At 56.3% G+C, this 57,329-nt stretch carries 53 protein-coding genes, 1 other RNA gene and 1 riboswitch; of the genes, 17 read left to right on the top strand and 37 right to left on the bottom strand.

Going from position 1 to position 57,329, the window contains the following annotated elements; genetic code table 11:
* Window positions 1-134 precede the first annotated feature (134 nt).
* From fusA to rpsL, 3 genes are read right to left on the bottom strand one after another with little or no spacing between them, the layout of a single operon-like run.
* Window positions 135-2,252 carry an elongation factor G gene (gene fusA / locus Q1B21_RS20705; RefSeq protein ID WP_299892779.1) on the bottom strand — a complete coding sequence of 706 codons (2,118 nt, stop codon included), beginning with the start codon at window positions 2,250-2,252 and terminating at the stop codon, window positions 135-137.
* 18 nt (window positions 2,253-2,270) lie between these two features.
* Complete coding sequence (rpsG, locus tag Q1B21_RS20710) at window positions 2,271-2,741, bottom strand: 30S ribosomal protein S7 (RefSeq protein ID WP_113791688.1); 471 nt, start codon at window positions 2,739-2,741, stop codon at window positions 2,271-2,273.
* Window positions 2,742-2,756: 15 nt separating this feature from the next.
* Complete coding sequence (rpsL, locus tag Q1B21_RS20715) at window positions 2,757-3,128, bottom strand: 30S ribosomal protein S12 (protein WP_005621086.1); 372 nt, start codon at window positions 3,126-3,128, stop codon at window positions 2,757-2,759.
* A gap of 383 nt (window positions 3,129-3,511) precedes the next feature.
* Between rpsL and Q1B21_RS20720 the strand changes: the two genes are divergently transcribed.
* The gene (locus tag Q1B21_RS20720) at window positions 3,512-4,318 is read left to right on the top strand and encodes a putative rhamnosyl transferase (RefSeq protein WP_299892781.1); all 807 of its coding nucleotides are present in this window, start codon (window positions 3,512-3,514) and stop codon (window positions 4,316-4,318) included.
* Here Q1B21_RS20720 and Q1B21_RS20725 read toward each other — a convergent pair.
* The 7 genes from Q1B21_RS20725 to rplJ form a co-directional block, all read right to left on the bottom strand.
* Complete coding sequence (locus Q1B21_RS20725; protein WP_299892783.1) at window positions 4,303-5,172, bottom strand: DMT family transporter; 870 nt, start codon at window positions 5,170-5,172, stop codon at window positions 4,303-4,305. The genes Q1B21_RS20720 and Q1B21_RS20725 overlap by 16 nt on opposite strands.
* Window positions 5,173-5,437: 265 nt before the next feature.
* A complete protein-coding gene (locus Q1B21_RS20730) occupies window positions 5,438-6,001 on the bottom strand; it encodes a T6SS immunity protein Tdi1 domain-containing protein (protein WP_299892784.1) in 564 nt (187 codons plus the stop codon).
* Between the two features lie 147 nt (window positions 6,002-6,148).
* Window positions 6,149-10,390 carry a DNA-directed RNA polymerase subunit beta' gene (gene rpoC / locus Q1B21_RS20735; RefSeq protein WP_299084692.1) on the bottom strand — a complete coding sequence of 1,414 codons (4,242 nt, stop codon included), beginning with the start codon at window positions 10,388-10,390 and terminating at the stop codon, window positions 6,149-6,151.
* On the bottom strand, window positions 10,387-10,764 hold the full coding sequence (locus Q1B21_RS20740; protein WP_298937814.1) for a hypothetical protein: 378 nt from the start codon (window positions 10,762-10,764) through the stop codon (window positions 10,387-10,389). Before Q1B21_RS20740 ends, rpoC begins: the two co-directional genes overlap by 4 nt.
* A 16-nt stretch (window positions 10,765-10,780) precedes the next feature.
* Window positions 10,781-14,917, bottom strand: a complete 4,137-nt coding sequence (gene rpoB / locus Q1B21_RS20745; protein ID WP_299892786.1) for a DNA-directed RNA polymerase subunit beta — start codon at window positions 14,915-14,917, stop codon at window positions 10,781-10,783.
* Window positions 14,918-15,168: 251 nt separating this feature from the next.
* Window positions 15,169-15,543, bottom strand: a complete 375-nt coding sequence (gene rplL, locus Q1B21_RS20750) for a 50S ribosomal protein L7/L12 (protein WP_170350962.1) — start codon at window positions 15,541-15,543, stop codon at window positions 15,169-15,171.
* Between the two features lie 79 nt (window positions 15,544-15,622).
* The gene (rplJ, locus tag Q1B21_RS20755) at window positions 15,623-16,141 is read right to left on the bottom strand and encodes a 50S ribosomal protein L10 (RefSeq protein ID WP_298937812.1); all 519 of its coding nucleotides are present in this window, start codon (window positions 16,139-16,141) and stop codon (window positions 15,623-15,625) included.
* A gap of 563 nt (window positions 16,142-16,704) precedes the next feature.
* Here rplJ and Q1B21_RS20760 point away from each other — a divergent pair.
* Entirely contained in the window at window positions 16,705-17,532 is an 828-nt protein-coding gene (locus Q1B21_RS20760; protein ID WP_299892789.1) for an aminoglycoside phosphotransferase family protein, read from the top strand.
* A gap of 72 nt (window positions 17,533-17,604) precedes the next feature.
* Here the strand turns inward: Q1B21_RS20760 and rplA are convergent, their stop codons facing one another.
* Together rplA and rplK are read right to left on the bottom strand one after the other, a co-directional pair.
* The gene (gene rplA, locus Q1B21_RS20765; protein ID WP_299084699.1) at window positions 17,605-18,303 is read right to left on the bottom strand and encodes a 50S ribosomal protein L1; all 699 of its coding nucleotides are present in this window, start codon (window positions 18,301-18,303) and stop codon (window positions 17,605-17,607) included.
* Between the two features lies 1 nt (window position 18,304).
* The gene (gene rplK, locus Q1B21_RS20770; RefSeq protein WP_085823307.1) at window positions 18,305-18,754 is read right to left on the bottom strand and encodes a 50S ribosomal protein L11; all 450 of its coding nucleotides are present in this window, start codon (window positions 18,752-18,754) and stop codon (window positions 18,305-18,307) included.
* A gap of 383 nt (window positions 18,755-19,137) precedes the next feature.
* Here rplK and Q1B21_RS20775 point away from each other — a divergent pair, with 383 nt between their 5' ends.
* The gene (locus tag Q1B21_RS20775) at window positions 19,138-20,361 is read left to right on the top strand and encodes a peptidoglycan-binding domain-containing protein (protein WP_299084702.1); all 1,224 of its coding nucleotides are present in this window, start codon (window positions 19,138-19,140) and stop codon (window positions 20,359-20,361) included.
* A 98-nt stretch (window positions 20,362-20,459) separates the two neighbouring features.
* On the opposite strand, the gene nusG is transcribed toward Q1B21_RS20775, so the two are convergent.
* The 7 genes from nusG to Q1B21_RS20810 all read right to left on the bottom strand — a co-directional run bounded on the left by nusG (window position 20,460) and on the right by Q1B21_RS20810 (window position 26,737).
* Complete coding sequence (gene nusG / locus Q1B21_RS20780; protein WP_298937808.1) at window positions 20,460-20,993, bottom strand: transcription termination/antitermination protein NusG; 534 nt, start codon at window positions 20,991-20,993, stop codon at window positions 20,460-20,462.
* Window positions 20,994-21,228: 235 nt separating this feature from the next.
* Window positions 21,229-21,426 carry a preprotein translocase subunit SecE gene (secE, locus tag Q1B21_RS20785; RefSeq protein ID WP_120633940.1) on the bottom strand — a complete coding sequence of 66 codons (198 nt, stop codon included), beginning with the start codon at window positions 21,424-21,426 and terminating at the stop codon, window positions 21,229-21,231.
* Window positions 21,427-21,525: 99 nt separating this feature from the next.
* Entirely contained in the window at window positions 21,526-21,684 is a 159-nt protein-coding gene (ccoS, locus tag Q1B21_RS20790) for a cbb3-type cytochrome oxidase assembly protein CcoS (RefSeq protein ID WP_120633941.1), read from the bottom strand.
* Window positions 21,685-21,689: 5 nt separating this feature from the next.
* Window positions 21,690-23,867 (bottom strand): heavy metal translocating P-type ATPase, encoded by a 2,178-nt coding sequence (locus Q1B21_RS20795; RefSeq protein ID WP_299892793.1) that lies wholly within the window; start codon window positions 23,865-23,867, stop codon window positions 21,690-21,692.
* 4 nt (window positions 23,868-23,871) lie between these two features.
* Window positions 23,872-24,330, bottom strand: coding sequence for a FixH family protein (locus Q1B21_RS20800; protein ID WP_298937805.1), 459 nt, complete (start codon window positions 24,328-24,330; stop codon window positions 23,872-23,874).
* 2 nt (window positions 24,331-24,332) lie between these two features.
* Window positions 24,333-25,760 carry a cytochrome c oxidase accessory protein CcoG gene (gene ccoG / locus Q1B21_RS20805; RefSeq protein ID WP_299892795.1) on the bottom strand — a complete coding sequence of 476 codons (1,428 nt, stop codon included), beginning with the start codon at window positions 25,758-25,760 and terminating at the stop codon, window positions 24,333-24,335.
* Window positions 25,761-25,858: 98 nt separating this feature from the next.
* Window positions 25,859-26,737 (bottom strand): LysR family transcriptional regulator, encoded by an 879-nt coding sequence (locus tag Q1B21_RS20810; protein WP_299892797.1) that lies wholly within the window; start codon window positions 26,735-26,737, stop codon window positions 25,859-25,861.
* A gap of 100 nt (window positions 26,738-26,837) precedes the next feature.
* Between Q1B21_RS20810 and Q1B21_RS20815 the strand changes: the two genes are divergently transcribed.
* Window positions 26,838-26,996 (top strand): hypothetical protein, encoded by a 159-nt coding sequence (locus tag Q1B21_RS20815; protein WP_299892799.1) that lies wholly within the window; start codon window positions 26,838-26,840, stop codon window positions 26,994-26,996.
* Between the two features lie 148 nt (window positions 26,997-27,144).
* On the opposite strand, the gene ccoP is transcribed toward Q1B21_RS20815, so the two are convergent.
* Genes ccoP through ccoN form a run of 4 tightly spaced genes read right to left on the bottom strand, consistent with a single transcriptional unit; the run spans window position 27,145 to window position 30,603 of the window.
* Window positions 27,145-28,008 (bottom strand): cytochrome-c oxidase, cbb3-type subunit III, encoded by an 864-nt coding sequence (ccoP, locus tag Q1B21_RS20820; RefSeq protein ID WP_299084716.1) that lies wholly within the window; start codon window positions 28,006-28,008, stop codon window positions 27,145-27,147.
* Complete coding sequence (locus Q1B21_RS20825; RefSeq protein WP_299892801.1) at window positions 28,005-28,241, bottom strand: cbb3-type cytochrome c oxidase subunit 3; 237 nt, start codon at window positions 28,239-28,241, stop codon at window positions 28,005-28,007. The genes ccoP and Q1B21_RS20825 overlap by 4 nt, the downstream gene beginning before the upstream one ends.
* Window positions 28,242-28,252: 11 nt before the next feature.
* A complete protein-coding gene (gene ccoO / locus Q1B21_RS20830) occupies window positions 28,253-28,981 on the bottom strand; it encodes a cytochrome-c oxidase, cbb3-type subunit II (protein ID WP_299892803.1) in 729 nt (242 codons plus the stop codon).
* Between the two features lie 14 nt (window positions 28,982-28,995).
* The gene (ccoN, locus tag Q1B21_RS20835) at window positions 28,996-30,603 is read right to left on the bottom strand and encodes a cytochrome-c oxidase, cbb3-type subunit I (protein ID WP_299892805.1); all 1,608 of its coding nucleotides are present in this window, start codon (window positions 30,601-30,603) and stop codon (window positions 28,996-28,998) included.
* 201 nt (window positions 30,604-30,804) lie between these two features.
* On the opposite strand from ccoN, the gene Q1B21_RS20840 reads away from it, so the two are divergent.
* Complete coding sequence (locus tag Q1B21_RS20840) at window positions 30,805-31,644, top strand: universal stress protein (protein ID WP_299892807.1); 840 nt, start codon at window positions 30,805-30,807, stop codon at window positions 31,642-31,644.
* A gap of 42 nt (window positions 31,645-31,686) precedes the next feature.
* On the opposite strand, the gene Q1B21_RS20845 is transcribed toward Q1B21_RS20840, so the two are convergent.
* Window positions 31,687-31,938 (bottom strand): GlsB/YeaQ/YmgE family stress response membrane protein, encoded by a 252-nt coding sequence (locus Q1B21_RS20845; protein WP_298937796.1) that lies wholly within the window; start codon window positions 31,936-31,938, stop codon window positions 31,687-31,689.
* Between the two features lie 73 nt (window positions 31,939-32,011).
* A complete protein-coding gene (gene fnrL, locus Q1B21_RS20850) occupies window positions 32,012-32,755 on the bottom strand; it encodes a transcriptional regulator FnrL (RefSeq protein ID WP_298937795.1) in 744 nt (247 codons plus the stop codon).
* Window positions 32,756-32,816: 61 nt separating this feature from the next.
* On the opposite strand from fnrL, the gene hemN reads away from it, so the two are divergent.
* Window positions 32,817-34,172 (top strand): oxygen-independent coproporphyrinogen III oxidase, encoded by a 1,356-nt coding sequence (gene hemN / locus Q1B21_RS20855; protein WP_299892809.1) that lies wholly within the window; start codon window positions 32,817-32,819, stop codon window positions 34,170-34,172.
* A 213-nt stretch (window positions 34,173-34,385) separates the two neighbouring features.
* On the top strand, window positions 34,386-36,314 hold the full coding sequence (locus Q1B21_RS20860) for an elongation factor G (protein ID WP_299892811.1): 1,929 nt from the start codon (window positions 34,386-34,388) through the stop codon (window positions 36,312-36,314).
* 256 nt (window positions 36,315-36,570) lie between these two features.
* Here the strand turns inward: Q1B21_RS20860 and Q1B21_RS20865 are convergent, their stop codons facing one another.
* From Q1B21_RS20865 to Q1B21_RS20885, 5 genes are all read right to left on the bottom strand, one after another.
* The gene (locus tag Q1B21_RS20865; RefSeq protein WP_299892813.1) at window positions 36,571-38,148 is read right to left on the bottom strand and encodes an ABC transporter ATP-binding protein; all 1,578 of its coding nucleotides are present in this window, start codon (window positions 38,146-38,148) and stop codon (window positions 36,571-36,573) included.
* On the bottom strand, window positions 38,145-39,251 hold the full coding sequence (locus tag Q1B21_RS20870; protein ID WP_299892815.1) for an ABC transporter permease: 1,107 nt from the start codon (window positions 39,249-39,251) through the stop codon (window positions 38,145-38,147). The genes Q1B21_RS20865 and Q1B21_RS20870 overlap by 4 nt, the downstream gene beginning before the upstream one ends.
* Window positions 39,252-40,346, bottom strand: a complete 1,095-nt coding sequence (locus tag Q1B21_RS20875; protein WP_299892816.1) for a microcin C ABC transporter permease YejB — start codon at window positions 40,344-40,346, stop codon at window positions 39,252-39,254.
* Window position 40,347: 1 nt separating this feature from the next.
* A complete protein-coding gene (locus tag Q1B21_RS20880) occupies window positions 40,348-42,258 on the bottom strand; it encodes an extracellular solute-binding protein (protein WP_299892817.1) in 1,911 nt (636 codons plus the stop codon).
* 172 nt (window positions 42,259-42,430) lie between these two features.
* On the bottom strand, window positions 42,431-42,946 hold the full coding sequence (locus tag Q1B21_RS20885) for a cytochrome c family protein (protein WP_299892852.1): 516 nt from the start codon (window positions 42,944-42,946) through the stop codon (window positions 42,431-42,433).
* Window positions 42,947-43,066: 120 nt separating this feature from the next.
* On the opposite strand from Q1B21_RS20885, the gene Q1B21_RS20890 reads away from it, so the two are divergent.
* Window positions 43,067-43,900 (top strand): prephenate dehydratase, encoded by an 834-nt coding sequence (locus Q1B21_RS20890; RefSeq protein WP_299084738.1) that lies wholly within the window; start codon window positions 43,067-43,069, stop codon window positions 43,898-43,900.
* Window positions 43,901-43,913: 13 nt separating this feature from the next.
* Here the strand turns inward: Q1B21_RS20890 and Q1B21_RS20895 are convergent, their stop codons facing one another.
* Genes Q1B21_RS20895 through nudC form a run of 4 tightly spaced genes read right to left on the bottom strand, consistent with a single transcriptional unit; the run spans window position 43,914 to window position 46,501 of the window.
* Window positions 43,914-44,450 carry a chloramphenicol phosphotransferase CPT family protein gene (locus Q1B21_RS20895; protein WP_299892820.1) on the bottom strand — a complete coding sequence of 179 codons (537 nt, stop codon included), beginning with the start codon at window positions 44,448-44,450 and terminating at the stop codon, window positions 43,914-43,916.
* 44 nt (window positions 44,451-44,494) lie between these two features.
* Complete coding sequence (locus tag Q1B21_RS20900) at window positions 44,495-44,959, bottom strand: GNAT family N-acetyltransferase (protein ID WP_299892854.1); 465 nt, start codon at window positions 44,957-44,959, stop codon at window positions 44,495-44,497.
* Between the two features lie 50 nt (window positions 44,960-45,009).
* Complete coding sequence (locus Q1B21_RS20905; protein ID WP_299892822.1) at window positions 45,010-45,477, bottom strand: SRPBCC family protein; 468 nt, start codon at window positions 45,475-45,477, stop codon at window positions 45,010-45,012.
* Between the two features lie 40 nt (window positions 45,478-45,517).
* A complete protein-coding gene (gene nudC, locus Q1B21_RS20910) occupies window positions 45,518-46,501 on the bottom strand; it encodes an NAD(+) diphosphatase (RefSeq protein WP_299892824.1) in 984 nt (327 codons plus the stop codon).
* 176 nt (window positions 46,502-46,677) lie between these two features.
* On the opposite strand from nudC, the gene Q1B21_RS20915 reads away from it, so the two are divergent.
* From Q1B21_RS20915 to rsgA, 3 genes are all read left to right on the top strand, one after another.
* Window positions 46,678-48,561, top strand: coding sequence for a bifunctional 2',3'-cyclic-nucleotide 2'-phosphodiesterase/3'-nucleotidase (locus tag Q1B21_RS20915; RefSeq protein WP_299892826.1), 1,884 nt, complete (start codon window positions 46,678-46,680; stop codon window positions 48,559-48,561).
* A gap of 39 nt (window positions 48,562-48,600) precedes the next feature.
* Window positions 48,601-48,699, top strand: an RNA gene (ffs, locus tag Q1B21_RS20920) — signal recognition particle sRNA small type.
* Between the two features lie 169 nt (window positions 48,700-48,868).
* Window positions 48,869-49,897: a ribosome small subunit-dependent GTPase A gene (rsgA, locus tag Q1B21_RS20925; RefSeq protein ID WP_299892828.1), complete on the top strand. Its 1,029-nt coding sequence runs from the start codon at window positions 48,869-48,871 to the stop codon at window positions 49,895-49,897.
* Window positions 49,898-49,929: 32 nt separating this feature from the next.
* Here the strand turns inward: rsgA and Q1B21_RS20930 are convergent, their stop codons facing one another.
* Complete coding sequence (locus Q1B21_RS20930) at window positions 49,930-50,787, bottom strand: hypothetical protein (RefSeq protein WP_299892830.1); 858 nt, start codon at window positions 50,785-50,787, stop codon at window positions 49,930-49,932.
* Between the two features lie 157 nt (window positions 50,788-50,944).
* Window positions 50,945-51,166, top strand: a riboswitch (cobalamin riboswitch).
* 87 nt (window positions 51,167-51,253) lie between these two features.
* Here Q1B21_RS20930 and Q1B21_RS20935 point away from each other — a divergent pair.
* Window positions 51,254-51,661 (top strand): hypothetical protein, encoded by a 408-nt coding sequence (locus tag Q1B21_RS20935; protein WP_299892832.1) that lies wholly within the window; start codon window positions 51,254-51,256, stop codon window positions 51,659-51,661.
* Here the strand turns inward: Q1B21_RS20935 and Q1B21_RS20940 are convergent.
* Window positions 51,653-52,165 (bottom strand): protein-tyrosine phosphatase family protein, encoded by a 513-nt coding sequence (locus Q1B21_RS20940; protein ID WP_299892834.1) that lies wholly within the window; start codon window positions 52,163-52,165, stop codon window positions 51,653-51,655. The two genes, Q1B21_RS20935 and Q1B21_RS20940, sit on opposite strands and share 9 nt — an antisense overlap.
* 125 nt (window positions 52,166-52,290) lie before the next feature.
* On the opposite strand from Q1B21_RS20940, the gene Q1B21_RS20945 reads away from it, so the two are divergent.
* The 5 genes from Q1B21_RS20945 (at window position 52,291) to Q1B21_RS20965 (ending at window position 56,563) form a co-directional block, all read left to right on the top strand.
* A complete protein-coding gene (locus tag Q1B21_RS20945; RefSeq protein ID WP_299892836.1) occupies window positions 52,291-54,102 on the top strand; it encodes a DNA polymerase III subunit gamma/tau in 1,812 nt (603 codons plus the stop codon).
* Between the two features lie 156 nt (window positions 54,103-54,258).
* Window positions 54,259-54,603, top strand: coding sequence for a YbaB/EbfC family nucleoid-associated protein (locus tag Q1B21_RS20950; protein WP_299892838.1), 345 nt, complete (start codon window positions 54,259-54,261; stop codon window positions 54,601-54,603).
* Between the two features lie 62 nt (window positions 54,604-54,665).
* Window positions 54,666-55,259, top strand: a complete 594-nt coding sequence (gene recR / locus Q1B21_RS20955) for a recombination mediator RecR (protein WP_299892840.1) — start codon at window positions 54,666-54,668, stop codon at window positions 55,257-55,259.
* 115 nt (window positions 55,260-55,374) lie between these two features.
* Window positions 55,375-55,944, top strand: a complete 570-nt coding sequence (locus Q1B21_RS20960) for a hypothetical protein (RefSeq protein ID WP_299892842.1) — start codon at window positions 55,375-55,377, stop codon at window positions 55,942-55,944.
* Window positions 55,945-56,074: 130 nt separating this feature from the next.
* Window positions 56,075-56,563, top strand: coding sequence for a hypothetical protein (locus tag Q1B21_RS20965; RefSeq protein WP_299892844.1), 489 nt, complete (start codon window positions 56,075-56,077; stop codon window positions 56,561-56,563).
* On the opposite strand, the gene Q1B21_RS20970 is transcribed toward Q1B21_RS20965, so the two are convergent.
* Entirely contained in the window at window positions 56,560-57,201 is a 642-nt protein-coding gene (locus tag Q1B21_RS20970) for a ribonuclease T2 (RefSeq protein ID WP_299892846.1), read from the bottom strand. The two genes, Q1B21_RS20965 and Q1B21_RS20970, sit on opposite strands and share 4 nt — an antisense overlap.
* Window positions 57,202-57,329: the final 128 nt, after the last annotated feature.

Here is a 57,329-nt window from a genome sequence, read left to right on the forward strand (position 1 = left end):
GTCTTGCCGTGGTCAACGTGGCCAATCGTTCCAATGTTGACGTGCGGCTTATTACGCTCAAACTTTTCCTTTGCCATGATGGCCTCCTGTCATTGAGAAAGGGAAGAGGTCGAACGCCCCTTCCCTGATTTCGCTTATGCGTATTTCGCCTGAATCTCGTCCGAGATGTTCTGCGGAACCGGATCGTAATGCGAGAACTGCATGGTGAACTGGGCACGGCCCGACGACATCGAACGCAGAGTGTTGATGTAGCCAAACATGTTGGCCAGCGGAACGTTCGCGTCGATTGCGATGGCGTTGCCGCGGGGTTCTTGTCCAGACACTTGGCCCCGACGCGATGTCAGGTCGCCAATGATCCCGCCAGTGTATTCTTCCGGGGTGATCACTTCGACCTTCATGATCGGTTCCAGCAGTTTCGCGCCAGCTTTGCGCATGCCTTCGCGCATACCCATACGTGCGGCAATTTCAAAGGCCAGAACAGAAGAGTCCACGTCGTGGTACTTACCCTCGATCAGCGCTACTTTGAAATCGATCACAGGGAAGCCAGCCAGCGGGCCGCTATCCATGACGGATCTGATCCCTTTTTCAACGCCCGGAATGTACTCCTTAGGCACCGAACCACCGACAACGCGAGATTCGAAGGAATACCCTTCGCCCGGCTCTGTTGGCGTGATGATCATTTTCACTTCAGCAAACTGACCCGATCCACCCGACTGTTTCTTATGGGTGTAAACGATTTCCGCTTCGTGACCGATGGTCTCACGATAGGCCACCTGCGGCGCACCGATATTGGCCTCGACCTTGAACTCGCGCTTGAGACGGTCCACCAGGATGTCCAGGTGAAGTTCGCCCATGCCCTTCATAATGGTCTGACCGGATTCCATGTCAGTTTCCACGCGGAAGGACGGGTCTTCTGCGGCCAGACGGGCCAGACCCTGGGACATCTTCTCTTGGTCGCCCTTGGTTTTGGGCTCGACCGCGATCTCGATCACCGGATCAGGGAAGGTCATGGTTTCCAGAACCACCGGATCCTTCGCATCACACAGGGTGTCACCAGTTGTCGTGTCTTTCAGACCCGCCAGCGCGATGATGTCGCCTGCAAACGCTTCTTCGATTTCTTCCCGGTTGTTGGAGTGCATCATCATCATACGACCGATGCGCTCTTTCTTACCTTTAGTCGAGTTCAGGATCGAGTCGCCCTTCTGCATGGTGCCCGAATAGATCCGGGTGAACGTCAGAGAGCCAACAAAGGGGTCGTTCATGATTTTGAACGCCAGACCCGAGAACGCCATGTCATCATCCGCACGACGCGGAATGTCACGAACTTCGTCTTCGTCGCCCGGCTTGAAGCCCATGTAATCAACAACGTCCAGCGGGCTGGGCAGGTAGTCGATTACAGCATTCAGCAGCGGCTGAACGCCTTTGTTCTTGAACGCGGACCCACCCAGAACCGGAACAAACGCGATGTCCAGAGTACCTTTACGCAGCAGGGCGCGCAGGGTCGGAACGTCGGGCTCATTGCCTTCCAGGTATTCCATCATCGCGTCGTCGTCCATTTCGACGGCCGCTTCGATCATTTTACCGCGCCATTCGTCAGCCATGTCCTTCAGGCTGTCACGGATCGGTGCTTTGACCCAGCTTGCGCCCAGGTCTTCGCCCTGCCACAGCCATTCTTCCATGGTGACCAGATCAACCAGGCCTTCCAGCTCGGTCTCTGCGCCGATCGGAATACCAACCGGAACAGCACGTGCGCCGGTACGGTCTTCGATCATGCGAACACAGTTGAAGAAGTCAGCGCCGATCTTGTCCATCTTGTTGACGAACACCATACGCGGAACCTTGTAGCGGTCAGCCTGACGCCATACGGTTTCGGTCTGGGGCTCAACACCGGCGTTTGCGTCAAGAACACAAACCGCACCGTCAAGAACCGCCAGCGAACGCTCAACTTCAATGGTGAAGTCGACGTGGCCGGGGGTGTCGATGATGTTCAGGCGGTGCTTGGGCGAGTCAGCGGTTTCGCCGTCTTCGGTGCGTTCCCAGAAGGTGGTGGTCGCAGCCGAAGTGATGGTGATACCACGTTCCTGCTCCTGCTCCATCCAGTCCATGGTGGCGGCACCGTCGTGCACTTCACCAATGTTGTGGGATTTACCGGTGTAGTACAGGATGCGTTCCGAGCAAGTGGTTTTACCTGCATCGATATGCGCCATGATACCGAAGTTACGGTAATGATCGAGTGTATAATCGCGTGCCATTTTGATAAGCCTCTGGAATTACCAACGGTAGTGGCTGAAGGCTTTGTTCGCCTCGGCCATCTTGTGGGTGTCTTCGCGCTTCTTCACAGCGGTACCGCGGGACTGTACGGCGTCCATCAGTTCACCGGCGAGGCGTTCTTCCATGGTGTTTTCGTTGCGGCCACGCGCAGCAGTGATCAGCCAGCGGATGGCCAGTGCTTCGCGGCGCTCGGGGCGCACTTCGACCGGAACCTGATAGGTTGCACCACCAACCCGGCGCGAGCGAACCTCGACCGACGGTTTGATGTTGTCGAGCGCTTCGTGGAACACTTCGACAGGTGCGCGCTTGATCTTGCCTTCAACGCGGTCAAATGCGTTGTAGACGATGCGCTCTGCAACCGACTTTTTACCGTCGATCATCAGGTTGTTCATGAATTTTGTCAGGACCTTGTCGCCAAATTTGGCATCAGGCAGGACTTCGCGTTTTTCGGCGGCGTGACGACGTGACATATCAGCCTCTCCTTCTTATTTGGGACGCTTCGCGCCGTATTTCGAACGACGTTGTTTACGGTCTTTGACGCCCTGGGTATCCAGAACACCGCGCAGGATGTGGTAACGGACACCGGGAAGGTCTTTTACACGGCCGCCGCGGATCAGAACAACCGAGTGTTCCTGCAGGTTGTGGCTTTCACCGGGGATGTACGAGATAACCTCGAACCCGTTGGTCAGGCGCACCTTCGCAACCTTACGCATCGCCGAGTTCGGCTTTTTCGGTGTGGTCGTATAAACACGTGTGCAGACGCCGCGTTTTTGCGGGCACTGCTCCAGGTGCATGGACTTCGAGCGTTTTACTTTCGGCTGCCGCGGCTTGCGGATCAGCTGTTGGATCGTTGGCATTCCGGTTATATCCCCGTTTTGCAACACACATGACATGCACGCGCGATGCGTGCGGTTAAATTCGCTGCACTTATGCGTCCACAAGCGCAAAACCCGCGAGCGTTCCCATTCCGAGGTGAACGTCGCGGTTTGTTATCAGAGGGCGCGAACGATAAAAGTGTTCGGGCCTTGACCAGTTCATTACTGGAATCGGTTATGGGGCGGCCCCCGGTACCGAGATGACGCGCGTATAGGGGGAGTCGGCCGAAGTGTCAACAGCACACCCTGCCAGCTTGATTGCACTGATTTATCAAAGCAGGTCTTAAGTTTCCAGCGCCCTGGTCGGTTGCAGCCCGCCTATGACATCGGCATAGTCAGCGCATTGATCTGCCAGTGGATAAATCATGCAAGTCATCGGCCTCTGCCGCTTCTCCTATCCCGCGATTGGCGGCTACCAAATCCAACATGAAACCATCGATGAGCGGCGGCGCTATTTGTACAGTCCCGCACGACTGGACGAGCGGTTTCGCTTGTTCGAATCCTCTACTTTGCCCTGTATTCGGGAACAGACAGACGAAGAATTCGAATTTCTGATTGTGATCGGAAATTGCCTTCCGAAAGAGCCCTATGAGCGGTTAATGGATTTGACCGCTGGTATCAGACAAATCCGGATACTCGGACGGGAACCCGCCCAACATCGCACGGTGATGAAAGAGGTGCTGAATTCATCCCGACAGGACCCGGACAAGCCATGTCTTCAATTCCGCCATGACGACGATGACGCCGTTTCAGTCGACTTCGTCGAAAGATTGCGTATTGCCGCCCACGACAGCCGTGGGGTGATCGAGCGCAACAGAACCGTGGGCATCGACTTTAACAATGGGTTCCTTGCCCGGTTCGGGCCAGACGGCGTGCGGGCAAAACCGATCTTTAACTCACTTCTTGGCGTGGGTTTGGGAATGTATGTTGCGGGGAAGTGCTCGCAAACGATCATGAGCTTCACGCACAACAGGATCGGTCGCTTCATGCCCGTGGTCAGCTTTCCGGACGCCCCGATGTGGGTGCGAGCCTTGAACAGTTTCAACGACTCCCATCAAGCACGCAATGACACCCGAGAATTGCCGCTTTTGTCAGCTGAAACCGAAAACGAATTTGTCGCGCGCTTTGCCATCGATCAAAACACGGTCAGGAAGATTCACTCGGCCGGTTGACGTGACCGTCCCCGCAGCAAGGTGAACAAACCAGCTCCCACGATCAGTACAGCGCCCAGCATCGTCAAGTTGTCAGGCCATTCGCCAAATACGGCCCAACCCAAACCCAGCGCCCAGATCAAGCTAGAGTATCGGAACGGGGCCACGAACCCGACGTCACCCTGGCGCATAACCATGACGCTGAACAAGTACCCCATCAAAACGAACACGGCCGCCGCAGCAACCAACGATCCCGTCGCGACCGAAACCGGAACCCACCCTTCGAGCACCGAAGCAACCGCCGCGGCCAGCGCAATTGATGCGGACGTCGCCAGCGTGACGACCATAGAAGGTACGTCGGTCGACATGCGACGCGTGATCAAATCCCGTGCCGTCACCGAGGCAACCGCGATGAGTGCGTAAACCGAATACACGCTGAACCCGGCCGGGCCAGGCCTGACGATCAGCAGCATCCCTGCAAACCCGAGTGCAATCGCCAAGGCGCGACGCCAACCGATATGTTCCGAGAAAAGCAACGCGGCGCCTAAAGTGACCGTCAAGGGCAGCGCCTGAAGAACAGCCGTTACATTGGCCAAAGGCATGTTCTTCAGAGCGGTCAGGAAAAAGAACGTCGCCGAGAGCTCGGCAAGACAACGCAGTGCGATCAGCCACTTATCATGGTGCGGAAAATTCAGGTGCAGCGCGCCAAGGGATCGGGCCAGCAAATAAACAAGGATAACCGCCAGAACCCCTCGGATTGCGACCAGCTGAAAAAGAGGCAGGTCCTGCAGAGCAGCTTTCACCAACGTGTCATTCAAGGTAAAGGCCGCCATACTGCCCATCATCAGCAGCGCGCCCTTTGTGTTTGGTGTCATGGCGAATGGGTCCGAAGTAACGGTGTCGATGCATTGGTCTTACAAGCTGGAGAGATGTCAATCTCCGGGAGCTCGAGCAAAGTGGATTTTAACCGTGCTAGAGGTGAAAATTGGCAATCGTTCGCGGGTCTTTTCGGTGAAACCGAAAACGGTTAGCCAAAATGTGTATTATCCGAGAAAACAACGATGTGATGCAGCAAATGCTGTATTTGCTCAAAGTCGGCATCGCGGACAAAGTTGCGGCTCAAGTTAGCGTCTCTAGGGATCATGCTTCCGAGATATCAACACGGTTGATTTTTGTCCCGTCTGGAAGGTCTCGAACCTGCGCTACAATTTGCCCTGTAATGCCCCAATAGACCTCTAGGTCTGTGATTTCCAGATTGGCAAAGTCATCTTTGCCACCTAAGAAAAGAGATACTTTGTGGCACACGCATTCTCCGTAGGACGGTTGTTTTCCGCCGGAAGACAGCCATTCTTTATACCTCTCGTATTCAATTGTTTCGTTGGGAAATTGAACCATCTCCACATTGTGGAAGTCTGAGTACCCACATGGTATTTCGAATATCTCGACAGTGGCAGGGTCGAGTAGTGCAACCTCGGGTTGGCCGATTTCAGTTCGGCTATGATCCAAGGCAAATTGACGACCCATCCAATCTGCGCCGAAGCTCTCGAACCGACCATCAAGCTTTGGAAACACATCGGAAATACAGCGAGTGAAACGTGCAACGTCTTCAGGACGATAAAGCCTGTACGCACCTTCAAGCTGCTTCGTTTTCTTCCATTTAGACAAGGGCAGTGTTTTTTCTTTCGTCGTAAAAATTGTATTCACGCTAACATGTTAAGTTGTAGTTGCTAAGGGCTCAAAGCAGAGCAGTGGAGCGGCTGTTGCAGCGAAGTAGGAACCGCGCGGTTTGATAGTTAGCAAAAAAAGGCCCCGCGACATCGCGGGGCCTCATCATTTGGTATCAGATTGCCTTTACTCGCGGCTTTCTGGTGTTTCCACCAGAACGTCCAGCTCGTCTCCGACCATGTCGTCATCCATGACCGGCGCAGCCAGAGCAGCGGCGGCTTCAGCCTCTTCCCGGCGAGCTTCGATTACCACGTTATCGCGTGACTGAGCTACGCGCTGGACACTTTGGGTGGCACCACCGGTCCCGGCAGGGATCAGACGACCAACGATGACGTTCTCTTTCAGACCAACCAGCTTGTCTTTCTTACCCTGAACCGAAGCCTCGGTCAGAACGCGGGTGGTTTCCTGGAACGACGCCGCCGAGATGAACGAACGTGTCTGCAGCGAGGCTTTGGTAATCCCCAGCAGGATCGGTTCGCCCTGAGCCGGACGACCACCACGCGAGAGTGTCTTCTCGTTGGCTGCGTCAAACTCTTGCTTGTCGACATGTTCGCCTTTCAACAGGGTGGTGTCGCCTGAATCCAGGATCTCCCACTTCTGCAGCATCTGGCGCACGATAACCTCGATGTGCTTGTCGTTGATCTTCACGCCCTGAAGGCGATAAACATCCTGCACTTCGTCGATCATGTAATCCGCCAGCGCTTCGACACCCATGATGGACAGGATGTCATGCGGGGCCGGGTTGCCGTCCATCAGGTATTCACCCTTCTGGATAAAGTCGCCCTCCGCGACCGGGATATGTTTGCCCTTGGGCACCATATACTCGATCGTTTCCATCGACTCGTCCGCCGGCTCAATGCTGATGCGGCGCTTGTTCTTGTAGTCGCGGCCAAAGCGCACATAACCATCGGCTTCTGCGATGATTGCGTGATCTTTCGGACGACGGGCTTCGAACAGTTCAGCCACACGCGGCAGACCACCGGTGATGTCCTTGGTTTTGGCGCCTTCACGCGGGATACGCGCCACAACTTCACCAGCTTCGATCTGCTGACCGTCTTCGATCGACAGGATCGCATCCACCGACATCGGATAGTGAACCGGGTTGCCCGCATCGTTGCGGACCGGCTCGCCATCTTCGCCAACCAGAATGATCTCGGGCTTGAGGTCGCTGCCTTTGGGGGCGGCGCGCCAGTCGATCACGATCTTCTGGGTCATACCGGTTGCATCGTCGGTCTCATCCCGGACAGCGATGCCCGAAACAAGGTCGACATACTTCGCGGTACCGGCTTTCTCGGCGATGATTGGCAGGGTGTAGGGATCCCATTCGTACAGCTTGTCGCCACGAGCCACCTTGGCGCCATCTTTAACGAACAGCTTCGAACCGTAGCCCAGCTTGTGGCTGGCACGCTCTTCGCCATGTTCGTCGCTGATCACCAGCTTCATGTTCCGGCCCATCACCAGGCTTTCACCTGCTGAATTGACCAAAAGCTGCGGGTTCTCGAACGAAACGACACCGTCCTGGCTGGCTTCCTGGAAGGACTGCTGTCCCCCCTGGGCAACACCGCCGATGTGGAAGGTCCGCATCGTCAGCTGTGTGCCAGGTTCACCAATGGATTGGGCGGCGATGATGCCCACCGCTTCACCGGTGTTAACCCGTGTACCACGCGCTAGGTCACGACCATAGCAAGTGGCGCAGACGCCCTCTTCCGACTCACAGGTCAGAGGCGAGCGGATGCGCATGGATGCTACACCAGCTTCGTCAATGGTATCCGCCATACGTTCGTCGATCAGTTGACCAGCGGCAACCAGAACTTCATCCGTACCCGGACGCAGAACATCGTCGGCAGAGACACGGCCCAGCACACGCTCGGCCAGCGAGGAAACAACCTCACCGTCATTGACCGCAGCTTCAGCCGTGATCGCTCGCTCGGTACCACAGTCGATCTCGCGAACGATGCAGTCCTGGGCGACGTCCACCAGACGACGGGTCAGGTAACCCGAGTTCGCCGTCTTCAGAGCGGTATCCGACAGACCCTTACGGGCACCGTGGGTCGAGTTGAAGTATTCAAGAACGGTCAGACCTTCCTTGAAGTTCGAGATGATCGGCGTTTCGATGATGTCGCCATTCGGCTTTGCCATCAGGCCGCGCATCCCGCCCAGCTGCTTCATCTGAGTGACCGAGCCACGCGCACCGGAGTGCGCCATCATGTAGACCGAGTTCGGTTCCTGTTCGGACCCGTCCTCTGCCCGATCCGAAGACGAGATCGTGCCCATCATCGCATCAGTGACGCGGTCGTTACACTTCGACCAGGCATCGACAACTTTGTTGTACTTTTCGCCCTGAGTGATCAGGCCGTCCATGTACTGCTGTTCAAAGTCTTTCACCTGACCGCGGGTTTCATCAACGATGCCCCACTTGTCGCCCGGGATCACCATGTCGTCCTTGCCGAATGAGATACCGGCCTTGAACGCCTCTTTGAAGCCCATCGACATGATCTGGTCGCAGAAGATCACCGACTCTTTCTGACCGCAGTACCGGTAGACAGTGTCGATCACCTGTTGCACTTCTTTCTTCCGCAGCAAGCGGTTGACCAGTTCGAACGGCGCCTTGTTGTTCAGCGGCAGCAGAGCCCCCAGACGCAAACGGCCCGGAGTGGTCTCGAAACGCTTCTGAACTTCGTTGCCTTCCTCGTCGATCTGCGTGATCCGCGCGGTGATTTTGGTGTGCAGATGCACTTCACCGGCGTCCAGCGCATGCTGAACTTCTTCGATCGAACCAAAGACCTTGCCTTCGCCGATCATGCCTTCGCGTTCCAGCGTCACATAGTACAGACCCAGGATCATATCCTGCGAAGGAACAATGATCGGCGCGCCGTTTGCTGGCGACAGAACATTGTTGGTCGACATCATCAGAACGCGCGCTTCCAGCTGGGCCTCAAGGCTCAGCGGGACGTGAACGGCCATCTGGTCACCGTCGAAGTCGGCGTTGAAGGCCGAACAGACCAGCGGGTGCAGCTGAATCGCTTTCCCTTCGATCAAGACCGGCTCGAACGCCTGAATGCCAAGACGGTGCAATGTCGGCGCACGGTTCAGCATGACAGGGTGTTCGCGGATCACCTCGTCGAGGATATCCCACACTTCGGGACGCTCTTTCTCGACCAGTTTCTTCGCCTGTTTAACGGTCGAAGACAGACCCTTGGCTTCGAGGCGCGAATAGATGAAGGGCTTGAACAGTTCCAGCGCCATCTTCTTGGGCAGACCACACTGGTGCAGCTTAAGCTCCGGACCGGTCACAATGACCGAACGGCCCGAGAAGTCGACGCGCTTACCCAGAAGGTTCTGACGGAAGCGGCCCTGCTTACCTTTCAGCATGTCCGACAGCGATTTCAGCGGACGCTTGTTGGCGCCGGTGATTACGCGGCCACGACGACCGTTGTCGAACAGAGCATCCACCGATTCCTGCAGCATCCGCTTTTCGTTGCGGACGATGATGTCAGGCGCGCGCAGCTCGATCAGACGCTTCAGACGGTTGTTCCGGTTGATGACGCGGCGATACAGATCATTCAGATCCGAGGTCGCGAAACGGCCACCATCCAGCGGAACCAGCGGACGCAGTTCCGGCGGAATGACCGGGATCACGGTCATCACCATCCACTCGGGGCGGTTGCCCGACTCAAGGAAGGATTCAACAACCTTCAGACGCTTGATGATTTTCTTGGGCTTCAGTTCACCGGTTGCTTCGGCCAGATCAGCACGCAGCTGCTCGGCTTCGGCTTCCAGATCGATCTGGGCCAGCATCTCACGGATGGCTTCGGCACCGATGTTCGCGGTGAACGCGTCCATGCCATAGGCATCCTGCGCATCCATATACTCTTCTTCGTTCAGCATCTGGCCATAGGACAGGTCAGTCAGACCGGGCTCGATGACGACGTAGTTTTCAAAGTACAGAACACGTTCCAGATCGCGCAGTGTCATGTCCAGCATCAGACCGATGCGGGACGGCAGCGATTTCAGGAACCAGATATGCGCAACGGGCGCGGCCAGTTCGATATGACCCATACGCTCGCGGCGGACTTTTTGCAGGGTAACTTCCACACCGCATTTCTCGCAGACAACGCCGCGATACTTCATCCGCTTATACTTGCCGCACAGACATTCGTAATCTTTGATCGGGCCAAAGATACGCGCACAGAACAGACCGTCACGTTCGGGCTTGAAAGTCCGGTAGTTGATGGTTTCAGGTTTCTTGATCTCGCCATAGGACCAAGACAGGATCCGCTCGGGCGACGCCAGCGAGACCTTGATCTCGTCGAAAACCTTCGGGGGCGTCAGCGGGTTAAATGGATTGTTGGTGATTTCCTGGTTCATTTCAGGCCTCCAGCAGGGGTGAAGTGATCCAACCAACTAGTGGATAGTACCACATTCTTGGGGGGATTCTTGGAGCGAACCATCGCTCCCACATCACGCGCTTTGTATCCGGCAAGTCCACAACCGACTGGTGTCAGAAGAAAGAACTTGTCTTGATTTTCATGGGCACAGGCAATGAAGCGTTCAATTGCCTTGTCGATTTCGCTTAACGGGCGGGTTTGGACTTTTCGATCCTTGGTGGGAAGTGCATAGGCACGACCCGTCAAACCTTCACCGACGCCGGGTGCCGCGCCCCATACCTTCTTGGCATGAAGCGCTGCGCCCTTTCCGTGGCGTCCAGCTAGGTTTGATCCAAAGACGAAAATCAGTTCCATGTCCACATGAGGAGTATTACTCCTCAACCTCCGCATCCAGGAGTTCCATATTCAGGCCGAGGCCGCGGACTTCTTTCACCAGAACGTTGAACGATTCCGGTACGCCCGCTTCAAAGTTATCCTCGCCCTTGACGATCGACTCATAGACCTTGGTCCGGCCGGCGACGTCATCCGATTTCACGGTGAGCATCTCCTGCAGGGTGTAGGCGGCGCCGTAAGCTTCCAGAGCCCAGACTTCCATCTCACCAAAGCGCTGACCACCGAACTGCGCCTTACCGCCCAGCGGCTGCTGGGTAACCAGGCTGTACGGCCCGGTCGAACGCGCGTGGATCTTGTCGTCCACAAGGTGGTGCAGTTTCAGCAGGTACTTGATGCCAACGGTCACAGGACGCGCAAATTGCTCACCCGTACGACCGTCGAACAGAACCGACTGACCGCTTTCCGAGAAGCCCGCACGCACCAGCGCATCGTTGACGTCAGCCTCTTTGGCTCCGTCAAAGACGGGGGTCGCGATCGGAACACCGCGGGTCACGTTGCCCGCAGCCTCGATCAGGTGACCTTCGTCCATGCCGGCAATGCCTTCTTCATAGACATTCTCACCATAGGCCAGCTTCATCGCTTCGCGAACCGGGGTCAGGTCGCCAGAACGGCGGTATTCACCCAGTGCTTCGTCGATGTTCAGACCCAGACCGCGTGCGGCCCAACCCATGTGGGTTTCAAGGATCTGTCCAACGTTCATACGCGAAGGCACGCCCAGTGGGTTCAGACAGAAGTCAACCGGCGTACCATCGGCCAGGAACGGCATGTCTTCCATCGGAACAACCTTGGAAATCACACCCTTGTTCCCGTGACGACCGGCCATCTTGTCACCCGGCTGCAGCTTACGCTTCACGGCGATAAAGACTTTGACCATCTTCATCACACCCGGCGGCAGATCGTCACCACGACGCACCTTCTCGACCTTGTCTTCGAAACGGGCGTCCAGAGCGCGCTTGAGCACTTCGTACTGCTCATTCAGAGCCTCTACGATCTGCGCGTCCTTCTCGTCTTCCAGGGCCAGCTGCCACCACTGACCACGGGTCAGCATTTCAAGCAGGTCCTCGGTGATCACCGATCCTGCCTTGACACCTTTCGGGCCTTTGACAGCGGTCTTACCCAGGATCAGACCTTGCAGACGCGCATAAATGTTGCGGTCAAGGATCGCCAACTCGTCGTCCCGGTCACGGGCCAGACGTTCGACTTCCTCACGCTCGATCTGCAGCGCACGCTCGTCTTTTTCCACACCGTGACGGTTGAAGACGCGGACTTCCACGACCGTACCGTAATCACCCGGCTTCACGCGCAGCGAAGTATCACGGACGTCAGATGCTTTTTCACCAAAGATGGCGCGCAGCAGCTTTTCTTCCGGGGTCATCGGGCTTTCGCCCTTCGGAGTGATCTTGCCGACCAGAATATCGCCGGGCTCAACATCCGCGCCGATGTAAACGATGCCCGCCTCGTCGAGGTTGCGCAGCGCTTCTTCACCGACGTTCGGGATGTCACGGGTGATCTCTTCCGGGCCCAGCTTTGTATCACGGGCGGCGACTTCGAATTCCTCGATATGGACCGAGGTAAAGACGTCATCACGCGCGATACGTTCGCTGATCAGGATCGAGTCTTCGTAGTTGTAGCCATTCCAAGGCATGAACGCGACGACCACGTTCTTACCCAGTGCCAGTTCACCGATATCGGTGGACGGACCATCAGCGACAACCTCGCCTTTCGTGACAGTGTCACCCACTTTCACCAGCGGACGCTGGTTGATGCAGGTGTTCTGGTTCGAACGTTGGAATTTGCGCAGACGGTAGATGTCCACACCCGCGTCGCCCAGTTCCAGATCTTCGGTAGCACGAATAACGATACGCTGGGCATCGACCTGGTCGATGATACCGGCACGTTTCGCCTGAATCGCAGCACCCGAGTCGATCGCAACCTTTTCCTCGATACCGGTGCCGACCAGCGGCGCCTCGGCCCGCAGCAGCGGAACCGCCTGACGTTGCATGTTCGAACCCATCAAGGCCCGGTTGGCGTCGTCATTTTCAAGGAATGGAATCAGCGACGCGGCGACCGATACCAACTGTTTCGGGCTGACGTCGATCAGGTCCACATTCTCGCGCGGGGCCAGAGTGTAGTCGCCCGACTGACGGGTCGACACCAGATCGTTGATGAACTTGCCATCCGCATCCAGCGTCGCGTTCGCCTGCGCCACTGTGTGACGCATTTCCTCGGTCGCGGACATGTAGTGAACCTCATCGGTCACCTCGGCGTCTTTGACGACGCGGTACGGTGTTTCGATGAAGCCATACTTGTTCACGCGGGCGAAGGTGGCCAGCGAGTTGATCAGACCGATGTTCGGACCTTCCGGCGTCTCAATCGGGCACATCCGGCCATAGTGGGTCGGGTGAACGTCGCGCACCTCAAAGCCCGCACGCTCACGTGTCAGACCACCGGGGCCAAGCGCCGAGAGACGGCGTTTGTGAGTGACTTCCGACAGCGGGTTGGTTTGGTCCATGAACTGCGACAGCTGCGACGAGCCGAAGAATTCACGAACAGCAGCAGCTGCCGGTTTCGCATTGATCAGGTCCTGCGGCATGACGGTGTCGATCTCGACCGAAGACATACGCTCTTTGATCGCGCGCTCCATGCGCAGCAGGCCAACGCGGTACTGGTTTTCCATCAGTTCGCCGACAGAACGCACACGACGGTTGCCCAGGTGGTCGATATCGTCGATGTCACCTTTGCCGTCGCGCAGCTCGACCAGCGCCTTGATGCAGGCCACGATGTCTTCGCGGCGCAGGGTGCGCAGTGTATCGGGCGCATCCAGAGCCAGACGCATGTTCATCTTTACACGGCCAACGGCGGACAGGTCATAGCGCTCGCTGTCGAAGAACAGCGTTTCGAAGAGGGCCGAGGCCGCTTCGACGGTGGGCGGCTCGCCCGGACGCATCACGCGATAGATGTCCATCAGCGCGGTGTCACGGCCCATGTTCTTGTCTGCGGCCATGGTGTTGCGCATGTAGGGACCGACATTGACATTATCGATATCCAGAACCGGGATGTCGGTGACGCCCGCATCGATCAGTTCCTTCGCAGAACCACCGATCAGATCGCCGTCTTTGTCATACTCCAGCGTCAACTCATCACCGGCTTCGACATAGATGGCGCCGGTTTCTTCGTTAATGATGTCTTTGGCGACAAACTTACCAACGATATGATCGAACGGCACCAGCAAGTTGGTGACCGTGCCCTCTTCGATCAGCTTCTTGACAGCGCGCGGCGTAACTTTCTTGCCTGCTTCTGCAATCACCTCACCGGATTTCGCATCAACCAGATCATAGGTCGGGCGCGTGCCACGTACACGATCGGGGAAGAACGGCGTGACCCAGCCCTTCTTCTTGTCCAGCTTGTAGGACACCGTATCGTAATAGGCGTCCATGATCGCTTCCTGATCCAGACCCAGCGCATAAAGCAGGGTTGTCACAGGCAACTTGCGGCGACGGTCGATACGGGCGAAGACGATGTCTTTGGCGTCAAACTCAAAGTCCAGCCAGCTGCCGCGATACGGGATGATGCGGCAGGCAAACAGAAGCTTACCCGAGGAGTGGGTCTTGCCTTTGTCATGATCGAAGAACACACCGGGCGAACGGTGCATCTGGGATACGATCACTCGCTCAGTGCCGTTCACAACAAATGTCCCGTTTGGCGTCATCAGGGGCATATCGCCCATGAACACGTCCTGTTCCTTGATATCTTTGACCGACTTGGCGCCGGTATCTTCATCGACATCGAACACGATCAGACGCAGAGTGACCTTCAGCGGCGCGCTGTAGGTCATGTCGCGCTGCATGCACTCTTCGACGTCGTATTTGGGTTTTTCCAGATCGTATTTCACGAACTCCAGAACGGAGGTTTCGTTGAAATCCTTGATCGGGAAAACCGACTGGAACACACCTTTGATGCCTTCGCCGTCTGCGGGCTGCTCTGCATCGCCGGAGCGCAGGAATAGATCATAAGAGGATTTCTGGACCTCAATGAGGTTCGGCATCTCCAGCACTTCGCGGATTTTGCCGTAGTATTTCCGAAGACGTTTCTGGCCAAGGAACGATTGAGCCATGTCAGATGTCACCTTTCGATGTTCTCAGCGGGCTAAGACACCGTCGGGCCCCGGCGCCTTGCACATTAGAGACGACACGTCCGGATCAATTCGTGGCCACCGTCCCGAATGGTGGCCTCCCGATCCGCGAACCGCGTCTTAGAAAACACCTCCTTTGTCAGAGGTCCTTTCTAAGACAGGTTCGGCTGGACCCGGATTTCTCCGGATCCAGCCAAATTTCCGGTGCATCAGCGACACACCAAAAGACTGACTTAGGCCAGTTCGACCTCGGCGCCAGCTGCTTCCAGCTTGCCTTTGATCTCTTCGGCTTCGTCTTTCGACACAGCTTCTTTGATCTTGCCGCCAGCTTCGACCAGCTCTTTGGCTTCTTTCAGGCCAAGACCGGTGATGCCGCGAACTTCTTTGATCACGTTGATTTTCGAAGCGCCGGCGTTCTTCAGAACGACGTCGAATTCGGTTTTTTCTTCCTCGGCTGCGCCACCGGCGTCGCCGCCTGCTGCAACCATTACGGCGCCGCCAGCTGCGGGCTCGATGCCGTATTCGTCTTTGAGGATGGTTTTCAGTTCTTGTGCTTCCAGCAGGGTCAGACCCACGATGCTTTCTGCGAGTGCTTTCAGATCAGCCATTGTATCAGCTCTTTCCGTTTACAGTGTGTGTTCCAACGTCAGGACATATGCCCTACGCAGATCATTCAGTGCCAACCGCTTACGCAGCTTCCGCCTTCTCTTCGATGGTGGAAAGGATGCTTGCGATGTTGCTTGCAGGTGCGCCAATCGCGCCGGCGATGTTCGAAGCAGGTGCGCCAATGCAGCCCACGATCGAAGCAATAAGCTCCTCGCGAGACGGCATTTTCGAAACGGCTTCAACGCCTTTGCGGTCCAGAGCGTTCTCGCCCATTGCACCGCCAAGGATTTCGAACTTTTGGTTCTCCTTGGCGAAGTCCTCGGCCACTTTGGCTGCTGCCACGGGGTCCTCGGAATAGGTCAGAACGGTCATACCCGTCAGCAGGTCAGCAATGCTTTCACATGGCTTTCCATCGAGGGCGATTTTGGCGAGCCTGTTCTTGGCAACACGCACGGAGCCACCCGCGTCACGAGCACGTGCGCGAAGGTCCTGCATCTCGGCAACTGTCAGACCGGCATAGTGCGAAACCACTACGACGCCAGAGCTTTCGAAGATTTGGCCGAGTTCCTCGACCACTTTCTCTTTCTGGGCTCTATCCACAGTTCTCTCCAAGTTTGGGGCGAAATCTCACCCCGGCTCATATTTGCCGCGGCTTACGCCCCGGCGTTCAGGTCCGTTGCTACGGGATTGAGCCAAAATTCGCCCGAGGGTGGGACCCTCGAAATTCTTTGGTCTTACCCGTCTCAGGCAGGGAATTAAGGGGCCAGATGGACCCACCCACCGTCTTGGACGAAACAAAATAAAGCGCACGACGAATCGCACGCTTTACTCCGCAGCTCTCTTTAGGGCAGACGCACGGGGTTTCCAAGGGGTAAATTGGCCCGACCGTGTCTTTCAGCCGGGCTTCGCCACCAAGGGCCCACGCGCATCATAAACACCTATTGGTTTGGACCCATTGACACTGGTTACCGGCTCAGGTCCAGTCGAGCGGTACTGGTAGTCTGATCCGGGATATGTAGTTTCCAACCGAAATGTTCAACCTCACTGAAAGCGAACAGGCCTTAGCATCTAAATTCGTGGGCGAGTTTTCGCGTCAGCTTCCGGCTGATGACACGCCACGATTCGAGTGTTTCTATAGGTCTCACGGCTTTCCAAACTCCAGGATGGTTCTAAAAGTTCAGTCGGGTACGCGAACCTATGCGTTGAAGATCGATACCGAGTCTCCTGCCTCTGGGCGGCTTAACGACGAATTTGATCTGCTGACGAAGCTTTCCACCCATTTTGACGGCAACAAGACGTCACAGGTTGTGCACCCCATTTACATCTCGCCCGGAGGCGCCTTTTTCGTCACCGAATTCATCGACCGGCCTACGGCGGTTGACCTGATCTACAACAGCAAAGATGACGATCAGGTTGCGCAGGTTTTTCGCCGCGCAGGATCATGGCTCAATGATCTGCACAGATTTCGGCCAGCTGAGGACTACGCGTTTCGACCAAAATGGATGACCGACAGCGTTCAGGATCTGTTCCAATCCCTGCCTTTGGAGCTTGCAGAAGAAAGCCAGCGGATGGTCAACACCATGCTCGCCGAAGCTGAACGTCTAAAGGGCGTTTCAGATATTCGGGTTTTTTCGCATGGCGATTTTCACGGCCTCAATCTGATCGTGGGACAGGGCCAAACGATCGGACTGGACTTCACCGAAGCGCGCGACAAACTGGCAGTTTACGACATCGTCGATTTCCTGAAATCCGATATCTTTCGGGACGGCGCTGGCGCCGATGTGGACCGCAGCGGCATCCTCAAACGCAACAAAGAGATGTTCTTTCGGCTGTACCGCCAACCGATCAACATCGAGATTCTGGATTTCTGTATCCGAGGACGACTGCTGAAGGACTGGCTGCGCCTGTGCCAACCAGACCATGAGTGCAGTGATTTCGAGGACCACATGCGCACACGGCTGGGAATTCGACTGAAGCAGGCGTTTCGATAGACCCCCTGAAAAGAAAAACCCGGGCAGCTCACGCCGCCCGGGCCTAATTCTGTGACAACTAAAAGCTAGGGCTTACTCGCCCGAAGCCGTCGCCACGTCCAAAGTCACGCCAGGGCCCATGGTCGAGCTCAGCGCGATTTTCTTCATGTAGGTGCCCTTGGCACCTGCGGGTTTGGCTTTGGCCACGGCCGAGATAAAGGCGCGGACGTTTTCGACCAGCTTGGCTTCCTCGAACGAAGCTTTTCCAACACCGGCGTGCACAACGCCACCTTTTTCCGCTTTGAACTGAACCTCGCCACCCTTGGCTGCTTCCACGGCCGCTTTCACGTCCATGGTTACGGTGCCAACTTTAGGGTTTGGCATCAGGTTGCGGGGGCCCAGAACTTTACCCAGACGGCCAACAACGGGCATCATGTCCGGGGTCGCGATGCAGCGATCGAATTCGATCGTGCCACCCTGAACGGTTTCCATCAGATCCTCTGCACCAACGATATCGGCGCCAGCTTCTTTTGCTTCGTCAGCCTTGGGGCCGCGAGCGAACACAGCGACGCGCATCGTTTTGCCGGTGCCATTGGGCAGGCCAACAACGCCGCGAACCATCTGGTCTGCGTGACGGGTGTCAACGCCCAGGTTCAGAGCAATCTCGACGGTTTCGTCAAACTTCGAAGTTGCGTGGGCTTTGACCAGTGCAACCGCTTCTTCGACCGACAGATCTGCCTTGCCAGCGAATGCTTCGCGCGCAGTGCGCGTACGTTTACCGAGTTTTGCCATCTTACTTCACCTCGATGCCCATAGAGCGGGCCGAGCCCAGGATGATCTGCATTGCGCCTTCGACGTCGTTGGCGTTCAGATCTTTCATTTTGGCTTCGGCGATTTCACGCACCTGCTTCGAGGTCACGGATGCCACGGTCTCACGACCTGGGTTTTCCGCACCACGAGGGCGGTTACGCTTGCCAACCGGCTTCAGGCCAGCTGCTTTTTTCAGGTAATAAGACGCAGGCGGCGTCTTGATGTCCATGGTGAAGGACTTGTCCTGATAATAGGTGATTACGGTCGGGCAAGGTGCGCCCTGCTCCATGTCTGCGGTCTTGGCGTTGAACGCCTTGCAGAATTCCATGATGTTGATGCCGCGCTGACCCAGCGCCGGACCAACTGGCGGCGACGGGTTCGCCTGACCTGCAGGAACCTGCAGTTTCATTGTACCAGCAAGCTTCTTGGCCATTTGGTTTTCCTTTCAACGTAGATGGGACGCGTCCCACCCGGTTTATGTTGCGCGGTCCGATCCGGGATCGCGATCCCGGCAATCTCCCACGAGAGAATCTCGCCCAAAGACGATAGAGGCGGCGTCTACAGGGGATCGGTGGGGTTGGCAAGTGGTCGGCGACCCAATCCGATAACATCGAATCGAACGCTGAGCGGATTGTCACCGGCTCACGGAATGCGGACCATTGCGCATGTGTTTGTGAACGCCGCTAAGAAACCATTAATACAGTAAAAAATTTAGATATGCAGTCCCCAACCAGGATTTTCGCGCACGTAACACGACAATACTGGCGGCTGTGCTATACTCTGCGAGATTGGATATTTTTTTGGTGGAGGTTAATTATGATCATTCGTTTCATTGTAACGCTAGGGGTCGCGCTGTCTCTTACCGCGACTGCCCCGCAGACCGCGCGGGCTGACGCTGGTGAAATCCTGGGCGGTGCTGTCGTTGGCGGCGTCATAGGCTACGCGATCGGCAGGGACCAGCAGAAAAAGAAACAGGCCCGGACAACAACAAGAACCACCCGTACCTACCGACAGGGTATACCCTCGACCACGCAAGGTGCGCAGACTCAGACGGCCCTCAATTACTTCGGCTACAATGCTGGTCGGGTCGATGGTCAGGTTGGTCGCGGCACCCGCACAGCAATCGAACGCTACCAGGCATCAATGGGCTATCCTGTAAGTGGCTATGACTTTCAGCCTTATCAGTATGACTTCCTGCAGCAGGCCTATTACTGGGCAACGAGCGGCGGACAGGCGGCCACTCAACTGTCGGGCCAACCGCTTCTGATGGAGTACCGCCGTCAAGTTCAAACAGGTTCTTCTTTGGCAGCAGCGCCTCAGGCTCCGGCTCAAGCTATCCCGGTTATCAAGCCCCAAGCAGCCGAGCCCGAGACAAACACCGCTGAAACAACAACCGCGAGCCTTCCGAGCCTGTTTTCTGGCGGTACCGGGGGCCCGTCGCTGGCCAATCGCTGCAGCGGGGTAATGCTGCAAACCTCGACCAATGGTGGCTACACAACTTTGTCGAACATGTCTGATCCTGATTTCGCGCTCAGCGAGCAGTTCTGCCTTGCCCGTAGTTACGCGATGGCGCGTGGCGAAGATCTTATGCAGGACATCCAGGGGCTGACGCCGGATCAGGTGGCCGCGCAATGTGACTCTTATGGTGAGATGTTGGCACCACAAGTTGACGCTCTGTCCATCAGCTCAAAAACAGAGGCTGAAACCCAGATACGCAAGCTTGCACTGGACTCCGGGCTTAGCCCCGAAGATCTTGCCGCAACGAGCAAGGTTTGTCTGGCGATGGGCTACCGTCAGGACAACATGGATGCTGCGGTTGGCTCTGCGCTGATGCTTGTTGCAATGGGTGAACCCGCCTATGGAGAGCTCGTTGGGCATCACCTGCGTGAAGGCTTCGGCGTTCAGGAACGCCGAGATCTTGCGATGCAATGGTATGATTCGAGCCTTTCGGCACTGGACGCCGGATCGCAAGCTGTCTTCTTGCCGTCGCAGACTGACCGTCCGCAACTCTTGCGCGCGGCTATGATTCAGGCGCAATGAGGCGATACGCAAAACGGTATCGACCGCTGTAGGACCCAAACAAAAAACGCCGCGTTGCCTGTTGCATCGCGGCGTTTCAAATTTCGCGAGAAACGTGCTTAGCTCTGTTTAGTGACTTGCGTAAAGTCCAGCTCGACAGGAGTCTCCCGACCAAAGATCGAGACCGAAACTTTCAGCTTCTGAGCGTCGTCGTCCACGCCTTCGACCATGCCGTCAAAATCCTCGAACGGGCCGTCGTTGACCTTGACCTTCTCGCCAACCTCAAAGGTGATCATCAGCTTGGGTGCGTCTTCGCCTTCCTGAACGCGATTGAGGATCTGGTTGACCTCGGCGTCGCGCATCGGCATCGGGCGACCTTGCGGGCCAAGAAACCCGGTGACACGGTTGATCGAGTTAACCAGGTGATATCCCTGATCGGACATTTCCATATGAACCAGCACATAGCCGGGCATGAAGCGGCGTTCAGTCGTGACTTTCTTGCCCCGGCGCACTTCAATCACCTCTTCGGTGGGCACCAGCACTTCGTCGATATCGTCCTCAAGGCCCTGTTCAGCCACCGACGTGCGGATCTGCTCTGCGATCTTCTTTTCGAAATTCGAAAGAACGCTGACCGAGTACCACCGTTTCGCCATGAACCTGTCGTCCTTGTTTGCATTAGACCGCATCACATTTTCGGACACAGCCTGAATTAAAATCCTGTCGCGGAGCCACCGCGTCGTTCGGAATAAAAAGCGGCGCGCAGTCCGAATCGCCGCACGCCTATCCCAAAAGGTACCGCGTCACCTACTCTGACATCGCGCACTGTGCAAGAGGGCAGAGGCAATTGCATTGCAATTTCAGCAGCGTTTTGGCCCCGAAAAATCCGCCTTATCCGAAGGAGGTCAGGATCAGCTGCAGACCACCACGAATACCCAGATCAACCAGCGCGAAGAACACAGCCGTTAAAGCTGCCATGATGAACACCATGACCGTGGTCAACAGCACCTCGCGCCGCGTGGGCCAGACGACCTTTGCAACTTCGGCACGGACTTGCTGAATGAACTGGATCGGGTTGGTGGTAGCCATTTGGCGTTATCTCTCTGCTAGCGGATGGGCGGGACATAGCCGGGCATTGCGGCAATTTCAAGGGCAGTTGGATCAACTCTGGTTTTGGGCCTGCGCTGATCAGGGCTTGGGTTTATCGTCCCATTCGTCGCTCAAGATCCGGCGCGCATCGCCTTCGGGATCTTCGTACTGATTGGAACGCACGGTATAGACAAATGCAACCAGACCAACTCCGCCCAGAAACAGTGAAATCGGGATCAGATAGGCGAGAACGTCCATTCACATCACCTCAGCCGCAGCGCGTTCAAAGATACCGTAATCGATGAGGTCGACATCGCCAAGGCTGCGATCAAGGGCGTCGCCAGACCAGCCACCGCAAGCGGCACGGCGATCACGTTATAGACGGTCGCTATTTGAAAATTCTCACGAATGCGCCGGGTGGCTTTGACCGCAGTGTCGCAGGCCTCTGCAATCGGTGAAAGATCGTTACCCAGCAGCACGATATCTGATGCAACACGGGCTGCATCCAGCGCTGATGCCGGAGAGATTGAAACATGAGCTGCGGCAAGTGCGGCGGTGTCATTCAGGCCGTCGCCCACCATCAGCACGCGATGTCCTTGATTGCCGAGTTCCTGAATGCGTTGCGCCTTATCCCGTGGTAAGGCTTCGGCCGTCCACGTTTCGATCCGCAGCTTGTCGGCCATTGCATTCACCGCGCCTTGCGAGTCGCCCGAGATCAGAATGACGTCTTTGCCTGCTGACAGAAACGCCTGAACCGCGTCAAACGCGCCTTGACGTAAAGCATCCGAAAACTCGAAGGCCACCGGAGCGTTGTCGCCAATTGCCAACCAGGCGGTGGTTGCCACACTTTGTTCACCACCCACCCAGGCGGCGCGCCCCAGGCGTACACGCTGACCATGCAATTCACCTTCGGTTCCGTATCCGGGAATCTCGGTAATCTCGCGCAGATCGGCAGGTTTTACACCCGCCACACGGGCCGCTTTGGCCAACGCTGCAGATAGCGGATGTGCCGAGGCTTCGGCCAGAGCAAGAGCCACTTCAAGATCCCCGCGGGAATGCGCGTCCAGATTTGTCAGCTCAGGCGTCCCTGACGTGAGCGTTCCTGTTTTGTCAAAGACAACTGTGTCCACTTCGGACAATCGTTCGAGCGCAGTCGCATGTTTGATCAGCATTCCCTTGCGAAACAACCGGCCCGATGCAGCAGTTGTGACCGCAGGTACTGCCAGCCCCAAAGCGCAAGGGCAGGTGATTATCAGAACCGCTGCGGCGATGTTCAGTGCCGTTCGCAGATCACCGGAGTAGATAAACCAGCCCACAAAGCTGAGCGCTGACAGGATGTGAACACCCGGCGCGTAAAGCTTGGCAGCCTTGTCCGCCAGCGATGTGTATCGCGACCGACCGGATTCGGCGATGGCAACCAGATCAGCCATGCGGTGCAATGAGGTATCTTCGCCCACCGCCGTCGCACGGATCGTAAGCGGCCCTGTCAGGTTAACCTCGCCCGCACTGACCGAGTGGCCGGTTTCAGCAAACACGGGCAATGTTTCACCGGTCAATAATGAACGATCCAGTTCAGACTGGCCAGAAACGATTTGACCATCGACCGGCATCCGCCCCCCGGGGCGCACGAGGATCAGGTCACCCAAATTCAACGTGGCGACGGCGACTTCTTCTTCGACCCCATCCACGACACGAATGGCGCGGGGAACCTCAAGCGCTGTCAACTCCTCAGCGGCAGATCGCGCTGCGGCCCGTGTGCGATAATCCAGATAGCGCCCGGCCAGCAAAAAGAAGGTCAGGGTCAAAGCAGCGTCAAAATATGCATGCTCGCCACTAAGCGCAGTTTCCCAAAGCGATGTGACCAGCGCCAGCAGAATCGCCAACACAATTGGCACATCCATATTCAGCCGTCTGACGCGTAGCGCACTCCAGGCGTTGGCAAAGAATGGCTGCGCGGAAAAGGCAATCGCTGGCAAGGCAATCGCAGCCGAAATCCAATGGAACATGTCGCGCGTTGCATCGCTTGCCCCAGACCAGACCGAGACAGACAGCAACATCACATTCATTGAGGCGAACCCGGCAACTGCCAACCTCATCAATAAATCGCGCCCGGCCTTGTTGGTCTGCGTGGCTGACAAAGCGCCGGGGTCCAATTCATGCGCCTCAAACCCTGCGCGTTCCAACACAGGGATCAGATCAGCGGCCGAGGTCTCGGGTATAGCTTTGATCATGGCGCGCTTAAGCGTCAGATTCACGCGCGCATCTTCAACCCCGGGATGGGCATTCAATTCTCGCTCAACTGTCGCAATGCAGGCCGAACAATGAATGCCCGGCAGAGACAGGGCAATTTGCACATCTTCCGGAATTGGGCGCGCAGGCTCTGACGGGGCAGCAATGCAACCCGGACAAGCCGCTGTACCGGAAGAAAGATGCGCTGCCACAGCCCTAGCCCTTCACATAAAACGGAACGCGCTGCGCAAACTCTGCTCCGTCGCGATCACGCGCTACCAATCGGACGTTCCAGTTTCCTTCACCCAATGTGGCGGGTGTGGCATAAGCTGTCCCGTCGAACGAAAAATCAGGCGTGAAATCATCGCGCACATGGGTTGCACGCCCGACGACAGCCTGAAGCTCGGCCACCTGAACCGGTGCGCCACTTTGGTCGGTGATATGCAGGATCAAAAGCCCACCTTTGGCCTCAGCCCGAATTTCCCAGCCCAGCGCCTGATGCTCTTTCAGACGCGTGTTGAACTCCTGACTGGCCACGTAAGAGTTCTTGACCTCAAGCCCCGGAAAGGTTTTGACCGCGCTGTAAGCCAGCACGAGGTTAACACCTATGATGACGGTGAACGCAGCGATAAAAACCGCAAGAGCATGCTTTCCAGTGAATTTTCGTTCAGCCATGATCAGTTTCCTCGTCCATTGAACGTGGTGTCTTTGTAGGCGCGTTCTCCGCTGCTCAGATCTTCCACCCAGATCCGTACCGGCGTTGTATCAGCGCTCGCAGGTGCCGTATCCTTGGAAGAGACTATATAAACGCGGGTCAATTGTGCAGTATCCGCGGTGACGTTCACAGTATCAATCTCCGTACCCTCAATTGCCAGTTTCATGGCAGGATCGCCGGCCAGAGACAGCTTGAACAACCGGTCCTCGCCATGTTTGTTGCGCAGCCGAACGTCATAGGTATTGCGGATCGTGCCATCCGAAAGGGTCACGAAAGTTGGGTTTCGCACCGGTGCGACGGTCAGATCGATGTCCGAGCGGATGAACAAGGCAAACATCAGCGCAAATCCCACCAAAGACCAAAGCGCCGTGTACATGACTGTACGGGGACGGAAGACGTGTTTCCAAACACTTCTGGGTGGCTCACCGGACCGTTCGCGGGTCTCGTCACTCAGCGCCATATAGTCGATCAGACCTCGGGGTTTGCCAATCTTGGCCATCATGTCGTCGCACGCGTCGATACATAGGGCACATGTGATGCATTCGAGCTGCTGACCATCCCGTATGTCGATGCCCACAGGGCAGACATTCACGCAGGCCATGCAATCGATGCAATCACCTAGCTCTGAATCGGTCGTCCGCTTACCTTTGCCACGAGGCTCCCCCCGCCATTCGCGATAGCCGACCACAAGCGTATCTTCATCCATCATTGCAGCCTGAATACGCGGCCAGGGGCAGGCGTAGATGCAAATCTGCTCGCGGGCGAACCCGCCGAAGAAAAAGGTCGTTCCTGTCAGGATCAGCATAGTCGTGTAGGCCACCGGATGCGCATTGCCTGTCACAAGATCCCGCGCCAAGGTTGGGGCATCGGCGAAATAGAAGACCCAGGCGCCGCCCGTGGCCAGACCAATCAGAAACCAGGATACCCATTTCGTCAGCCGCAGCCGGGCTTTTCGGAGATCCATTTTCTCTTGCCGCTGCAATCGCAGCCGCGCATTCCGGTCCCCTTCGATCCAGCGCTCGACCAGAATGAAAAGATCTGTCCAGACGGTCTGTGGGCAGGCATAGCCGCACCACACGCGACCAAGGGCCGAGGTGAACAGGAACAGGCCAAGGCCCGCCATGATCAGTAGCCCCGCCACAAAATAGAACTCGTGCGGCCAGATCTCGATCCAGAAAAAGTAAAACCGGCGGTTTGCCAAATCCAAAAGGACCGCCTGATCTGGCAGGCTGGGGCCACGATCCCATCTGATCCATGGTGTCACATAATAGATACCCAGCGTGACCAGAAGTATGATCCATTTCAGATTGCGAAACGGACCGGATACGCGCCTTGGAAAGATAGGCTCTCGAGGGGCGTACAGGCTGGGTGCGGGGTCGGACTCGCTCACTGGCTGGCTCCACTAATGGATGTTCTGACGACGCTTTTTCCAGATCATGTGTTGATAGACTTTGACATGGGTCAAAACGCGCATCGAACAAACATCTTTTAGCACATTTCTTGCGCCTGACGTTTGAGCCATTTCACAAATGTCTTCACAGCGGGTCTGACAGGCGTTTTACCAGTTAAAACGTGATATCCGCTGCCTTCAGGTTCGGCATACAGTTCGATCAGTCGCCCCGCAGCGATGTCGTGCTCGACGAAATGTCGCACGGTCGCCGTCACGCCTTGGCCCGCGCGAAGCCCTTCCAGCAGCAAATTCCCCGGAAGAGAGATACTTCCGGCGCTGGGCCCATGATCCACGCCGCGTTTGGCCAGCCATGTCGTCGCCTCAGTCGTTCCGAATTCCTCTAGCCATGGCAGTTTGTCAAGATCTTTTGGCGTCCACGAGGTCTTTCCCCCCAACAGACTGGGTGCAGCAACAATGACAAATGGCGTTTCCAGCAACATCTCGGCGTCGACTCCGGGCCAGCCGCCTACACCGTATCGGATTGCAACATCCACCCCACCGGGACTTAGCGTGACAAGGTGCGGGGTCGGGTCGAGCGCCAGATTCACGTCAGGATGTTCGGCTTGAAAAACCGGCAGGCGCGGCATCAGCCAGAACGCAGCAAAGGATGCGGTCAGTGAAACATGGACCGGACGCTCTTGGCCCGTCCGCATCAAATCCTCGACAGCGGTACCAATTGAACCAAACCCAAGTTGCAAAGCGCGTGCCAGTTGCTGCCCTTCTGTGGTCAGCGACAACGACTTTCCAGTTCGGTCCAACAAGCCGACACCCATATGCTTCTCCAAGGCACGCAACTGTTGGCTTATTGCAGCATGGCTGACATTTAGCGCAGCCCCGGCCGGCACCACCCCACCCTTTTCGGCGAAGGCTGAAAAGGCTCTGAGCGAAGCCAGCGGCGGCAGGTTGAGCCAATCCATATGTAATTTCCTCTTACATATACGAATTGCAATTGAGTCGCATTTTTTAGCCCGAAGATCAATCCTGAGACTGTTCCAACACAATCAGAGGAGAGACCCGATGCTCTCGGTCTTTGCCAGAACTTTCATGAACGCCACTCGAATGCTTGAGCCGGATGACAATTACGCGCGTCGCGAAGACACCCCACAAAGACGTTGGCTGCCGGACGCGCATTGGTGGAAAGAAGACACCCGCGGCGGCAAAGCTCCACGCCATTGAGGGTGGGGACGTCACGCGTCTGGACCGGATCCGGTCGGAGATGTAGTCTAAAAAAGTAGCACCGGCTGTTCTGGAAACGCGCGAACAGATGGAACAGCCGGTGCCCTAACCTCTGGGCGGTGGACCGCCCGGAGGTATTCTTTATCCGTTACTGGCCGCCACCCAATTGGTGAACATAAGCCGACACAGCGCGGATTTGTGCCTCGGTCAATCGGGTATCCCAGGGCGGCATAATGCCGAAGCGGCTGTACTTGACCGTTTCGGTCAATGCCTCTTCGCTGCCGCCATAAAGCCAGATCGCGTCTGTCAGGTTCGGTGCGCCCTGGATGACATCACCGGCGCCATCTTCTCCGTGGCAGGCCGAACAATTGTCTTCAAAGACCACCTTGCCGGCCTGTGCAGCCGCATCATCGCTTTGGGCATTTGTCAGCGACATCACGTATTGCACCACCTGAGTGATCTCTTCCGGCTCTAGTATCTCGCCAAAAGCGGGCATCTCGGAATACCGTGTGTCGTCGCTTTCCTCGCTACGGATGCCATAGCTCACGGTGGTTACGATGTCATCCAACGTACCGCCCCAAAGCCACGCGTCATCCAACAGGTTCGGAAAGCCCGTCGCGCCTTGCGCGCCTGAACCATGGCACTGTGCGCACCATGTGCGGAATACGGCACCGCCCGCGTTCACCGCGTATTGTTGCAGCTCTGCATCCCTGGCGATGTCTTCCAATGGGGTTTCGACCAACTTGGCATTCCACGGTGCATTTGCCTCTTCAAAGGCGACCATTTCCTGCTGCACCAGTTCACGCGAGGACCAACCCAGAACACCTGCAGTCGCGGACTGCACCAAAGGCCATGCGGGATACATGATCGTGTAGATGACGGCCCAGATGATGGTGACATAGAAGGTCCACAACCACCAGCGTGGCATTGGGTTATCGAATTCCTCGATCCCGTCCCAGGTGTGGCCAGTGGTGTTCGGATCACCCGGCTGTTTTTCAGGTGTCTTGCTCATTTACTCGCCTCCTTGGATTCGGCGGGTTTGTCGCCCGCGCGGGGCGCAGCTTCATCGTCGCCCCGCAGGGGCGCTGGCGCATCGGCGTGCCGGAACGGGATGTTGGCGGTGTCCTTGTATTCTTTGCTTGCACCGGGGCGGAAAACCCAGATGACGATGCCAATGAAAAAGACGAACAACAAAAGCAACATCCAGCTGTCCGCGAACTGCCTAAGGATCGTGTATTCTTCCATCACACCCTCCTTTAACGGTTTGCATCTGGGGTGAAGGTCGAGAAGTCGACCAATGTACCCAGCATCTGCAGGTAAGCGATCAGTGCATCGGCTTCGGTCAGCTCGGGCTGGCCATCAAAGTTCCGAACATTGACCTTTTCGCCATAGCGCTCCAACAGGCCGTCATAGTCGCTGTCTGGGTCGGCCTGCGCGCGGAAATCCAGCACGGCATTCTCGAGCATTTCATCGGTGTAAGGTGTCCCGACCAGAGCGTTCGCAGCCATGACGTCGCCGATGTATCTGCCGTCAATCCTACGATTTTCGAGGAAGCCGTATTTGGGCATCACAGATTCCGGCACTACGGATTGCGCATCGCGCAGGTGGTCCACATGCCACTGATCCGAGTAGCGGCCACCGACTCGCGCCAGGTCTGGCCCGGTGCGTTTCGATCCCCACTGGAACGGATGGTCATACATCGATTCAGCCGCCAGCGAATAGTGGCCATAGCGTTCGACCTCATCCCGCATCGGACGGATCATTTGGCTGTGGCAGACATAGCAGCCTTCGCGGATGTAAATGTCACGCCCCGCCATCTCGAGAGGGGTGTAAGGGCGCATGCCCTCCACCTTCTCAATGGTGTTCTCAAGATAGAACAACGGGGTGATCTGTACGATGCCACCGATGGTTACGACCAAAAAGCTGAAGATCAGCAGGAGGGTCGCGTTGGTCTCGAGGATCTTATGTTTGTCGAGAATTGCCATTGCTCCGGCCCTCCTTATTCAGCCGGGACCGCGACGGTCAGGCTGGCCTCTTTGGCCGGCGCTTTCCGTACAGTCATCCACAGGTTGTAGCACATGATCACCGAGCCAGCGAGGAACAGAACCCCACCCAGACCGCGGACCACATACATCGGGAACTTGGCCGCGACGGTGTCGGCGAACGAGTTCACCAGGAAGCCGTTGGCATCCACTTCCCGCCACATCAGGCCTTCCATGATACCGGTGACCCACATAGACGCGGCATACAGAACGATGCCAATGGTCGCGAGCCAGAAGTGCCAACTGACCATTTGTAGCGAGTAAAGACGCTCGCGCTTCCACAGAACAGGCACGAGGAAGTACAGAGCACCAAAGGTGATCATGCCATTCCAGCCCAGCGCACCCGAATGCACGTGACCAATGGTCCAGTCCGTATAGTGGCTCAGCGAGTTGACCGCGCGGATCGACATCATCGGACCCTCAAAAGTGGACATGCCGTAGAAGCCCACCGAGATCACCATCATGCGGATGATCGGGTCGGTGCGCAGTTTGTCCCATGCACCCGACAGGGTCATCAGACCGTTGATCATACCCCCCCAGGACGGCATCCACAGCACGATCGAGAACACCATGCCCAGCGTCGAAGCCCAGTCAGGCAGCGCGGTATAATGCAGGTGGTGCGGACCGGCCCAGATATACAGGAAGATCAATGCCCAGAAGTGGATGATCGACAGCTTGTAGCTGAACACCGGACGTTCGGCCTGCTTCGGGATGAAATAGTACATCATCCCCAGGAAGCCCGCAGTCAGGAAAAAGCCCACAGCGTTGTGACCGTACCACCACTGGATCATGGCGTCTTGCACACCCGACCAGACGATAACGGATTTCGAACCCCAGATGCTGACAGGGACGGTCATGTTGTTGACCAGATGCAGCATCGCGACGGTGACGATAAAGGCCAGATAGAACCAGTTTGCCACGTAGATATGGGGCTCTTTCCGCTTGACGATCGTGCCCAGATAGACAGCAAGGTAAGCCACCCACACGACAGTCAGCCACAGATCTACATACCACTCAGGCTCGGCATATTCCTTGGATTGGGTACCGCCCAACACATAGCCGGTCGCGGCCAGGACAATGAACAGCTGGTATCCCCAGAAAACAAACCACGCGAGGTTGCCGCCCCAAAGGCGCGCTGCACTGGTCCGCTGAACCACATAGAACGAGGTTGCGATCAGTGCATTGCCGCCAAAGGCAAAAATCACGGCCGAAGTGTGCAGGGGCCGCAGGCGCCCAAAATTCAGGTACCCCTGCGCCCATTCAAAGTTTAGCTCAGGAAAAGCCAGCTGAAACGCGATGAAAGTTCCGGCTAGGAACCCAACCACACCCCAAAAGGCCGTCGCGATCACGCCGTAACGTATCACGTCATCCATGTACTCTGACGAGCGGTCAACAAGGATATCTGGCTCATCGGTGTTGCGCAGCGTCCAGATGAACAGCCCACCGGCAATCAACATCACCAGTACCGCATGCACCTGATACGCCAAATCCCGTGCGTAGTTGGTCCCGATCGCGGCGAACAGCACGACCAGCCCAAGCACGATCAGCTTGATGTAATTCGACATTTTGCGTCCCTTTGAATTGCCTCACACGATTCCGATTCCCTCGCCGCGCAAGACCCTTTTGTCTGGTTGCTGTTTTGTCGGACAGCGACCAACGCTGCTTTGATCTGTGTCAAGACAATAGCCCGAAATCTATGACACGCATAAGCTGATGGATGGGTTACCTGGTCGCATGGGACCAAATGCTCAAAATATGAGGTCGATATGGGCTACAAATCTCTTCTCACAGTTATGACCGAAACAAAAACAGCTCAGGCAGCATTGGCTCAGCTGGCGGCATTGGCCGAAGCACAGGATGCCCACGCCGAAGCGCTATGTCTGGGCGTGGATCGCAGTCAGACCGGTTATTACTATGCTGGCGCCAACGCTTTGATCCTTCAGGAAACGCTAAGCCGTGCCAACGCCGAAGCGGATGAGGTGCTGAATTTCGCTAAGGATTTTCTGGGAAAAACCGGTATTCGCTGGTCTGCTGAAAACGGCGTTGCGCAAATTGCGGATATCGGGCGCCATGTGGCACACAGGGCACGGTTCTCAGATCTGGTGGTCCTTCCCCATCCCTATGGCGAGGATCCGGGTGCCGAGGCAGAGCCGATAATCGAAGCGGCCATGTTCGAAGGTCACGCGCCTGTTCTGGTGGTTCCTAACGACGCCGAGCCGTTTTCTGAGCCGCGCAAAGTGATGATTGCCTGGAACGAGAGCGTCGAAGCCATGCGAGCCATTCGCCGCGCCTTGCCTTTCCTCAAACACGCTGACTTGGCGCATATCGTGGTGATCGACCCTCCGCGCCATGGCCCGGATCGGTCAGATCCCGGTGGACTGTTATCCCAGATGCTGGCGCGGCACGGCGTAAAATGCGAGATCGAAGTGCTCAGCAAAACCATGACCCGAGTGTCCGACATTCTGAACCGTCACGCGTTAGACACCGAATCAGATTTGATCATCATGGGGGCTTATGGCCATTCGCGATTCCGCGAGGCCATTCTGGGCGGCGCAACGCGCAATATGCTGGAACAGTCGGTCGTGCCGGTCTTCCTCGCCCACTGATCTGAGAAATTCAACAAGCCGCCTGACAAGGCGGCTTGTCTATCAGCGTCGTATCAATCCGATCAAGAACAGCAAGATCACGGCTCCGACCGTGGCAAACAGTATCGACGAGATCAAGCCGCCGCCCACAGCGAACCCAAGTGCCGGGAAAATCAAACCCGCAAGAAAGGCCCCGACGATCCCGACAATTATGTTTCCGATCAGGCCAAAACCCCGGCCTTCCATGATCTTGCCCGACAGCCAACCGGCGATTGCACCGATCAAAATCATGGCCAATAGGCTACTGAATGTCATGCGCTGCTCCTGATATTCGTTTCATCCCGACCAGTAGATCACGGCTGCAGTTCGGGGTCACGCAGGAACATAATCAAACCAAAAAACCACCATCTGAATCGTCGCCAGCTTCGTCCATCAACCGCGCCATATCCGGGATCGTGACGTGCCGCTTGCCTTCCAGCAAAATCACACTGTCCCGTTTCAAAGCTGATATCTGTCTGCTTACCGTTTCAAGAGTCAGGCCAAGATAGTCTGCCATTGCCTCACGCGTCAGCGGTAGGTCGAAAACAATTGGCCCAGACTGAGCCTTCTGACTGACCGACGCATCCCGGCGCGCTATGATCGACAAAAGGCTGGCGATTTTCTCACGCGCGGTTTTGCGCCCCAGCACGAGCATCCATTCGCGGGCTGCATCCAATTCATCCAGCGTCATCTGCAACAGACGGTGCGCAATATGAGGTGTCGAGTTCATCAGGTCTTCGAACGGCTTTTTACGAAAACAGCACATCACAACGTCAGTTGTTGCCTGCACATCGTAAGGGGCCGTCTCGCGGCCAGGACGACCGACAAAATCGCTTGGCAACAGCAAGCCCACCATCTGCGTTCGGCCGTCTTCCATGGTCTGTGTCAACGACGCAATGCCCGACACGACAGACCCGACAAAGCTCATCTGATCCCCTGACCAGATGATTGTCTGCCCGGCCTCAAAGCTGCGGTAATACTTGATGCCCTCAAGTTCTTCGAGCTCATCAGTGTCACAATGCGCGCACACAGCCCGATGCCGGATCGGGCACCCCTCGCAATTGGTGTGGTCAAATTGGGCCTTCACGGTCATGCGCGTTTCCACTTGATCTCTGTCAAAGTCGCTAAGTCGTATCTCACCTAAGGGTATCGATATGATAGTGAAACCACAATTGGCAAAGCTTGGACTATTTGACGCGAAAGTCCCGCGTTACACAAGCTATCCCACCGCCCCGCATTTCAACAATGACGTGGGGGCGGGTCGTTTTGGCGACTGGATTTCGGGGATTAAACCGGGCAGCGAGATCTCACTGTATATCCACGTTCCATTCTGCCGCAGGCTGTGCTGGTTCTGTGCCTGCAGGACGCAGGGAACACAAACAGACAATCCAGTGATCGCCTATGTGGATGTTCTAAAAGCAGAACTGGACCTGCTAGCCGAGCGCTTGCCAGACGGTGTGGTCCTGTCGCGCCTGCACTGGGGTGGCGGCACCCCGACGTTGCTAAACCCGGGATTGATGCGCGATCTGGCACAGCACATTCTGGGTATCGTACCAATGGGTCCAAACGCAGAATTCTCGGTCGAAATTGATCCGAATGAAATTGACAACGCGCGACTGGACGCGCTGGCCGGCGCGGGAATGAACCGTGCGTCAATTGGCGTTCAGGATTTCGATGATGAGATTCAGAAGACCATCGGACGCGTCCAAAGCTACGACACCACACGTGACGCGATCGATATGATCCGAGCCCGAGGAATCAGCAGCCTGAACGCCGATATTCTGTATGGCCTGCCGCACCAAACCAAAACGCGGATGACGGAAAGCGTGCAAAAGCTGCTGTCGCTCAGCCCTGATCGGGTTGCGCTCTATGGATACGCGCATGTGCCCTGGATGGCGAAGCGGCAACAGATGATCCCGTCTGATGCGCTTCCCACACCTGAACAAAGGCTGGAGTTGTTCGATACCGCGCGGCGGCTGTTTATGTGGGACAACTACGCCGAAATCGGAATTGATCACTTTGCCACAAATGACGATGGCCTGACCCACGCTTTGCATGCGGGTCGTTTGAAACGCAATTTTCAAGGTTATACCGACGATCAGGCCGAAGTTTTGATCGGGATTGGGGCCAGCTCAATCTCTCGCTTTCCGCAAGGATACGCACAGAATGCTCCGGCGACGTCTGCCCACACGAAAGCAATCCGCAACGGTCAGTTTTCGACCTCGCGCGGCCATCTGTTCGAAGGTCAGGACGTTTTGCGAGCGCGTTTGATCGAGGCTCTGATGTGCGATTTCCAGATCGACACAGCCGAGATCCTTCGGGACCACGATATCTCCGCTGCCGAGTTACACGGTATGTATAGCGCCGCGAACGCGACCTTTGATGGACTGTTGCGCATTGACGAGGACGGGCTGTTCGTTCCGCCCGAGGCGCGCCCGTTGACCAGGATGATCGCCCGCAGCTTTGATGCTTATGATCTCAGCAAAGCCGGGCACAGCTCGGCGATCTGACCAGAATTGGGCGGGCCGATATCGGCCACTCTGCAGCATTCCTGAACCGGGGCTTGACGTACGCCCTGGCTTTTCTCCACACTAAAGACGTGGGGAAACTGACCACCCCACAGCCTGAGGCAGGCTAGATTATAGGCGATCCATGCCGACGCTGACGCGCTCGACAACTCCTTTCGTGCATCCATTCTGCAACCTGAAAGAAGGACAGCACCTATGCGCGTTTTTACCGTCCTCGGGCCCAGTCAATCGGGCAAGTCTACACTGGTCGAGGCCATCAGCCGCCTCGATGGCCGGCCCGCCACGTTCGACGTATCCGGAACCGTGCACCTGCACGGTTTTTCTTATTTGGACGAGCCGTGGTGCGCGGTTGACGTGGATGGTGGTGGCGATGCGCTGGCGTATGTCGGCCCGGCCATGGCGATCTCGGACGCAGGCGTCATTGTGGTTCCACCCGACCCCGATGCCGCCGTTTTATGTGCCCCTTATCTGCGCCTGGTCGAAGAAGCCGGTATTCCCTGTTTCTTGTTCATCAACCGGATGGACAGCCCAAATGGACGAATCCGCGACATCATCGCGGCACTGCAAACCTATTGCAGCCACCATATCACGCTTCGTCAAGTGCCGATCCGTGACGGCGGTACGATCATAGGTGCTGTCGATCTGATCTCGGAACGGGCCTGGAAGTATCAGGAGGGGCAACCCTCGGCCCTGATCGAGCTGCCGCAATCCGTGGAAGACCGCGAACAGGAAGCCCGTACCGAATTGCTCGAAACCCTGTCGGATTACGACGACCATTTGTTAGAGCAACTGATCGAGGACAAGCAGCCGCCCAGCGCCGAAATCTACGACCTTGCCGCACAAGTGTTGCAAAGCCACCAACTGATTCCAGCCTGTCTGGGCGCGGCCAGCCACGGCAATGGTCTGACCCGGCTGATGAAAGCATTGCGGCATGAAGCCCCGGAGTTTGACATCGCAGCAGGCCGGGATGAGGCGGCGGACAGTGCCCGCGCTATTGCGGGTTTCGCGGATGTCAAAAAGCACATCGGCAAGATCGTCGTGCTGCGTGGTCTGGGTGATGGTGTAAAAGCGCATGAAGCTTTGGGCGGGGAGACAGTCGGCAATCTAACCACGTTGGATGCCAAAACCCAGATCAGCGCTTTGGGGGCTGGACAGATCGGGTTGGCGGTGAAATCCGATCACCTCAACCCCGGCTTTCTTTATGACAGCACTTCGGCCACGCCACTCCCGGAATGGGCAGCACCCCACCCGGCTGGGCATCGGCAAGTGGTATCCCCGGCGCATGAGCGTGATGATGTACGTCTTTCAAATGCCTTGACCCGGATGGTCGAGATCGATCCGGGCCTGCATATGGAACAGGACGAATTGAGCGGACATGCGGTTCTTGGCTCGCAGGGCCCGCAGCATATGCGCCGGGTGACAGCCAAATTGGCCGAGGATTTCGGCATCGAAATCCAAGCCGACCCGGTGGAAACCGCGTATCGTGAAACCATCAAATCGACCGTCGAACACCGGCAGCGACATCGCAAACAATCTGGCGGTGCTGGTCAATTTGCGGATGTCGTCATCTCGGTTGCGCCAATGCCGCGCGGTTCAGGGTTCCAGTTCGAAGAAGTCGTAAAAGGTGGTTCGGTCCCCAAGAACTATATCCCGTCCGTCGAACATGGCGCCAAAGACGCGTTGGTTCAGGGTCCAGAAGGATTTCCGGTGGTCGATGTGAAGGTCACACTGAGCGATGGCAAACACCACAACGTCGACAGCTCGGACTACGCCTTCCGAACGGCGGGTAAAATTGCCGTGCGCGAGGCGTTGCCGCAAGCCAAACCCGTGGTCCTGCAACCGATCCTGAATGCGGAAATCCATCTGCCATCTGATTTCGTAGGCGATCTCGTGCCGACAATCAGCACGTTGCAAGGGCAAATCCTGGGGTTTGAGGTCAACCCAAATGCCGCAGGCTGGGAGATATTCAACGCCATGTTGCCGGCAGTGGCCGAAGATGAACTGCACCGAACGCTCGCCAGTGCCACCCGGGGCACAGGCTGGGTGAAGCTGAGCTTTGACCATTACGAAGAACTGCGCGGGCCGGTGCCAAAGAGCGCTGTTCGCGAAAAAGCCAGCGCCTAAGAAGGGTTGCGTGTTCTGTACTAAACATAAAGCTGTCGAAGGTGCCAAGAAGCCTTCGACACTACTTTTGATATGCTACAGTTTAGATTTGAGCCACTCCCACAAGTGTTCTCCAAACAACACCACGAAGACGACGATACACAGGACAACCTGGGCAGAGAATGAGTCCCAGAACTCCTCGCTAAAAAAGCTCAGCAAGCAAGAAACCCCGACAAAGAAAGCTTTTCCAGAATAGTCCTTGCTTTGCTTCTTCATGCTAACCCGCCGCCGCAATCAGTTCGCGGGTGTAGTCGGTCTGGGCGTTTTCAAACAGGTCTTCGGCGGCGCCCATTTCGATCACGTCGCCATTTCGCATAACGATGACGTTGTGCGACATCGCCCGCACAACCTTAAGATCATGGCTGATGAACAAATAGGCCAGCCCGTATTTTCGCTGTAACTCGCGCAGCAGATCGACAATTTGAACTTGCACCGTCATGTCGAGCGCACTGGTGGGTTCGTCCAACACCAGAAGTTTAGGCCGCAGAACCATCGCGCGTGCGATCGCGATACGCTGACGCTGCCCGCCTGAAAACTCATGTGGATACCGGTCCATCGAGGCCGGATCCAAACCAACTTCGGTCATTACTTCGGCCACCAAATCGCGCGGGGCCCGGTGCGGATCGACGTTATGAATGGCCAGTCCTTCAGCAATGATCTGCTGGCAGGTCATACGGGGGCTGAGGCTGCCGAACGGATCCTGGAACACGATCTGCATGTCCTTGCGCAGCCGCCGCAGCTCGCGCGTGGACCAGCGGCGTACATCCTGATCGCGATAGGTGATTCCACCTTCGGAAGCGATCAGCCGCATGATCGCCAACGCGAGTGTTGTCTTACCCGAGCCGCTTTCGCCGACAATACCCAGGGTCTCGCCTGCGCGTACACTCAGCGTCGCATCGTTGACGGCTTTTACGTAGCCAACTGTGCGTTTCAGAAATCCACGTTGGATCGGGAACCAGATTTTCAGATGATCAGTTTGTGCAACCACTTCCGCGTCGGTGGGCACAGGGTCGGGCGAGCCGGATGGTTCGGCCGCAAGTAGCTTGCGCGTATACGGATGCTGCGGGTCATCAAAAATCTCGACAGTCGGACCAGTTTCGACGATCTCACCGTCTTTCATCACACAGACCCGATCTGCGATCCGCCGGACAATGCCAAGATCATGGGTAATGAATAACATCCCCATGTTTTCCGACTTCTGTAGGTCGGCCAGCAATTCCAGAATCTGCGCCTGAATGGTCACGTCCAACGCAGTTGTGGGCTCGTCTGCAATCAGGATGTCGGGTTTGTTGGCCAGTGCCATAGCGATCATGACCCTCTGTCGTTGCCCGCCAGACAGTTGGTGCGGATAGCTGTCCAACCGATCCTGTGGGTCACGTATGCCCACTTTGATCATAAGCTCAATAATCCGGTCTCGTGCCTCATCCCCGGTCAGACCCTGATGCAGCGCCAACGATTCCGCCATCTGCTTCTGGATCGTGTGCAGCGGGTTGAGCGAGGTCATCGGTTCTTGAAAGATAAAGCTGATGTCATTGCCACGCACATCCATCAAACGCTGATCCGAGGCGCCGATCATTTCCTGGCCATCATATTTGACAGAGCCCTCGACTATCGCGCTGTCGCCCAACAGGGACACGGTGGACAGCGCTGTCACGGATTTTCCGGAACCGGATTCGCCGACCAAAGCGACGGTTTCACCGCGATCAACAGTGAATGAGACACCTTTGACGGCAGATGATATCTGACCGTCCTGCCGGAACGAGACCTTAAGGTTGTTCACATCCAGCAAGCTCATGAAAAGGTCTTTCTCGGATCAAATGCATCGCGGACGCCTTCAAAGATGAAGACCAGAAGCGACAGCATGATGGCAAAGGTGAAAAACGCAGTGAAGGCCAGCCAGGGGGCTTGCAGGTTCTGTTTCGCCTGTAGGGTCATTTCACCCAGGGACGGTGAAGAAGAGGGCAACCCGAAGCCAAGGAAGTCCAAAGAGGCCAAGCCTCCGATGGTGCCCGTCACGATGAACGGCATGAATGTCAGCGTCGCCACCATTGCGTTTGGCAGCATATGACGGAACATAATTGTCATGTTACCCACGCCAAGCGCCCGTGCCGCACGCACGTATTCAAGGTTTCGCGCGCGCAGGAATTCGGCCCGCACAACGCCCACCAGACCCGTCCATCCAAAAAGGATCATCAAGGCTACGAGGAGCCAGAAACTTCGCCCGAGAATGGCGAACATGATGATAATGACATACAGGGACGGCGTCGCCGACCATATCTCGATGATCCTCTGAAAGATCAGGTCAAGCCAGCCTCCGAAAAACCCCTGTATGGCCCCAGCGAAGATCCCAATCAAACTGGCCGCGCCGGTCACGATCAGCGTGAACAGGATCGATAGGCGGAACCCATAGATCACTCGGGCCAGCACATCCCGTTTGGTATCATCCGTGCCCAGCAGGTTTTGGCTGTTGGGCGGCAGAGGTGCCGCTCCGGGGCGGTCCACGCTGGTGTTGAAAGAATACGGAATCAATGGCCAGATGGCCCAGCCACGTTCGAACCCGTCAGCCTGGAATGTACCCGTATCAATCTGTTCGATGATGCCGTCAGGGTCGTCAAAGCATTGCTCAAGACCACCACTGTCAATCAGGCATCGGACCTCAGGGTCGCGATAGATCGCTTCGGTTTGGAAGTCGCCGCCAAAATCAGTTTCGGCGTAGAAGTTGAAGATGGGCGTGTAGAACTCACCGCGGTACTTCACCAGGATCGGTTTGTCATTCGCGATGAATTCGGCAAACAAAGACAAGCCAAAAAGCACCGAGAAAATGATCAGCGACCAAAAGGCCCGGCTATTGCGCCGAAAGCTACGCCAGCGCCGCTGGTTGAGAGGGGAAAGTGCCATTTAACCCTCTCGTTTCTCAAAATCGATGCGCGGATCGACCAAGACATACATCAAGTCACTAATGATACCGACAACCAGCCCCATCAAGCCAAAGATAAATAACGTACCAAATATGACTGGGTAATCTCGCGCGACAGCGGCCTCGAAACCAAGACGGCCAAGCCCATCGAGCGAGAAGATCGTTTCGATGATGATCGAACCGCCAAAGAACACGCCGATGAACACCGCAGGAAAGCCCGCGATGACGATCAACATCGCGTTGCGGAAGACATGCCCGTACAGAACCTTGCTTTCGCTCAGCCCTTTGGCGCGCGCGGTCATAACATACTGTTTCTTGATCTCATCCAGAAACGAGTTCTTAGTCAGCAGGGTCAGCGTCGCAAAGGCCGAAATCGTCAGGGCGATGATCGGCAGAGCGATATGCCAGAAATAGTCTGTGATCTTGCCGAACAGGCTCAGGCTTTCCCAATTGTCCGAAGTCAGCCCTCGCAACGGAAATATCTGCCAATAAGATCCGCCCGCAAACAGCACAAGCAACAGGATTGCAAAAAGGAAGCCTGGAATGGCATAGGCGACGATGATGGCACCACTGGTCCAGGTGTCAAACCGCGAGCCATCTTTGATGGCTTTGCGAATTCCAAGCGGGATCGACACCAGATAAGCGATCAATGTGGACCACAGACCCAACGAGATGGAAACAGGCATCTTTTCCAGAACCAGATCGATAACACTTATCGAGCGGAAATAGCTCTGGCCGAAATCCAGCGTCAGATAGTTGCCCATCATGTTCAAAAACCGCTCGAGCGGCGGTTTATCGAAGCCGAATTCCTTTTCGAGTTCGGCAATAAATTCAGGCGGTAAACCGCGTGCACCGACGTACTTGTCATCGAACACTCCACCGGCGGGCTCAGCCCCAGCACCTGCATCACCGCTACCAGCGAATCCTGCGAAGACATCGCCCTGACCTTCGATCTGTGCGATGATCTGCTCGACGGGCCCACCCGGCACAAATTGCACCAGCGTGAAATTGACGATCATAATACCCAAAAGAGTAGGGATGATCAGCAATAGCCGTCTTAAGATATACGCGCCCATATTAACGCAGCGCGCCTTTTTCTTTTAAAGCAGCCTCTTTCTCTGGGTTTATCCACCACAGATCCAGATAGCCCAGCGCGAAGGGCGGCAGGTTTTCGGGGTATTCATACATATCGTAGTAAGCAGTCCAGTAGTCCGCCACGTACCCGTCGGGGATAACAAAGAACTCATAGCGCAGGACACGATCCAGCGCCATAAGCGCAGCATCCTGTTCGGCCTGATTTGTAGTGTCGAACGACGCTTCGATAACAGCATCCACAAGGGGGCTGGCTAGACCCGCAGGGTTGAACAGGCTGAACGCCGCCTCTTCTGAGCCATACATTTGGCTCAGCCCGCCACCGGTAGACAGGAAAGAACCGTAGCGATCTGAATACACCATGTCATAGTCCCGCTCACGCCGCCGTAGCGTGAACTGAGACGGATCTACCTTTTCCGCGGTCGCGTCAACGCCGATAGACTGCAGATTCTGAACGAAGGTCTCGATCATTGTCGAAGTTGAGGTTGGGATGCTGGATGCATACGGGATATTCACCTTCAGAGTATGACCGTCAGCATTCCGGCGCACATTGCCTTCGCCTACTGGCCAGCCGGCCTCATCCAACAGCGTTGATGCTTTGCGCAGATTGCGACGATCGTTCAGACGGGCCGCATTGGATTCATGCGTGACCAGAGCGGGTTCGCTCAGCACCTCGGCAGGTACCACATCACCGAGCGCCGCTAAGAACGCCAGTTCGGTGCCCTCTGGCGCGCCTTTTGCTTCAAGATGAGTGTCCTGCACGAATGAACTACGCGGCGTGTTCAAGCCAAACATCAGCGATTCATTTGACCATTCGAAATTAAAGGCCAGCGCCAGCGCCTTACGCACGTTCTTGTCCGCAAATTGCGGTTTGCCCAAGTTGAACACAAATCCAGATGGTGTTGGTGGGCTGCCGTCGGTTATTTCATCCTGTACAACGGACCCTTGGCGAAGCTTAGGGAAATCATAACTTGACGCCCACTGTTTGGGATCGCTCTCTATCCGCATCGTGTATTCGCCTGCTTTGAACGCCTCGAACGCAGCGGTCTGGTCAGCAAAGTATTCGATACGGATCGTATCGTAGTTGTGGCGCCCTACATTAATGGGCAAGTCCTTGCCCCAATAGTCATCCCTGCGCTTATATACGATACGGCGATTAATGTCGTAACTGTCCAACTTGTACGGGCCCGAGCCTACTGCGACCTCAAGCCGAGGTTCGTCCAAGCGTCGGGATTCGTCAGCTTCGAACCAGTCTTTTGAAAAAACCGGCGTCGAACCAACGGTTTCAATCAGGCCGCGTCGCGTAACATCAGGGCTGAAAGTGAATTTCACGGTATGATCATCCAGCGCCTCAACATCTCTTACCATACGTCCCACAGCCTGCGCATAAGACGGCAAACCCTGCTCGATAAACAACCGGTGGCTATGAACCACGTCTTCGGCGGTGACCGGAGTGCCATCCCAAAACGTTGCTTCTGGGCGCATGTGAAATGTCACGTAGTTGCGGCCTTCATCATACTCCATGCTTTCAGCCAGAACACCGTAATACTGACCAACACTGTCAGAGGTACTGACAATCAGCGAGTCATATTGAACAGCCGTCAAACCGCCTGCTCGTCCCTTTCGTGAGTATGGGTTAAGCGAATCAAACGTGCCAGAACCGGCAAGGGACAGTTCTCCACCTTTCGGGGCGTCTGGATTGACGTAATTCAGATATGGGTAGTCGACCGGATAATCCAGATTTCCGAAATAAGAATAGCCGTGGCTGCGCGTTATCCCTTCCTCAGTTGCAGAGGCTGCATTGCTTCCCGCAAAAACTATCGCTGCTGAAACCCACAGCACCGCTGCCCATAGATTAAGTTTGGACGGGCGCGATACGGACAGAAGGGATTTCATTTTGCTCTTCCTCTGGATCATTTTCATCTTCAATGTCGTGCCCAACAGCTAAAAGGCCAACACTTATTGTTGCAAGTTTAGAACGCGTGAGCGCTTTGTGAAGATTTCTTAAGACAAAAAAAACCGCTGCAAGGGGCAGCGGCTTTGAAATTCTTCAACCTTCAGCAAGCAATCAGTTGCCGATTGTCTGCAGGTAAGCGATCAGATCAGCGCGTTCCTGAGGTTTTTTCAGGCCAGCAAAGCTCATCGATGTTCCGGAGATGTAGGCGCTCGGGCGTTCCAGGAAGGCGTCCAGTGCTTCGGGCGTCCAGTTGCCACCGTGGGCCTGCATTGACGCAGAATAACCGGTAAAGCCCTTGGCCGAAGCGACAGGGCGGTCAACGATCGCATACAGGTAAGGACCAGTGCCGTTTGCGCCATCTTCCAGCTTGTGGCAGGCGGTGCACTTGCGGAATACTCTCGCCCCCTTCTCAGGGTCAGCGGCAGCCAGCATGTCCTCAAAAACTATTTCTTCGCCGTCAGCGCTTTCGCCAGAGCTTTCGGTTTCGATAATGTATGCGGCCTCAGCATCGCCATGGCCACCACCTGCATAATAGAGGATATCCGCCCCCCATTTGGCCAGAAGCAGCACCAGGAAAGTGCCAAACAGGCCTGCCGCGGCCTTGGTAACTGTCATCGTGTCGAACATTGATCGCGTGTCCATTTCAGCTGTCTGCGCAGGTGTCTAAGGCTTCCCCTAACGAGAGGCAAGGTATAGACACCGCGACTAAACGCCCAATTTGCCAACTTGTTGCACGGAATCGACCTAATGACCAATCGCATTGCATTTCAAGGGGAACCCGGCGCCTATAGCCACGAGGCGTGCCGCAACGCGCGCCCGGATATGGAGGCCCTGCCCTGCCGAACCTTCGAAGATGTGATCGAATCGGTTCGCGCGGGTAAGGCCGATTTGGCGATGTTGCCGGTTGAAAACACCACCTATGGGCGCGTGGCCGATATTCATCGGCTTTTGCCCCATAGCGGGCTGCATATCATCGACGAAGCTTTTGTCCGGGTTCATATCAACCTTCTGGGTGTTCCCGGGGCCAAGCTAGAGGACATTGCCGAGGCTCATTCCCATCTTGTGCTGCTGCCGCAATGTGCGACTTTCCTAAAAAAGCACGGTATCCGCGGTCGTGTCAGTCCCGACAACGCCCGAGCGGCTCGGGAAGTTGCTGATGTCGGTGACGTCCATTCTGCTGCCCTGGCCAGCGAGCTGGCCGGAGAAATCTATGGCCTGAATATATTGGCCCGCAATATTGAAGACCACGGCGACAATACAACCCGTTTTCTTGTCATGTCCCGACAGGCCGACCAGTCGCGTAGGGGCGAACACGGCATGATTACCAGTTTCGTGTTTCAGGTCCGCAACATCCCTGCGGCGCTCTACAAAGCGATGGGTGGATTTGCCACCAACGGTATCAACATGACAAAGCTGGAAAGCTATATGGTCGACGGCTCATTCACGGCGACGCAGTTCTACGCCGACATCGTGGGTCACCCCGAGGATCAAAATGTGCAGCTTGCCATGGACGAACTACAGCACTTTACGACCAATGTGGAAATCCTGGGCGTTTATCCTGCTACACAACCACGCGGCTAAACGCTGTCCACAATTACTCATGGCTGAATTCTGACCGTCGCTCACCGCTGCGCCACGCGGTCAGAATCCTGCCCACATTGGCTGCAACATCTTCCGTTCCGTTGACCTCCAGGTCATATACCCTGCCCTCATGGATACGTTCCTGGTCCCGCGCAGCACTTCCCAAGGGTCTGTCACCACGCAGGCGTTCTCGCTCGATCAGAACCGAAATCGGGCATTGCACAGCAACAAACAGAACATCATGCGACTCCAGACGCGTTTTAAGGTCTTCCGCCCATCCCGGTGTGTCGAGTATGTGTTCAAGGATCAGGTTGTTACCCGCATCGGCATACGCTGAAACAGACCTGTGGAACCCGTCAAAAATTGGAGACCTGTCTGAAGGCCAATCAAAGTCCTCTGCCCTATACCGTGCCATCGGCAAAACACCGGCATCCCTTAAATGGTCGATGGATACATGCCAGAACGGTACTTCGATCTGTTGCTGTAAGGCGCGGGCAATCGTGCTTTTGCCGCTGCTGGACGCACCGTGGAGGAATATGATCTGCGACACAACTGACCCCGCTTGCTGAAACTAGGTCCCTCGACTACGCAGTTTTAGGACGGCAACTGATACACTTTCGACACAGCATCTTCCAACTGCCGATACTCCCGGAAGCCCATAGCTTCATAATAGGCTAAGCCTTCAGCGTTTTTCGAACCAATCGTTGCGTCAATGAAGGTCAGGTCAAAGCCATGTGCAGCATCAAGCGTCTGGGCAAACAAGCCGCGTCCAACGCCGCGCCTGGCAGCCGAGGGTCGAATATGAGTGCCTATAATGCCCCAACCAACGGCTACATCATAAGGGTTGTCCACGACAGCATGCCTGAGAGACTGAAACCCAAGTATGTGCCCGCTCTGGTCACCTGCCAGAGTACATCTAATGCTGTCAGGATGACTGATATAGTGACCCAAGACAAACTCAGCGCTGCAGGGTTTTCTTCTCTTTCCCGCATCGAAAAGATCTTGCAAGACGCTCGCGATCCCCTCGGCGTCACTTTCTTGCGCAGTTCTAAAAATCACGATGCCCAAACACCCGGTCCATCTAGTTGTTTATCCGCCCAAAACGGGCCTCAAGACCCATGCAAATGGCGCTGCTCCAGCTCTCTTGCGAAATCACCCAGACGCATTTGAAACTGCCTGCGAAACCGGGATTGTCCCAGCTTCATTGACTGCAGCAACAGACGCGCCGGCAGAGACTTGGCAACCAGAGACATCTCTACGCTCAGGCGAGTTCTGCGCTGCGACAGCGCCAGAAAATCGACCGTCGTAATCCCAGTCATTCCTTTGCTGGTTGCCTCAAACCTCATTTGTGACGGGCGGTCACAATCTGTCATCAGCACCGACATCTGACGCGGCTTTCCGCGCAGCTTGAACTCGGTTTCCCATGTCGTTCCTACCGTAACTACAGAACTATCTCCGCTGCGCCGCACATCGATCCCACGCCGCATCGCCATACGCTCGAAACGCTCAAAATCGGCGACCATGTCGAACACCGAGTTGATGGGGGCTTCGATATCTTCACGCGCTGAAAACTGCATGTCGGCCTTTTGTTGATCTTAGTTACTGCTCAGTGTTTCCTTAGGCCAGCGTATCTGCAAGCCAGTTTTGCAGCAAAAAATGTGCGATTGCACCTTTTCGCGCTGGCAATATCTGCGGATGCTCTCCGGCAAAGGCCTGCATCATCTCGGTCTTACTGACCCACATTGCCTCTTCGATTTCGACCGGGTCGATGACAATGTCGCGCGACAATGCCTCACCCGCACAGCCGAACATTAACGACGCCGGAAATGGCCAGGGCTGACTTGAGAGGTATGAGACAGCGCCGACGGGTACACCCGCTTCTTCCATCACTTCGCGCCGCACGGCAGCCTCAAGCGTTTCTCCCGGTTCGACAAATCCCGCCAACAGCGAAAACATCTTATCGGGCCACCCGGGGGAACGCCCCATCAAAACAGAATCACCGTGGGTAATCAGCATGATGACGACCGGATCCGTTCGCGGGAAATGTTGGCCGCTACACGAAGGGCAACTGCGCTGCCACCCGGCCTGAGACAGATCGCTGGCAACACCACAACGTGCGCAAAAACGATGGGTTTCGTGCCATCCAATAACAGCCTTGGCAGTCGCGGCAAGTTCGGCATCCCGAGTGGGTAGCCGGGTCATGATTCGGCGCAATTCGGCAAACACATACCCGTCCGGCAATTCAGGGTGCTGTTGTTCGGACCTGTCGACAAACGCGCCGAGAGCAGAGAGGTCGTGCCCGTGGGCCGTCCAATCCGAAATATCTGCCGCAAAGAACGGCGCGCCCATTTCGCTAAGCCCCAGAAAGATCGGAGTTTCGACGATGCCGCCGGGCCCGTTATTGATCAAGACATGTGTCATTGGGACGAACCCAAGTTGATCCAGGGCTTCACCGGTTACCAGAACCTTGCCACGCCAGAGCAGCAGGCATTTTGCGTTTGGATCACTTGCAGCCGCGGTTAGCTTGTCTGCGTCGCTTCGAAGATGCGCGGCTCGATCCAGGCCAGAGCCGCCGAAAGTCACCTGTTCCGCATTTTTCATTGAGTTTCCTTTGGATCTTGCGCACAGGGCTGCCACGACTAGGCCCTCGTTGCAACGCAATTCACCGGCAACGAATTCGGACAATGCCGCCAAAAAAGCCTCATGGTTGCCTCGAAAATTTCTTCATTATGCTTCTAATTGTATTTGGTTGAGCAGCAGCATCTAAAAGTAGAAAATTGAGATCCAATCAACGACCCTCAAGACCGATTCAGACCAAGGCACCAAGCGGGCGTATTCGCATATTAGCGACGACCGACTTGCACATGAACCTAACAAGTTTCGACTATTATTCAGACAAGCCGGATCCAACACTTGGCTTGACGCGAACCGCCAGTCTTATCCGCGCGGCCAGACGACAGGCGGAAGACGACATTGTCCTGTTGTTTGACAACGGAGACTCCCTTCAAGGCACGCCCCTAGGGGAATGGGCGGCGCTAAATGACGGCACCCATCCAATGATGCAAGCCTTTGAGGCATTGGGATACGACGCAATCGGGCTAGGAAATCACGATTTTGGCTTTGGTCTGAACGCGCTGGACCGAATCCTTGCACAGGCGCCCTGCCCAGTTCTGTGTAGTAACTTGCATCGGCAAGGCAATTCCGCGCAACGGTGGCAGGATCATGTGATACTCGACCGCATCGTGCCGCTGGACGGACAGAATACTGCCATTCGCGTGGGCGTCTTTTCGGTACTGCCACCCCAGACAAACCGATGGGAAGCACACCATTTACAAGGCAAAGTGACCTCGGAAGATATCCTGAGTGCGGCGCAAAAAACTGTAACCAAGCTGCAGGGCCTTGGCTGTGATCTGATTGTTGCACTTGCGCATTCAGGTCTCGGGCAAACCCATGCCAGCGCGGGATTGGAGAACGCCGTGATCCCTTTGGCTGCCATCGAAGGGGTTGATGCAATTGTTGCCGGGCACACCCATTTGACCCTTCCTGGCGCTGCGCATGAAAGTCTTCAGTATGTCGATCATTTGGCCGGGCTGGTCCATGGCAAGCCTGTGATCATGCCAGGCTCTGCCGGATCCCATCTGGGCGTTGTTGACCTGAGTGTAACCCGCAATTCGGACAATAAGTGGCACGTTGAAGATCACTGCGTTGAGTTGCGGTCTATCCACTCCCCCAGCTCTGGGATTTTAGCACCTGAAGACCAAGACATAGTCCATCTGATTACACCTGGGCACACCCAAACGCGGGCAGCAGTGGCGAAACCCGTCGCTCGGGTTGCACAAGATATGCATAGTTACTTTAGTTTTTGCGCACCTGACCGAGGGCTTGCTTTGGTCGCCGCCGCACAGGCCGCAGCCCTGCGCCCATTCCTGCGCGGCACCGCGTCGGAAAATCTACCCATGCTTTCGGCAGCATCCCCTTACAAGTGCGGCGCGCGCTCGGGTCCCCGATACTACACTGACGTGCCTGCCGGAGAGATTTGCCTGCGCCATATTGCGGATTTACATGTTTTTCCCAATGAACTGCGAGCAATACAGGTCAACGGCGCACAAGTCTTGGACTGGCTTGAGATGTCTGCAGGCACCTTCAACCAAGTCTCACCGGGTACAGAAAACAACCTGATGAATCCCGGGCGGGCCGGGCATAATTTCGATGTTCTCTTTGGCTTATCTTATCAAATCGATCCATCAAAACCGCCTCGATTTGACGCGGATGGGACGCTGATCAATCCGAACTATGGCCGGATCAAGAATGCAACGTTTGAAGGAAACCCGCTCCGACCGGATCAGAAATTCGTTGTGGCCCTCAACAACTACCGGGCCAACGGCGGCGGTCACTTTCCATTCATTGCGAACGCTCAACCGATCAGTTTGCCGCCATTGGATATAAAAAGCGCATTGCGGGACTATTTGTCAAAACACCTGCCAGCGGATCCGATGGAACAAGCACCCTATCCCTTTGCGATTCTGCCTCTATCAGGTGCGTGCGCGATTCTCAGGACGGGCCAGGGCGCGCTCAGGCATCTGGGCGAGTTGGATGTGTATTCGCCCCAGGTGCTAGGCACCGATGCGGATGGTTTCGTGCGTATCCGCCTGACGCTCTGACGGGTTGTCTTTTTCTCAAGCTTTCCCTATATCGACACCTGAGAGGTTGGCGCGGGCGAGCGCCTCGCCAACCTGGTCAGATCCGGAAGGAAGCAGCCACAACGAGCCCCGCTTGGGTCGATGTCCAACCTCTCACTTGACGCTAGACACCAAAGAGCATTGGCCGAAGGAGGGCTTTTATGATTGTAGCAGACACCCTTCGGGCAGCCCGGTTCTAGTACTCGAACCTCAAACCGCCTGAACACATAGCCGACAGGTGCGCGCATGCCATCTGTCCGGGTTACTGTACCTGAACACAGGCAGAACAATGTCCATATTTCTATCGGACCTGGGATGGTCCCACCACTTTGCCGCACAGCACGCGGCCAATTCGTCTTGCGTACCGTTTCGTATCACAGCCGTTCATCGCGATCGCCTGACCGGGCTGGGCACGGATGGCGAAACACCTCTGCTCACCCTTGACCGACCGACAGGCGATTATGCGGTCGGAGACTGGGTGCTGGCGGACGAACACAATCGCATTCGGACCCTGCTGGATCGGCGCAGCGTCCTGAAACGCCGCGCAGCCGGCACCGGCGCCGAAGCGCAACTGATAGCAGCAAATGTCGACGTGCTGTTTATTGTCAGTTCGTGCAATGCTGATTTCAACTTACCCCGGTTGGAACGATACCTGGCACTGGCCAATCAAGCTGGATGCTATCCGGTCATTGTGCTGACCAAGGCCGATGTATGCGATGATCCGAACACATACGTTGCTCAAGCTCAGACTTTGGCACCTGTTGTGACGGTTGTTGCAATCAACGCGCTGGATCAGACAGAAATCCAGCAGGTCCTGTCCTGGTGCCCGTCCGGCCAGACCGCAGCGCTGGTTGGATCTTCGGGGGTCGGCAAGACGACACTGGCCAATGGGATGACGGGTCAGGACGAGGCAACCGCAGGCATTCGCGAAGATGATGCGCATGGTCGACATACGACAACCTCACGCGCGCTGCATCGCATGCGAAACGGTGGCTGGCTGATTGACACGCCCGGAATGCGTGCCTTGCGTTTGCTAGACGCGCAAGACGGCGTGGATGAGGTGTTCTCAGACGTTTTAGAGTTGGCGAGCAAGTGCCGCTTCTCGGATTGTCAGCATATCGCGGAACCAGATTGCGCAGTTCAAGGTGCCATTGAAGACGGCGTGCTGGACGCTTCGCGTCTGGAACGATGGAGAAAACTGCGACGTGAGGATCAGCGAAACTCGGAGACCGTGGCCCAGTCCCGCGCGCGCGACAAGGCGTTTGGCAAAATGGTCCGTTCGGTGATGAAAGACAAAAACTCTCGCAACGGCCGATGATATCTGGGCGCCGAGTTTTCGGCGCCCATCCCTTACGCTATCAACCTAGGCCAGACAGCCGCATTCCGGCGGGCAAACGCCCCGATATGACCGACTTCGGTTAGACCAAACTCAGACGCAGACAAAAGATGCTGTTTGGTGTCAGGGCCGTAAAGATCCGCCAGCCGCCACACTGCGTCCGGAGGGACCATCTCGTCATCTTCGAAGGCAAACAGGTCTGCGGGAGTTCCTGTTTCTGACCATTTGGCCGCCGGTAAATCGAGGCCGATTTCAGGAACGTAATTCAATGGCGCCGTGCACCATTTGCGCCATTGCCAGTAAACCGAAGCTGGCAGGTCCGTGCCGAACCCGATGGCCTTTCCTGGCAGGTACCCCAAAAGACGCGCAAGCAAGGGTGCGTGCCCATACCAGAACAACCACGCCAGCGCACGATACGGCCAAGGGTGATCTTTCAGTGTGACCAGCCCCGAACATACCCCAATCATTCGGTCGATCTGACCAATGTCGGGTTGAACCGGACCCAGCATCGCGCCCACCGAGTGACCGATGGTCCATTGCTTCGCTTTCGGAAAGCGCCGGCGCATCTCGGCCCTGGCCGCGGGCATATCAATCAGCGCCCAGTCTGCCATAGTGACTGTGGATTTGTTGAGATCTCCGGATAGAGAGTGCCCAAAGTCCCGGTAGTCATATGTCAGGCAGGCCATGCCCTGTTCTTCCGCCAGCCACTGCGCAAAATATCGGTAGTAATCTCGTGGAACTCCGGTTGCGCTGTTTAGAACAATAACGATTTCTGGCTCGGAAACTGGCCGATAGAGCCGTGCCGAAAGCATCGCCGGCCCGGACGGGAACCGAAAGTCTTCGGTCAATACCCTTTGCTGTGTGTCCAACATAGCGACCTCGGAAAAACTGAACCAATCGGTTCACCACCCTCAAATGGCACCAATTCCTATATCCGAGTCAACACCGGTTCAGGTTGACCAAACGTCCGCTTGGGATTGAGTAGGAGCGCAAGACATAAAGTCCAGCTTGACTCAGGGCGCAATCAGACGCTAGCGATTGTGTGATGGTTCCTGCCCCCTACTAGGGGTCGGGATGAAAAGGGAACACGGTGCGGTTCTGACCGGATACTCCGGGATGATCCAAATCCGCGACTGCCCCCGCAACTGTAAGCGGAAAGCAATGCCGAAATACCACTGGCCCAATGGCCGGGAAGGTCGGTAAAGCGATGACCCGCAAGTCAGGAGACCTGCCATCGGAACTGTAACCGAAACTCGGGCGGGGTGTCCGGGCAGGTCCTGACAGCACACCGCCGTCCTGCCTGATCCAAGCCCCTGTCCGCCGCGCGGAGGGCGCAAGATGATCTGGAAGACAAGAACACACGAATACACAGCAACCGTTTGTCAACGGACAGGCAAGACATGCCCTGCACTGGCCCGAATGGCGCGCGCGATGGCACAGGCTATGGCAGAAGCTCATCCAGTCGCCACTTCGGAGTTCGAAATCGAAGGCAGCAGCGAGTTGACCCATTGTCCCGAGGGCTGCACCGCGCGGTTTCGGGCCCAGCCCGATCAGATGCGTGTGTTTTGCGGCACCGATGCCGCGGCAAACACCAAACAGCTGGACGATTATGCCGACATGATCTTTGGCACCGATATCCAAACCATGCCATCCGGGATCATCGCAACGCCGCCTTGCGCAATGCTCGAGGTTTTGGCTCTTAAACCTCGCGAACCCGTGCAGATGGCCGTGCACATCTCAGCCTGATCTGACGCTCACCTCTTGCAGGGTCGAACCGACGGCCCATGCCATTTGTTCGTCTGTTTCGACGGCACAGGGGCGCAAGGCGCGCAATCGTACCAGCGCCTTGTCGGGCTGTTCGCCACATTCGACCATCAGCCGTAGAACAAGCATTCCCGACCGGCCGCAACCGCCCTTACAGTGCAGCATGACACGACCGCCTCCAGACAAGGCGTGGCGCACGGCAGAGCTGACGGACGGCCATTCATCCAGAACGGTGCGGGGTGGCGCGTTAAAGTCTTCGATTGGCAGATAAACCCATCGGCTGGCCCGACTTTGAATATCGCTTCCAAAGTCCTGCGCGCCGGCCTGAAACATCTCGACTTCGGTTGCCGTAGAAATCACAAGACCCGGCTTCCAGCTCGAGATTGTGTCCAGATCACCTGCGTAGTCCCCGCCGCGACCGGGCATTGATGTAAGGGCAAGCGTGCCTCCTCCAACTTGCAAGGCGTAGATCACCAGCTGAGACATGTAACGCTCTCCCCCCTTTAATTGCCGTCGCGAAAAATAGTTCGTGAAATGTACCCCTCTAGCAATACGCGCATCCGGTCCGATTCCAAAATAAAAATCCTCGAACGCTGCTGTGGACGCGGGCGATGGTGACCACTACGCTATGCCGAAGCCCCGAATCCGCCAGAGTAAACATGACCGACGCACCCAGCCCCGCCTATCAGGTTCTCGCCCGCAAATACCGCCCGGAAACCTTTACTGATCTGGTGGGTCAGGACGCAATGGTGCGTACGCTGAAAAACGCGTTTGAGGCGGATCGGATCGCGCAAGCCTTCATCATGACCGGCATCCGTGGCACGGGGAAAACCACCACCGCGCGGATCATCGCTAAAGGCATGAACTGCATCGGTTCTGACGGCGAAGGCAAACCAACAACCGAACCTTGCGGGCAATGCGAGCATTGTGTGGCCATCATGGAAGGCCGTCATGTCGACGTTATGGAGATGGACGCCGCCAGCCGCACGGGCGTGAACGATATTCGCGAGATCATCGACAGCGTCCGCTACCGCGCCGCCAGCGCTCGCTACAAGATTTACATCATTGACGAAGTTCACATGCTGTCGACCAGCGCTTTCAACGCGCTGCTCAAGACGTTGGAAGAGCCGCCTGAACATGTGAAGTTCATCTTCGCCACCACCGAGATTCGCAAGGTTCCGGTTACGGTTCTGTCGCGCTGTCAGCGATTTGACCTGCGTCGGATTGAACCCGAAGACATGATAGGCCTGCTGCGCAAGATAGCAGCGGCCGAAAACGCCGAGATTGCAGATGACGCGCTGGCGTTGATCACGCGGGCCGCTGAAGGCTCGGCGCGTGATGCTACCTCTTTGTTGGATCAGGCGATTTCTCATGGCGCGGGCGAGACCAGCGCAGATCAGGTGCGCGCCATGCTGGGTCTGGCAGACCGCGGACGTGTACTGGATCTGATGGATATGATCCTGCGCGGTGATGCAGCAGGGGCATTGACAGAGTTGAGCAGTCAATATGCCGAAGGGGCTGACCCGCTGGCAGTCCTGCGCGATTTGGCCGAGATCACACACTGGGTTTCGGTTGTGAAAATCACACCCGATGCAGCCGAGGATCCGACAGTATCACCGGACGAGCGCGCCCGTGGTCAACAAATGGCCGAGGCGTTGCAAATGCGCGTTCTGACACGGATGTGGCAAATGCTGCTGAAAGCGCTGGAAGAAGTCTCAGCAGCCCCGAACGCCATGATGGCGGCGGAAATGGCTGTCATTCGTCTTACCCATGTGGCCGATCTGCCAAGCCCCGAAGAGCTGATCAAGAGGCTGCAAGACTCGCCACCTACGACTGTTGGTGGACCGGGCGGAGGTGTCCCGGTGTCTGGAAAAAGCACTGCTCCCGTTCAGGCGAGTGCCGCAATTTCGACGTCTGCCATACCGGCCTCACACGGGTCGGGCGGTGCGCCTGTTGCCGCGCTTGCGCAGGATGTGCAAGCAGCACTCGCGCGCTATCCAACATTCGAGCACGTTGTCGAAATGATCCGCTCAAATCGGGATGTAAAGTTGCTGGTCGAGGTTGAAAACGGGGTGCGCCTTGTCTCGTACCAGCCGGGTCGCATCGAGTTTACGCCGGCTGCACCCGCCCCAACAGACTTGGCCCCTCGTTTGGGATCCGCGCTGCAACGTTGGACAGGCAATCGGTGGGCCGTTTCGATTGTGTCGCATGGTGATGCGCCCACTATTGGTGAAGTGCGCGATGCTTCCGAATTGGCCTTGAAAGCAACTGCATCTGAACATCCTTTGGTTCAAGCCGTTCTGACGCAGTTTCCCAAAGCCCGGATCACTAGAATTGAAACGCCGGAACAACGGTCAGCAAAGGTCGAGACAGAAGCCCTGCCCGAAGTTGAGAACGAATGGGATCCGTTCGAGGAAGACTGACGTCCAAACTGTCCAAACTGGATGAAACGAAACGGGGCTCAACGGTAGGAAGGGCCCTGCCAAATACCTTGACGATGGGCGGGAAGCCCCTCGCCCCTTGTGCCGCGCGGATGCCGTCCGTATTTAATGCTCAAACCGATTTGCAGGAGAACAACAATGCTCAAAGGACTCGGCGGTCTGGGCGATATGGCCAAGATGATGAAATCCGCACAGGATTTGCAGACCAAAATGACGGATATGCAGGAAGAGCTAAACAACATCATGGTTGTCGGCGAATCCGGCGCAGGGTTGGTCAAGGCCACCGCCTCGGCAAAAGGCGAGTTGAAAGGTCTGGACATCGACCCGTCGATCTTTAACGGGGACGACAAGGAAGTGGTCGAAGACCTGATCCTGGCCGCGATCAAAGACGCACAGGCCAAGGCCGCTGAACGCTCGCAAGATGAGATGGGCAGGCTAACAGAAAGCATGGGCTTGCCGAAAGACATCAAGCTGCCGTTCTGATACACCCGCCTGACGGGTTATCGGCCGGGCTCAACGCCCGGCCCATTTACAGGAGCGCGCCGGTGAGTTCGAACAGCGACATCGACAACCTGATCGACCTGATGGCTAAGCTGCCCGGTCTCGGACCCCGCTCGGCCCGCCGTGCAGTGTTGCACCTGATCCGCAAGCATGCATTGCTTTTGACACCTCTGGCCGACGCCATGCAGCAGGTGGCGGCCACTGCCTGTGAATGCCTGAACTGCGGAAATGTAGGCACCACCGACATCTGTGACATCTGCGATAGCGAGGTCCGCGCGACCGGAGAGCTCTGCGTCGTCGAGGATGTCGCTGACCTTTGGGCCATGGAGCGCGCTGCAGTCTTCAAAGGCCGCTATCACGTTCTGGGCGGGACCCTATCAGCCCTGGACGGGGTTGGCCCAGACGAGTTACGCATTCCCCGCCTTAAAGACAGGGTGACAGCCGAAGGGATCACCGAAGTTATTCTGGCGTTGAACGCCACCGTAGATGGCCAAACCACCGCCCATTATATCGCAGATCAGTTGGAGGGTCAGGTGCGCCTGACGTCATTGGCGCAAGGCGTGCCAATCGGCGGCGAACTGGATTATCTGGATGACGGTACGATTTCCGCAGCACTCAGGGCACGAAAAGAACTGTGACGGTTGAGGCTTGCCAACTGGAAAATCACCAACGAAGCTTACGCCCGAACCCAAACACGTAGATGTCCAAACTTACTGAGACAGGGCGCACGCTGCCTGTTCCATTGGAGAAAAGATGCCAAAGATCTTTGCATGGCTACTTGTTGCAGCATTTGCCTTAACACTTGCTGGATGCACCACAAAGCCAACTGCCCAGCAATCTGATATCGATGGGCTGGCGTCGGAAATTCGCGGACTTGGACCAGATGTTGATCCGGAAGAGGCCACGCGAGCGGCCCAAATCGCGCACAGCTATTCACTTCAACTCGCACAGGAATATCGGGTCACAGATCCACCAATCATTCACAATGCCAAGGTCATTCATGGATTTCGAGAACGTGGTCTTTGCAATGACTGGGCCGAGGATCTTCAAAAACGCCTGAACCAAGAAAACTTCCGCACGCTGACAATGCATTGGGCCACCTCTCCGCCAACAGACTTCAGGATCATCCATCATTCGGCCGTGATCAGCAAACGAGGCGATACAGTGCACGATGGTATATTGCTGGACCCCTGGCGGTACGGTGGCGTCTTGTTCTGGTCAAAGCTCGATGCCGATAAACGATACGACTGGCGGCCTCGGATGGAAGTCCGCGAAGAGCTGATCAATGCTCGACAGATACGAAAAGCGTTCAACGAAAACTAACCCACCTCAAGAAAGTTCCTGCCCTTTTCGGAATGGCATCCTCATTCAGATTTCAAAATGTCGTTGGGGCAGAAGAGGATAACGGTTAGGAAGAGGTGACTTTAACGTACATTTGTTCGGAGCAAATTATATGAGCCGTTTTCTCGCCCTGATTTTCGCCACTTTCACTGCCACCGCCGCCTGGTCGCAGGAATTGATCGACAAAGGTTTTGTCGAGGGGTGGAACATCATGATGGACCCGAACCTCGGCAATGGCTGCCTGATCCAGACGGTCTATCAGGATCTTTCGGTGGTTCGCCTAGGCTATGACGCGCTGGACAATCGCGGGTATTTCACAGTCTACAATAAGGCTTGGGGTGATATCGAGCCGGGACAGAGTTATCCGATCCGGTTTGAGCTGGATGGGAAAAGCTATGACGCTACTGCCATCGGGTTCAAACAGGATCGCGTGCCCGGCGCGACGGTGTTTTTCACCGACCGCGACTTCGTCAATGCAATCGCCCAGAACAAGTCCATGACCGTTTACAACCCTGCGGGTGAGGTTGTCATGGCGATCGACCTGAAAGGCACCGCCAAGGCGTTGGATTACGCCCGGGACTGCCAGAACAAGACGCTCTAGCGAATCGGATCGAACAGCGCATCTTCGGCCGTGCAGTCGCGGATCACGTCGCGGCCGCAGGGCACGGGATTCAAATCGCGGGACAGGCACAGGCGAACTTCTTCGATGTAACCCTGTTTGCAGGTGATGGTGATCATATCGGGCGCCAAGGATGGGTTAGCCTTCAGAAATGCATCCTCGACTACCGACGCGGGCAGTTTGACCGACGTGTCCAGCTTGCGGAATACCTGCGGGCGCTGAACGCTTTCATACGCCGCACGAGACAACGCGAAATAGTCCGTTGCGCTGAGACCCGAACAGGAACCGTGTTTCTTCCACTGATGCCAGGCAAGACCGGAACTGCCCTGAATGTCTTGCATTTCCCCCGTCATGCGACGGGTGGGTGGCGCCTCTGAGGTGCTGCAATACGACGGCCAGCCCTGATGAAACTGCGGCCAAAGCCCGTGCAGCACCCAACCATGGTCATGGCGCGCGTCGCATTGATCCGACTCGCGCGCATCGCCTTCGCGCGCGCACCAGTTTGGCGACCAGCTAAGCGACAGGACATAGTAGTCGAACTCACCGGCCTTCTCTCCATCGGCCAGCGCTGATATCGCACCGAACGCCCACATTACCAGCCCCGAAATCACCTGGCGCATTCGCCTCTTCCCTTCTTTGGCTGGCGTGACTATATACAGCCCAAGTTCCCCGACAACGGAAACCTGCCTCAATATAACGAGGCCGCCGAATTCCGGCGACGGGACAGATGTATTTATAGGAGACGGTC

Origin of the sequence: uncultured Ruegeria sp. (genome assembly GCF_947504215.1) — a bacterium.
GTDB lineage: Bacteria > Pseudomonadota > Alphaproteobacteria > Rhodobacterales > Rhodobacteraceae > Ruegeria.

What these genes read in the sequence shown, in the direction of transcription:
- Q1B21_RS20725 (WP_299892783.1), bottom strand. Translation starts at nt 5,172, where the DNA reads ATGACACCAAACACAAAGGGCGCGCTGCTGATGATGGGCAGTATGGCG.
- ccoP (WP_299084716.1), bottom strand. Translation starts at nt 28,008, where the DNA reads ATGAGCAAGACACCTGAAAAACAGCCGGGTGATCCGAACACCACTGGC.
- ccoS (WP_120633941.1), bottom strand. Translation starts at nt 21,684, where the DNA reads ATGGACGTTCTCGCCTATCTGATCCCGATTTCACTGTTTCTGGGCGGA.
- Q1B21_RS20760 (WP_299892789.1), top strand. Translation starts at nt 16,705, where the DNA reads ATGGTTCTAAAAGTTCAGTCGGGTACGCGAACCTATGCGTTGAAGATC.
- Q1B21_RS20800 (WP_298937805.1), bottom strand. Translation starts at nt 24,330, where the DNA reads ATGGCTGAACGAAAATTCACTGGAAAGCATGCTCTTGCGGTTTTTATC.
- Q1B21_RS20890 (WP_299084738.1), top strand. Translation starts at nt 43,067, where the DNA reads ATGACCAATCGCATTGCATTTCAAGGGGAACCCGGCGCCTATAGCCAC.
- nusG (WP_298937808.1), bottom strand. Translation starts at nt 20,993, where the DNA reads ATGGCGAAACGGTGGTACTCGGTCAGCGTTCTTTCGAATTTCGAAAAG.
- Q1B21_RS20880 (WP_299892817.1), bottom strand. Translation starts at nt 42,258, where the DNA reads ATGAAATCCCTTCTGTCCGTATCGCGCCCGTCCAAACTTAATCTATGG.
- ccoN (WP_299892805.1), bottom strand. Translation starts at nt 30,603, where the DNA reads ATGTCGAATTACATCAAGCTGATCGTGCTTGGGCTGGTCGTGCTGTTC.
- Q1B21_RS20740 (WP_298937814.1), bottom strand. Translation starts at nt 10,764, where the DNA reads ATGGAACTGATTTTCGTCTTTGGATCAAACCTAGCTGGACGCCACGGA.
- Q1B21_RS20845 (WP_298937796.1), bottom strand. Translation starts at nt 31,938, where the DNA reads ATGACATTCAGTAGCCTATTGGCCATGATTTTGATCGGTGCAATCGCC.
- Q1B21_RS20930 (WP_299892830.1), bottom strand. Translation starts at nt 50,787, where the DNA reads ATGTTGGACACACAGCAAAGGGTATTGACCGAAGACTTTCGGTTCCCG.
- rplL (WP_170350962.1), bottom strand. Translation starts at nt 15,543, where the DNA reads ATGGCTGATCTGAAAGCACTCGCAGAAAGCATCGTGGGTCTGACCCTG.
- Q1B21_RS20950 (WP_299892838.1), top strand. Translation starts at nt 54,259, where the DNA reads ATGCTCAAAGGACTCGGCGGTCTGGGCGATATGGCCAAGATGATGAAA.
- Q1B21_RS20865 (WP_299892813.1), bottom strand. Translation starts at nt 38,148, where the DNA reads ATGAGCTTGCTGGATGTGAACAACCTTAAGGTCTCGTTCCGGCAGGAC.
- Q1B21_RS20885 (WP_299892852.1), bottom strand. Translation starts at nt 42,946, where the DNA reads ATGTTCGACACGATGACAGTTACCAAGGCCGCGGCAGGCCTGTTTGGC.
- Q1B21_RS20720 (WP_299892781.1), top strand. Translation starts at nt 3,512, where the DNA reads ATGCAAGTCATCGGCCTCTGCCGCTTCTCCTATCCCGCGATTGGCGGC.
- hemN (WP_299892809.1), top strand. Translation starts at nt 32,817, where the DNA reads ATGATAGTGAAACCACAATTGGCAAAGCTTGGACTATTTGACGCGAAA.
- Q1B21_RS20875 (WP_299892816.1), bottom strand. Translation starts at nt 40,346, where the DNA reads ATGGGCGCGTATATCTTAAGACGGCTATTGCTGATCATCCCTACTCTT.
- fnrL (WP_298937795.1), bottom strand. Translation starts at nt 32,755, where the DNA reads ATGACCGTGAAGGCCCAATTTGACCACACCAATTGCGAGGGGTGCCCG.
- Q1B21_RS20905 (WP_299892822.1), bottom strand. Translation starts at nt 45,477, where the DNA reads ATGCAGTTTTCAGCGCGTGAAGATATCGAAGCCCCCATCAACTCGGTG.
- rpoC (WP_299084692.1), bottom strand. Translation starts at nt 10,390, where the DNA reads ATGAACCAGGAAATCACCAACAATCCATTTAACCCGCTGACGCCCCCG.
- Q1B21_RS20870 (WP_299892815.1), bottom strand. Translation starts at nt 39,251, where the DNA reads ATGGCACTTTCCCCTCTCAACCAGCGGCGCTGGCGTAGCTTTCGGCGC.
- Q1B21_RS20940 (WP_299892834.1), bottom strand. Translation starts at nt 52,165, where the DNA reads ATGTCTCAGCTGGTGATCTACGCCTTGCAAGTTGGAGGAGGCACGCTT.
- Q1B21_RS20810 (WP_299892797.1), bottom strand. Translation starts at nt 26,737, where the DNA reads ATGGATTGGCTCAACCTGCCGCCGCTGGCTTCGCTCAGAGCCTTTTCA.
- ccoO (WP_299892803.1), bottom strand. Translation starts at nt 28,981, where the DNA reads ATGGCAATTCTCGACAAACATAAGATCCTCGAGACCAACGCGACCCTC.
- rplK (WP_085823307.1), bottom strand. Translation starts at nt 18,754, where the DNA reads ATGGCCAAGAAGCTTGCTGGTACAATGAAACTGCAGGTTCCTGCAGGT.
- rpsG (WP_113791688.1), bottom strand. Translation starts at nt 2,741, where the DNA reads ATGTCACGTCGTCACGCCGCCGAAAAACGCGAAGTCCTGCCTGATGCC.
- Q1B21_RS20840 (WP_299892807.1), top strand. Translation starts at nt 30,805, where the DNA reads ATGGGCTACAAATCTCTTCTCACAGTTATGACCGAAACAAAAACAGCT.
- Q1B21_RS20815 (WP_299892799.1), top strand. Translation starts at nt 26,838, where the DNA reads ATGCTCTCGGTCTTTGCCAGAACTTTCATGAACGCCACTCGAATGCTT.
- Q1B21_RS20860 (WP_299892811.1), top strand. Translation starts at nt 34,386, where the DNA reads ATGCGCGTTTTTACCGTCCTCGGGCCCAGTCAATCGGGCAAGTCTACA.
- Q1B21_RS20960 (WP_299892842.1), top strand. Translation starts at nt 55,375, where the DNA reads ATGCCAAAGATCTTTGCATGGCTACTTGTTGCAGCATTTGCCTTAACA.
- rplA (WP_299084699.1), bottom strand. Translation starts at nt 18,303, where the DNA reads ATGGCAAAACTCGGTAAACGTACGCGCACTGCGCGCGAAGCATTCGCT.
- Q1B21_RS20970 (WP_299892846.1), bottom strand. Translation starts at nt 57,201, where the DNA reads ATGCGCCAGGTGATTTCGGGGCTGGTAATGTGGGCGTTCGGTGCGATA.
- secE (WP_120633940.1), bottom strand. Translation starts at nt 21,426, where the DNA reads ATGGCTACCACCAACCCGATCCAGTTCATTCAGCAAGTCCGTGCCGAA.
- fusA (WP_299892779.1), bottom strand. Translation starts at nt 2,252, where the DNA reads ATGGCACGCGATTATACACTCGATCATTACCGTAACTTCGGTATCATG.
- rpoB (WP_299892786.1), bottom strand. Translation starts at nt 14,917, where the DNA reads ATGGCTCAATCGTTCCTTGGCCAGAAACGTCTTCGGAAATACTACGGC.
- Q1B21_RS20825 (WP_299892801.1), bottom strand. Translation starts at nt 28,241, where the DNA reads ATGGAAGAATACACGATCCTTAGGCAGTTCGCGGACAGCTGGATGTTG.
- rpsL (WP_005621086.1), bottom strand. Translation starts at nt 3,128, where the DNA reads ATGCCAACGATCCAACAGCTGATCCGCAAGCCGCGGCAGCCGAAAGTA.
- Q1B21_RS20935 (WP_299892832.1), top strand. Translation starts at nt 51,254, where the DNA reads ATGATCTGGAAGACAAGAACACACGAATACACAGCAACCGTTTGTCAA.
- Q1B21_RS20965 (WP_299892844.1), top strand. Translation starts at nt 56,075, where the DNA reads ATGAGCCGTTTTCTCGCCCTGATTTTCGCCACTTTCACTGCCACCGCC.
- nudC (WP_299892824.1), bottom strand. Translation starts at nt 46,501, where the DNA reads ATGAAAAATGCGGAACAGGTGACTTTCGGCGGCTCTGGCCTGGATCGA.
- rsgA (WP_299892828.1), top strand. Translation starts at nt 48,869, where the DNA reads ATGTCCATATTTCTATCGGACCTGGGATGGTCCCACCACTTTGCCGCA.
- Q1B21_RS20945 (WP_299892836.1), top strand. Translation starts at nt 52,291, where the DNA reads ATGGTGACCACTACGCTATGCCGAAGCCCCGAATCCGCCAGAGTAAAC.
- Q1B21_RS20775 (WP_299084702.1), top strand. Translation starts at nt 19,138, where the DNA reads ATGATCATTCGTTTCATTGTAACGCTAGGGGTCGCGCTGTCTCTTACC.